Origin of the sequence: Streptomyces hiroshimensis (assembly GCF_014650335.1) — a bacterium.
Taxonomy (GTDB): Bacteria; Actinomycetota; Actinomycetes; order Streptomycetales; family Streptomycetaceae; genus Streptomyces; species Streptomyces hiroshimensis.
Window position 1 is genome coordinate 397,799 of record NZ_BMUT01000004.1, and the last position, 54,826, is coordinate 452,624.

Genomic DNA, 54,826 nt, shown 5'->3' on the forward strand with positions numbered 1-54,826 from the left:
CATCTGCGCGGCGAACGGGGTGGACTTGCGCGAGCCCTTGAAGCCGACGTGGCCGGCGGAGGCCCAGGAGATCACGTTGCCGGTCGGGTCCGTGATGGACACGATCGTGTTGTTGAACGTGCTCTTGATGTGCGCGTGGCCGTGAGCGACGTTCTTCTTTTCCTTGCGGCGCACCTTCTTGGCAGCGCCCTGACGACCCTTGGGGGGCATGTCTTACTCCTGATGGAGGGAGGTGGTCGGTCCTACAGCGAAGACCGCTGGAATGCGGCCGACCCGGGGGTTGCCCCCCGGAGCACCGCAGCGTCCGCTGTGGACTACTTCTTGCCCGGCTTCTTCTTGCCGGCGATGGCGCGACGCGGGCCCTTGCGGGTACGAGCGTTCGTGCTGGTGCGCTGACCGTGGACCGGCAGGCCGCGGCGGTGACGCAGACCCTGGTAGCAGCCGATCTCGACCTTGCGGCGGATGTCGGCCTGGATCTCGCGACGGAGGTCACCCTCGGTCTTGAGGTTGGCGTCCACGTACTCGCGGATCTTGACCAGGTCCTCTTCGGGAAGGTCACGAACGCGGGTGTTCGGGTTCACACCGGTGGCGGCGAGGGTCGCCTGCGACTGGGTGCGGCCGATACCGAAGACGTAGGTGAGTGCAACCTCCACGCGCTTGTCGCGCGGGATGTCAACACCGGAAACGCGTGCCATTCAATGGCTCCAGATGTTCTCGGGGGTCTGACACAGAACCGGTCCCGGCCGCCGTACTAGGTACGTTCCGGGTCCCCGGCCCCCGCCGGAGGTGTCGCCAGTGATCACTGGACGGGTTCTGCGTATGTACGTTTTTGCTCGCGTCGCGCGAAGAATCTGCGAAGTGCAGGTTCTGCGTCAGCCCTGGCGCTGCTTGTGGCGCAGGTTGTCGCAGATGACCATGACCCGGCCGTGGCGGCGGATCACCTTGCACTTGTCGCAGATCTTCTTGACGCTCGGCTTGACCTTCATGGGTGTGAGGTTCTCCGGGTCAGTGCCGTCACCCCGTACGAGCGGGGCGGCGACAAGATCTACTTGTAGCGGTAGACGATCCGGCCACGCGTCAGGTCGTAGGGAGAGAGCTCCACGACGACCCGGTCATCCGGAAGGATGCGGATGTAGTGCATCCGCATCTTGCCGCTGATGTGCGCGAGGACCTTGTGACCGTTCTGGAGCTCCACCTTGAACATTGCGTTCGGCAGAGACTCGATCACGGTGCCCTCGATCTCGATGGCACCTTGCTTCTTGGCCACGCTTCGCCTTTCGAATCGGCTACCTTGATCAACTCTCGTATGTGCGTGCCATCGGTACGAAGGCATGCGGATACACGAGAGCCGACGCGTCAGTCTACGTCAGGGCAACCCGAAAGACTAATCCAGGGGTGACTGCCCAGCCGCAGTGATCCTTAAGCGGACGTCACGCGAGGGGGTCCGGAGCCGCCGTCACGCCGTATTCCGCCAGCTTCGCCTTGCCGCCGTCCACGGCCGTCAGCACGAGCGGGCCTTCCTCCGTCAGGGCGACGGAGTGTTCCCAGTGGGAGGACCAGGACATGTCGTCCGTGAGGACCGTCCAGTCGTCCTCCAGGACGTGCGTACGGGCCGTGCCGAGGCTGACCATGGGCTCGATGGCGATGCAGAAGCCCGGGACGAGCTTGGGGCCCTTGCCGCGCTTGCGCGAGACGTAGTTCAGCAGGTGGGGGTCCATGTGCATCTCGGAGCCGATGCCGTGGCCGCCGTAGTCCTCGATGATCCCGTACTTCCCGGAGGCCGGGCGGGGCTGGCGGCGGATGTAGCCCTCGATGGCCCGGGAGATGTCCACCAGGCGGTTGCCGTTCTTCACGGCGGCGATGCCGGCCCACATGGACTCCTCGGTCACCCGGGAGAGCTCCAGCAGCTCCGGAGCGTGACCGGTGCCCACGAAGGCCGTGAAGGCGGCGTCACCGTGCCAGCCGTCGATGATGGCGCCGGCGTCGATGGAGATGATGTCGCCGTCCTTCAGGACGGTCTTGGTGTCCGGGATGCCGTGGACGACGACCTCGTTCACCGAGGTGCAGATCGTGGCGGGGAAGCCGCCGTACCCGAGGAAGTTCGACTTCGCGCCGTGCTCGGCGATCACCTTGCGGGCGACGTCGTCCAGGTCCTTGGTCGTGGCACCCGGCACGGCCGCCTCACGGGTGGCCGCGTGCACGGCGGCGACGACCAGGCCGGCCTCGCGCATCTTCGCGATCTGCTCGGCGGTCTTGATCTCGACCATGGGATGCCTTCCTGGGTCTTGCGGTCAAAATGCTCAAACAAACACTACGGCCGCGGTCCCCCGAAGGGCACCGCGGCCGTAGGACAGGCCATGTCAGGCGTCTTCGCGCTCCAGCGCGGCCATCGCCCGCTCCGTCACCTCGGCGACCTTGCCGAGGGCCGAGATCGTCACCACGAGGCCCTGGGCCTTGTAGTAGTCGATGATCGGCTCGGTCTCGCTGTGGTAGACCTCCAGCCGGCGGCGGACGGTCTCCTCGCTGTCGTCCTCGCGCTGGTACAGCTCGCCACCGCACGCATCGCACACACCCTCGGTCTTCGGGGGGTTGTAGATCACGTGGAAGATGTGGCTGCTGTCCTTGCGGCACATCCGGCGGCCGGCGATCCGCTTGACGACCTCGTCCTCCGGGACCTCCAGGTCCAGGACGCCGTCCAGCTTGAGGCCGTCGGCCTTGAGGATGGCGTCCAGCGCCTCGGCCTGGGCCAGGTTGCGCGGGAAGCCGTCCAGGAGGAAGCCGCCGGCGGCGTCCGCCTGGTCCATGCGGTCCTTGGCCATGCCGATGGTGACCTCGTCCGGCACGAGCTGGCCGGCCCGCATGTACTCCTGGGCCTTCTGGCCCAGGGGCGTGCCCTGGCTGATGTTCGCCCGGAAAAGGTCGCCCGTCGAGATGTGCGGGATCGCGAGGTTCTTGGCGAGGTACGCGGCCTGCGTACCCTTGCCGGCGCCGGGCGGCCCGACGAGGACGATTCGCATCAGCGGAGGAACCCTTCGTAGTTGCGCTGCTGAAGCTGGCTCTCGATCTGCTTCACAGTCTCCAGACCGACACCCACGATGATCAGGATGCTGGTTCCCCCGAACGGGAAGTTCTGGTTTGCGTTGAGTGTGACCAGTGCCACCGTGGGCACCAGGGCGATCAGGCCCAGGTAGAGAGAGCCCGGCCACGTGATGCGATTCAGCACGTAGCTCAGGTACTCCGCGGTGGGACGACCCGCCCGGATGCCCGGGATGAACCCACCATACTTCTTCATGTTGTCGGCAACTTCTTCGGGGTTGAAGGAGATGGCGACGTAGAAGAAGGCGAAGAAAACGATCAGCAGGAAGTAGGTGGCCATGTAGATCGGGTGGTCACCCTTGACCAGGTTGGCGTTGATCCAGTTCGCCCAGCCCGCCTTGGAGCCGGTGAACTGCACGAGCAGCGCCGGAATGTAGAGCAGCGACGAGGCGAAGATGACGGGGATGACGCCCGCCTGGTTCACCTTGAGCGGGATGTAGGTGGACGTACCGCCGTAGGACCGGCGGCCGATCATGCGCTTGGCGTACTGCACGGGGATCCGGCGCTGGGCCTGCTCGACGAAGACGACGAGCGCGACCATCGCCAGGCCGCACAGGATGACCAGCGAGAACTCCAGCCAGCCGCCCATCAGGGTGCCCTGGAGCTTGATCGCCCAGAGGGCGCTCGGGAAGCCGGCGGCGATGGAGGTGAACATCAGGATCGACATGCCGTTGCCGATGCCGCGGTCGGTGATGAGCTCACCGAGCCACATGATCAGCGCGGTGCCGGCGGTCATGGTGACGACCATGACGACGGTGGTGAAGATCGACTGGTTGGGAACGATCTGGTTCCCGACGGTGCAGCCCCCGAACAAGGCACCGCTGCGGGCCGTGGCGACCAGGCCGGTGCCCTGAAGGATCGCAAGAGCCACGGTCAGATAGCGCGTGTACTGCGTGATCTTCGCCTGTCCCGACTGCCCCTCCTTCTTGAGGGCTTCCAGCCGTGGAATGACGACGGTCAGGAGCTGCAGGATGATGCTCGCCGTGATGTACGGCATGATCCCGAGCGCGAAGATCGTGATCTGCAGCAGCGCGCCACCACTGAACATGTTCACGAGGCCGAAGAGGCCCTGACCGCTCTTGGTCTGGTCCATGCACATCTGGACATTGCGGTAGTCGACTCCCGGCACCGGTACATGCGCACCGAGTCGGAAGAGCACCATGATGCCCAGCGTGAACAGCAGCTTCTTGCGCAGGTCGGGCGTCTTGAACGCCCGGGCGAACGCGGTGAGCACGGTGCCTCCTGCGCCTCTCACGCAGCCCGCGAGAGGTGACGGTCTTGAGGATCGACGAATACTTATCAGTCAAAATCCGCGCGGACACAGGCCGCGCGGAGGTTAACAGTGCACGCCACCTTACCGGCGACCGTGCCCCCCTTGGAACGACCAACCGGGGATGCCCCTTTTGGGACATCCCCGGTTGTCAGTTCAACGAGCTCAGACGAGCTCGGTGACGGTGCCGCCGGCAGCGGCAATCTTCTCCTTGGCGGAGGCGGAAACGGCGTCAACCGAAACCTGCAGCGCCACGGAGATCTCGCCCTGGCCCAGGACCTTGACGAGCTGGTTCTTACGAACCGCACCCTTGGCGACCAGATCGGCCACCGTGACCTCGCCACCCTGCGGGTAGAGCGCGGCCAGCTTGTCCAGGTTCACGACCTGGAACTCGGTGCGGAACGGGTTCTTGAAGCCCTTGAGCTTCGGCAGGCGCATGTGGAGGGGCATCTGCCCACCCTCGAAGCGCTGCGGAACCTGGTAACGGGCCTTGGTGCCCTTGGTACCACGACCTGCGGTCTTACCCTTGGACGCCTCACCACGACCCACACGGGTCTTGGCGGTCTTGGCGCCCGGGGCAGGACGGAGGTTGTGGACCTTCAGCGGGTTCTGCTCCGCCATGTCAGTCGACCTCCTCAACCGTCACGAGGTGGCGGACGGTCTGCACCATGCCGCGGATCTCGGGACGGTCCTCCTTGACAACCACGTCGTTCAGGCGCTTGAGCCCGAGCGAACGAAGGGTGTCGCGGTGGTTCTGCTTGCTACCGATGTAGGACTTGACCTGCGTGACCTTGAGGCGAGCCATTACGCACCCGCCCCTGCACGCGCCCGCAGCAGAGCGGCGGGAGCAACGTCCTCCAGCGGCAGGCCACGACGGGCGGCGATCTCCTCGGGACGGGAGAGTCCCTGGAGGGCCGTCACCGTGGCGTGCACGATGTTGATCGGGTTCGAAGAACCGAGCGACTTCGACAGAATGTCGTGAACGCCGGCGCACTCGAGCACGGCACGCACCGGGCCACCGGCGATAACACCGGTACCGGGGGAAGCCGGCTTGAGCAGGACGACGCCCGCGGCCTTCTCGCCCTGGATCGGGTGCGGGATGGTGCCCTGGATACGGGGGACCTTGAAGAAGTTCTTCTTGGCCTCTTCCACGCCCTTGGCGATGGCAGCCGGAACTTCCTTGGCCTTGCCGTAACCGACACCCACGGTGCCGTCACCGTCACCCACCACGACGAGCGCGGTGAAGCTGAAGCGACGACCACCCTTGACAACCTTGGCGACGCGGTTGATCGCGACTACGCGCTCAACGTACGCGGTCTTCTCGGCGGCAGCGCCACCGTCGCGACCCTTCCGGTCCCGCCGCTCGCCGCCACCGGCACCGCTTCCGCGGCGCTGGGGTCCAGCCATTGGATTTACCTCTCTCTGTTACGTCCGCTAGCTCCGGAACCGGGGCTTAGAACTTCAGCCCGGCTTCGCGGGCGGCGTCCGCCAGAGCGGCAATGCGCCCGGCGTACTGGTTGCCACCGCGGTCGAACACGACAGCCTCGACGCCGGCGGCCTTGGCACGCTCGGCGACCAGGGCGCCCACCTTGGTGGCCTGGGCGCTCTTGTCGCCCTCGCCACCGCGGATCGACGCGTCCAGGTGGGACGCCGACGCCAGGGTGTGGCCCTTGAGGTCGTCGATCACCTGGGCGGTGATGCCACGGTTCGAGCGCGTCACGACCAGGCGCGGACGCTCGGCCGTACCCGACATGTTCTTGCGGATGCGGATGTGGCGGCGGGCCTTGGCGGCGCGCTTGTACGCGTCACCCTTGGCGATCTTCACACCGTATGCCATGGCTTACTTACCAGCCTTTCCGACCTTGCGGCGGATGACCTCACCCGCGTACTTCACGCCCTTGGCCTTGTAGGGGTCGGGCTTGCGAAGCTTGCGGATGTTGGCGGCAACCTCGCCGACCTTCTGCTTGTCGATGCCCTCGACACTGAGCTTCGTGGGCGACTCGACCTTGAAGGTGATGCCCTCGGGGGCCTCGATCAGGATCGGGTGGCTGTAGCCCAGGGCGAACTCCAGGTTGGAGCCCTTCGCCTGGACGCGGTAACCGACACCGCTGATCTCAAGAGCCTTGCTGTAGCCCTGGGTCACGCCGGTGATCATGTTCGCCACCAGCGTGCGGGACAGGCCGTGCAGGGCCTTGTTCTGACGCTCGTCGTTCGGACGAGAGACGACAAGGGTGCCGTCCTCGGCCTTAGCGATCTCGATGGGCGCGGCAACGGCGTGCGTGAGGGAACCCTTGGGGCCCTTCACGTGGACCGTACGGCCATCGATGGTGACGTCCACACCAGCGGGAACCTGGATGGGCAGCCGTCCAATACGCGACATTGGCTATTCCTCCGTTCCCTGGTTACCAGACGTAGGCGAGGACTTCCCCACCCACGCCCTTCTTGCTGGCCTGCTGGCCGGTCAGGAGACCGTAGGACGTGGAGATGATCGCCACGCCCAGGCCGCCGAGGACCTTCGGCAGGTTGGTGGACTTTGCGTAGACCCGCAGGCCCGGCTTCGAAATCCGCTTGATACCCGCAATGGAGCGCTCGCGGTTCGGACCGAACTTCAGGTCGATGACGAGGCTCTTGCCGACCTCGGCGTCCTCGACCTTCCAGCCGGCGATGTAGCCCTCCTGCTGCAGGATCTCGGCGATGTGCGCCTTGATCTTGCTGTGGGGCATGGCCACGGAGTCGTGGTAAGCCGAGTTCGCGTTCCGCAGACGGGTCAGCATGTCTGCGATCGGATCGGTCATGGTCATGTTTGGCCTTCGGCCTCTCTCGCCGGGGTTTCCTATGTGCGCCATCCCTCTCCCCGAACTGGGTCGGGGCGGGTGCGGCGCGGGGACCTACGGCGTAGTAAGACGGTCATGGGCGGCGGGCACCCAACCCTTCAACTCTACGCGAGTGAAGGATCGGGCCCCACCGTCCTTGATGCTTACCGAGAGCCCTGGTCAACCCACCGAAAATGCCGCCGTTCGCCAGAACGCCCTTGAGGGGCGGTGGTTGGGCGACGGGTGGGTGTTACCAGGAGCTCTTGGTCACGCCCGGCAGCTCGCCACGGTGAGCCATCTCACGAAGGCACACGCGGCAGAGGCCGAACTTACGGTAAACGGAGTGCGGGCGGCCGCAGCGCTGGCAGCGGGTGTACGCGCGCACACCGAACTTCGGCTTGCGAGCAGCCTTGGCAATAAGAGACTTCTTCGCCATCTCGCTTACGCCTCCTTGAACGGGAAGCCGAGGTGACGAAGGAGGGCGCGGCCCTCGTCGTCGTTGGTCGCCGTGGTCACCACGGTGATGTCCATACCCCGGACGCGGTCGATCTTGTCCTGGTCGATCTCGTGGAACATGACCTGCTCCGTGAGACCGAAGGTGTAGTTGCCCCGACCATCGAACTGCTTCGGGGACAGACCACGGAAGTCGCGGATGCGCGGAAGCGCGAGCGACAGGGTGCGGTCCAGGAACTCCCACATGCGGTCACCACGGAGGGTGACGTGGGCGCCGATCGGCTGGCCCTCACGCAGCTTGAACTGCGCGATGGACTTGCGAGCCTTGGTGACGGCGGGCTTCTGGCCCGTGATCGTGGTGAGGTCGCGGATGGCGCCCTCGATCAGCTTGGAGTCGCGGGCGGCGTCGCCCACACCCATGTTGACCACGATCTTGGTGAGGCCGGGAACCTGCATGATGTTCTCGTAGGAGAACTCCTCACGCAGCTTGCCGACGATCTCTTCGCGGTAGCGCAGCTTGAGACGCGGCGCGTTGGTGGTGGCAGTCATCAGATGTCCTCACCGGTGCGCTTGGCAACGCGGATCTTGTTGCCGTTGTCGTCGAAGCGGTAACCGACGCGGGTGACGACCTTCTTGCCGTCCTTCTCCACGATGAGCTGAACGTTGCTCACGTGGATCGGGGCCTCGGTCGTGACGATGCCACCGGTCTTGGAACCACGGGCGGTCTGGCCGGCCTTGGTGTGCTTCTTGACCCGGTTGACACCCTCGACGAGAACACGGTCCTCAGCGGGGAAGGCCTGGATGACCTTGCCCTGCTTGCCCTTGTCCTTACCGGTGATGACCTGGACCAGGTCGCCCTTCTTGATCTTCATCGGTTACAGCACCTCCGGCGCGAGCGAGACGATCTTCATGAACTTCTTCTCGCGCAGCTCTCGGCCCACGGGGCCGAAGATACGGGTGCCGCGGGGGTCACCGTCGTTCTTGAGAACGACAGCGGCGTTCTCGTCGAAACGGATGTACGAGCCATCCGGACGGCGGCGCTCCTTGACGGTGCGAACGATGACGGCCTTGATGACGTCACCCTTCTTCACGTTGCCGCCGGGGATCGCGTCCTTGACGGTGGCGACGATGACGTCACCGATGCCCGCGTAGCGGCGACCCGAACCACCGAGAACACGGATGCAAAGGATCTCCTTGGCACCAGTGTTGTCGGCGACCCGAAGTCGCGACTCCTGCTGGATCACGTCTATCTCCTGATCGTCTGCCGGTTCCCGGCGGGGGCCTCACCGAAGTGAGGACCCCCGCCGAGCCTGGCGGAACTTATCTGAGGGAAACCCCTCAGAAATTACTTGGCCTTCTCGAGGATCTCGACGACGCGCCAGCGCTTGGTCGCCGACAGCGGACGCGTCTCCATCAGGAGGACGCGGTCGCCGACGCCGGCAGCGTTCTGCTCGTCGTGCGCCTTGAGCTTGTTCGTACGGCGGATGACCTTGCCGTACAGCGCGTGCTTGACGCGGTCCTCGACGGCGACGACGACGGTCTTGTCCATCTTGTCGCTGACGACGAGACCCTCACGGGTCTTGCGGAAACCGCGCTCGTTCGTCTCAGTCACATTCTTCTCGCTCATCAGGCGCTCTCCACCGTCTCGATGCCCAGCTCACGCTCGCGCATCAGGGTGTAGATCCGGGCGATGTCCTTACGGACGGACTTGAGCCGACCGTGGTTCTCAAGCTGCCCGGTCGCCGCCTGGAAGCGGAGGTTGAACAGCTCTTCCTTGGCCTCACGGAGCTTCGCGACGAGGTCCTCGTCGTTCAGCTCACGCAGCTCGGTCGCCTTGATACCAGCGGCCATCACGACTCACCTGCCTCGCGCCGAACAATGCGGCACTTCATCGGAAGCTTGTGCGCGGCGCGGGTCAGCGCCTCACGAGCAACCTTTTCGTTCGGGAAAGACAGCTCGAACATCACCCGACCGGGCTTGACGTTCGCGATCCACCACTCCGGAGAACCCTTACCGGAACCCATGCGGGTCTCGGCCGGCTTCTTGGTCAGCGGACGGTCCGGGTAGATGTTGATCCACACCTTGCCGCCACGCTTGATGTGACGCGTCATGGCGATACGAGCGGACTCGATCTGACGGTTCGTCACGTAGGCCGGGGTCAGGGCCTGGATGCCGTACTCACCGAAGGCGAGCTCGGTGCCACCCTTGGCCATGCCGTTCCGCTTGGGGTGGTGCTGCTTGCGGTGCTTGACCCTGCGAGGGATCAGCATGTCGGTCAGGCCTCCGTTCCGGTGGACTCAGCCGGAGCAGCGGCAGCGGCCTCGGCCTTGGGGGCCTCGGCAGCGGCGTTCTGCTGCGGCTTGCGGCCGCGGCCGCCACGCTCGCCGCCACGGCCACCACGGGCCGGGCGCTCGCCGGCGCCACGGGACGGGCGGTTGCCCGCACGCGCAGCGGCGTTCTCGGCGCGGACCTCGGCGATGTTCTTGACGTCGCCCTTGTAGATCCAGACCTTCACGCCGATGCGGCCGAAGGTGGTCTTGGCCTCGAAGAAGCCGTAGTCGACGTTCGCACGGAGCGTGTGCAGGGGCACACGGCCCTCGCGGTAGAACTCCGAGCGGGACATCTCGGCGCCGCCGAGACGGCCACCGCACTGGATCTTGATGCCCTTGGCGCCGGCCTTCATCGTCGACTGCATGCTCTTACGCATGGCGCGACGGAAGGAGACGCGGGAGGACAGCTGCTCGGCGACGGCCTGGGCCACCAGCTGAGCGTCGACCTCGGGGTTCTTGACCTCGAGGATGTTCAGCTGAACCTGCTTGCCGGTCAGCTTCTCCAGCTCACCGCGGATGCGGTCGGCCTCGGCGCCGCGGCGGCCGATGACGATGCCCGGGCGAGCGGTGTGGATGTCAACGCGGACGCGGTCGCGGGTGCGCTCGATCTCAACCTTCGAGATACCGGCGCGCTCCATGCCCTTCGTCATCATGCGACGAATGGCAACGTCTTCCTTGACGTAGTCCTTGTACAGCTTGTCGGCGTACCAACGGGACTTGAAGTCCGTGGTGATGCCGAGCCGGAACCCGTGCGGGTTAACCTTCTGGCCCATTACCGGGTTCCTTCCTTGCTGCTGACGACCACGGTGATGTGGCTGGTCCGCTTGCGGATCCGGTAGGCACGGCCCTGGGCGCGCGGACGGAACCGCTTCAGGGTCGGGCCCTCGTCCACGAACGCCTCGCTGATGTACAGCGACGAAGCGTCCGTGTGGTCGTAGTTGTGCGCGGCGTTGGCAATGGCGCTGTCCAGCACCTTGCCCACCGGCACGCTCGCGGCCTGCGGGGCGAAACGCAGGACCGCCTGAGCCTCCGTGGCGTCCATGCCACGGATGAGGTCCACCACGCGGCGGGCCTTCATGGGCGTGACGCGGATGTACCGCGCCTGGGCCCTGGCTTCCATGGTTGTCCCTTCGGTGTCAGTCATAGTCGTTCGCACCCCGCTTAGCGGCGCTTCGACTTGCGGTCGTCCTTGACGTGGCCGCGGAAGGTGCGGGTCGGCGAGAACTCGCCGAGCTTGTGGCCGACCATCGACTCGGTGACGAACACCGGGACGTGCGTCTTGCCGTTGTGCACCGCGAGCGTGTGGCCGAGCATGGCCGGCACGATCATGGAGCGACGGGACCAGGTCTTGATGACGTTCTTGGTACCAGCCTCGTTCTGAGCGTCCACCTTCTTGATGAGGTGTCCGTCGACGAAGGGTCCCTTCTTGAGACTACGCGGCATCTAAACCCGCTCCTAGCGCTTCTTGTTCGTCTTGCGGCGGCGGACGATGTACTTGTTGCTCGCCTTCTTGGGAGAACGAGTACGACCCTCCTTCTGACCCCACGGGGAGACCGGGTGACGACCACCGGAGGTCTTACCCTCACCACCACCGTGCGGGTGGTCAACCGGGTTCATCGCGACACCGCGGACGGTCGGGCGAACGCCCTTCCAGCGCATGCGGCCGGCCTTGCCCCAGTTGATGTTCGACTGCTCGGCGTTGCCGACCTCGCCGACCGTGGCGCGGCAGCGGACGTCGACCAGGCGGACCTCGCCGGACGGCATACGCAGGTGGGCGTACTGGCCCTCCTTCGCCAGCAGCTGCACGGAGGAACCGGCAGAGCGGGCGAACTTGGCGCCACCACCGGGACGGAGCTCGATCGCGTGGATCGTGGTACCGACCGGGATGTTGCGGAGCGGGAGGTTGTTGCCCGGCTTGATGTCGGCGCCGGGGCCGTTCTCAATCCGGTCGCCCTGGCTCAGCTTGGCCGGAGCGATGATGTAGCGCTTCTCGCCGTCTGCGTAGTGCAGGAGCGCGATGCGCGCGGTGCGGTTCGGGTCGTACTCGATGTGAGCGACCTTGGCCGGCACGCCGTCCTTGTCGTGACGACGGAAGTCGATCACGCGGTAGGCGCGCTTGTGGCCACCACCCTGGTGACGGACGGTCACACGACCGGTGTTGTTACGGCCGCCCTTGCTGTGCAGCGGGCGGACCAGCGACTTCTCCGGCGTGGACCGCGTGATCTCGACAAAGTCGGCGACGCTGGAGCCACGACGGCCCGGGGTCGTCGGCTTGTACTTGCGGATACCCATTTCTCAGTCCTCGTCCGATTTCGGACGATCCAGACCGCCCTTAGGCGGTCGGACCGCCGAAGATGTCGATACGGTCGCCCTCGGCGAGGGTCACGATGGCGCGCTTGGTGTTGGCGCGCTTGCCGAAACCGGTCTTGGTGCGCTTGCGCTTACCCTGACGGTTGATCGTGTTGACCCCGGTGACCTTGACCGAGAAGACCGCCTCGACGGCCTGCTTGATCTGGGTCTTGTTGGCGCGCGGGTCGACGATGAACGTGTACTTGTTCTCGTCCAGCAGCGCGTAGCTCTTCTCGGAGACAACCGGCTTGACCAGGAGGTCGCGCGGGTCCGAGAACGTCTTGCTGGTGACGACGGCCTCAGTCATCAGGCCTCGCTCCCTTCGGTCTCAACGGCCTTGGGGCCAGACACGAAGGACTCGAAGGCGGCCTGGGTGAAGACCACGTCGTCGGAGACGAGCACGTCGTACGTGTTCAGCTGGCCCGGCTCCAGGATGTGAACCTGGGGCAGGTTGCGGGCGGACAGCCACGCGGCCTCGTTGGCGCGCTCGACGACCAGGAGCAGGTTCTTCCGCTCGCTGATCTTGCCGAACAGGCTCTTCGCGGCCTTGGTGGACGCCGCACCCTCGACCACGTCGGAGACGACGTGGATGCGGGAGTGACGCGCGCGGTCCGAGAGGGCACCGCGCAGGGCGGCGGCCTTCATCTTCTTCGGGGTGCGCTGCGAGTAGTCACGCGGCACGGGACCGTGCACGACGCCACCACCGGCGAACTGCGGCGCGCGGGTCGAACCCTGACGGGCGCGACCGGTGCCCTTCTGGCGGTACGGCTTCTTGCCACCGCCGCGGACCTCGCCACGGGTCTTGGTCTTGTGCGTGCCCTGACGGGCAGCGGCCAGCTGCGCGACGACGACCTGGTGGATCAGCGGAACGCTGACCTTCGCGTCGAAGATCTCCGCGGGGAGCTCGACGGTCCCGGCCTTGTCGCCTGCCGGCGAAAGGATGTCAATGGTGCTCATCGTTACCTCAGGCCCCCTTGGCCGCGGTACGGACCAGGACGAGGCCGCCGTTCGGACCAGGAACCGCGCCCTTGATCAGGAGCAGGCCCTTCTCCGCGTCAACGGCGTGGACGGTCAGGTTCTGGGTGGTGACCCGCTCGTTGCCCATGCGGCCCGCCATGCGGAGGCCCTTGAACACACGGCCCGGGGTGGCGCAGCCACCGATGGAACCGGGGGAGCGGTGCTTGCGCTGGGTGCCGTGCCCGGCGCCGAGGCCACGGAAGTTGTGACGCTTCATGACACCGGCGAAGCCCTTGCCCTTGCTCTTGCCGGTGACGTCAACCTTGACGCCCGACTCGAACACGGCGGCGGTGATCTCCTGGCCGAGCGTGTACTCGCTGGCGTCAGCGGTACGCAGCTCCACCAGGTGGCGGCGCGGGGTGACGTCGGCCTTGGCGAAGTGACCCTTGAGGGGCTTGTTCACCTTGCGCGGGTCGATCTCGCCGAAGGCGATCTGGACCGACTCGTAGCCGTCGCTGTCGTTGGTGCGGACCTGGGTGACGACGCAGGGCCCGGCCTTGACGACGGTCACCGGGACAACCCGGTTGTTCTCGTCCCAGACCTGGGTCATGCCGAGCTTCTCGCCCAGGACGCCCTTAATGTTCTTAGCCATCTCGCGCGTCACCTCAGAGCTTGATCTCGATGTCGACGCCAGCCGGCAGGTCGAGACGCATAAGCGAGTCAACCGTCTTCGGCGTGGGGTCGAGGATGTCGATGAGGCGCTTGTGCGTGCGCATCTCGAAGTGCTCGCGCGAGTCCTTGTACTTGTGCGGCGACTTGATGACGCAGTACACGTTCTTCTCAGTGGGCAGCGGCACCGGGCCCGCGACCGACGCACCAGTGCGCGTCACCGTCTCGACGATCTTCTTCGCCGAGGAGTCGATGACCTCGTGGTCGTAGGCCTTGAGCCGGATGCGGATCTTCTGTCCCGCCATGGCTACTCAGTAGTCCTGTCTCTCGTAACGCTCTGGGACTCGGCCGGCTGCGCTCAGAAGCGACGTCATCGCTTCCGAACACCGCCCTTCCCCACTCCACCTCCGACCCACGCGGTCGGGCGTGTCGCGCCCCTTCCAGCAGATTTCCCTAAGGAAATTCCCTGATGAAGGGGGTTGTGGGGGAAAGACACCCACCGAGCGCCTGGCTGGGGCCCCGCTGACACTTCCCGGAAGATTCCCGTACTTCCGCCTCTGATAAGAGACGACGAGTACTGCGGGACTCGCTTCCAGTCCTCCCGGCGGGAGGCGCGCAGCATCGGCACTCAACCGAGCAACCTGAACAGTGTGCCATACGTGCCCGAAGAGGCGCCAATCCTGGCCGAAGACGGTACCCCGACCGGCTCAGTTGTCAAACCACCTCGCCGACATACGGGACACTATGGCTCTTACACCTCGACCGCCGCTCGGGTCCCCCAGGTCACCCGCTCCACGCCTGCCGGACGCCGTGAAATCCGCACTTTGCCGGGGTTTGCCGCGGCCCCGGGCAACCGCCGCGCTCCCCCCGTCGTCCCCTAACACGCCGGGGCAGCCGGGGACTGCGCGCTGCACAACGGGACGGAGTCATGTAGTTGAACATCTCACAGCACATGGTGATATCCCGCCGGATGGCGCTCGCCGGCCTGGCCGCCGCCACGGCGGCCGTCGCGGCGGGGTGCAGCGGAGGAGGCGGCAAGAAGCCCAAGGCCTCCCCCAGCCCCATAAGAGCTGTGGACCCGAGCGCCACCCAGTCGTTCACCGACGCGGGGAACTCCCTGCTGCTGCAGGTCATGGCGCACCCCGACGACGATCTGTACTTCATGAACCCCGACGCCGAGCACATCGTGCAGGCCGGGGTCCCCGTCGTCTCGGTCTACGTCACGGCCGGCGAGGCCGTGGGGCAGAACTGGATCGAGGGCATGCCCAAGAGCAAGCCCGACAAGGCGGCCTACTCCTCCGCGCGCCACCAGGGCCTGCGCCAGGCGTACGCCGAGATGATCGGCCTGGACCGGTTCGCGTCCTGGAAGAAGTCCGTGCTGGACCTGGGCAACGGCGTCAAGGCCGAGACCAACGAGCTCGCCAACGGCCGGCGCAAGGCCCAGCTGATCTTCCTCAACATCGCCATGCTCTCGGCCCGCGAGATGCGGCTGCCCCTGCTGTGGGAGCGGCCCGAGGGCGAGATGCAGTCCCTCGTCGCCACCGGCTCGCCCTGCACCTCCTCCAGCACCTACCGGCACGGCACGCTGGTGGACACCCTCGCCGCGATCATGGACCGGTTCCGGCCGACGGTGGTCCACACCATGGACCCGGACCCCGACTACCAGGTCCACGACGCCACCCACCCCAAGGACAACGACTACGGGGCCTGCTCCGACCACCGCGACCACACCCCCACCGCGCTCTTCACCTGGAAGGCGCTCTCCCAGTGGGTGGCCGACACCACCAAGCGCGAGGGCCACCCGCCCCGCTTTGTGACCACGTCCTTCCGCGGGTACTACAACCAGCGCTGGCCGCACAACCTCCCGCCCGAGGTCATCGACCAGAAGCACCGCCTGGTCGAGGCATACGGCGGCGACCCCTCCTGGGAGTGCGGCAACCCCGCCGGCTGCGGCGACTACGGCCAGGGCGGCGACCGCCCCATGAAGAACCGCAAGGGCTGGATCCGCTCCACCCACTACCGCTACCAGGGCCCCACCACCGCCCTGGGCACCGACAAGGGCGGCCGCCTGGAGGCCTTCGGCGTCCTGGGCACCCAGGCCGTGCGCTGGCAGGAGACCTCCCCCGGCAGCGGCCGCTGGAGCGAGCCGCAGAACCTCGGCGGCGGTCCCCTCGCGCCCGCCCTCGCGGCCGTGCAGGACTCCGAGGGGCGCCGGCTGCTGTTCGCCCTGCGGTTCTCCGCCCTCGCCGGGCAGGGCCGCCCCGACACCCGCGAGATCGTCGTCCTGGAGCAGCGCTCCCCCGGCGGCCCCTTCAAGGCCTGGACCGGCCTCGGCAACCCCGAGCACCGCCCCGACCGCGGCCGCCGCGTCGGCATGCCGGCCGCCGTCGCCGCCCCCGACGGGCGCGTGCACCTCTTCGTCCGCAACGCCGGCAAGGGCGTCTCCGGCCGGGTGCGCGAGGCCGACGGCACCTGGGGGAAGTGGCAGAGCCTGCAGGGGCAGGAGATCCAGGACGGGCTCACCGCCGTGCTGGACGGGGACAAGCGCGTCCACGTCTTCGGCACCGGACGCGACACCGTCCACCACTGGACGCAGGAGAAGCCGGGCGAGCCGGTCCGCTACGCGCCCCTGAAGGGCCTGCCGCAGCCGGGCGGGCTCCCTGGTGCGGCGCTGGGCCCCGAGGGCGCCCTGACCCTCGTCTACCGCTCCCCCGCGGCCGTCGAGCCGGCGGTCCACACCTTCACGCCGGGCTCCGAGGACATCCGCACCACCGAGCTGCAGAACTTCGCGGGCTACGGGCCGCTCGCCGCGCACACCCTGGCCGTCCGCGGCGGCCGGGACGCGGTGATGGTGCTCGGGCGGGCGGTGAACGGCGAGATACAGCTCACCGACGGCTCCGGGGACTCCGAGCCCGTGCGCTCCGAGGCCAGGCTCGTCCCCGTGGGCACCTCCGCGATGACCACCGACGCCGGCCACCGGTTGTGCGTCGCCGGGATGAGCCCGGACGCGAGGCCGTGGATCTGGCGCCCGGAGCTCCCGCACACGTGATGCGGCCGTACGGCGTTCACCCGTGCGGCTGATTCCGTCCACAGGGGCGCATACATGCGAGAAGGCCCCGCACATCCGAGGATGTGCGGGGCCTTCTCAGACCTTCAAGCAAGAAGACTTACTTGTTGATCTTGGTGACCTGGCCGGCGCCGACGGTGCGGCCGCCCTCACGGATGGTGAAGCGCAGGCCCTCCTCCATCGCGACGGGCTGGATCAGGGAGACGGACATCTCGGCGTTGTCGCCGGGCATGACCATCTCGGTGCCCTCGGCGAGGGTCACAACACCGGTCACGTCAGTCGTACGGAAGTAGAACTGCGGACGGTAGTTGTTGAAGAACGGGGTGTGACGGCCACCCTCGTCCTTCGACAGGATGTACGCCGTGGCCTCGAACTCGGTGTGCGGGGTAACCGAACCCGGCTTGATGATGCACTGGCCGCGCTCGACGTCCTCACGCTTGATGCCACGGAGGAGCAGACCGACGTTCTCACCGGCCTGGCCCTCGTCGAGCAGCTTGCGGAACATCTCGATACCGGTGACCGTGGTGGTGGTCTTCTCGGTCTTGATGCCGATGATGTCGACGGTCTCGTTGACCTTCAGGACACCACGCTCGATACGACCGGTGACGACGGTGCCACGACCGGTGATCGTGAAGACGTCCTCGATCGGCATCAGGAACGGCTTGTCGACGTCACGCTCGGGCTGCGGGATGTTCTCGTCGACAGCCTTCATCAGGCCGAGAAGCTTCTCGCCCCACTCCTTGTCGCCCTCGAGCGCCTTGAGCGCCGAGACCTGGACAACCGGAGCGTTGTCGCCGTCGAACTCGTACTCGTTGAGGAGCTCACGGACCTCGAGCTCGACGAGCTCCAGGATCTCCTCGTCGTCCACCATGTCGGCCTTGTTCAGGGCGACAACGATGTACGGAACGCCGGACTGGCGGGCCAGGAGCACGTGCTCCTTGGTCTGCGGCATCGGACCGTCGGTCGCGGCGACCACGAGGATCGCGCCGTCCATCTGGGCGGCACCGGTGATCATGTTCTTGATGTAGTCCGCGTGACCCGGGCAGTCAACGTGGGCGTAGTGACGCGACTCGGTCTGGTACTCGACGTGCGCGATCGAGATGGTGATACCGCGCTGACGCTCCTCCGGGGCCTTGTCGATCTCGTCGAAAGGCGTGAAGGGGTTCAGGTCCGGGTACGCGTCGTGCAGCACCTTGGTGATCGCCGCGGTAAGAGTGGTCTTACCGTGGTCGACGTGACCGATGGTGCCGATGTTGACGTGCGGCTTAGTCCGCTCGAACTTCGCCTTCGCCACTGGGGTCCTCCTGGGAGTGGTTCTGTACGCCTAGATTCGGTCGGCGCCAGGGATCTTTGCTGGGGTGCCGTCCGCCGGGGCACACCGCCACGTTTGCGGTGGTATGCCCCGACAGCCGGTGTCAAGCCTAAGGCGTGAGCCTCGTCTGTGGAGACGGAGCTCGTTACTCGCCCTTGGCCTTCGCGATGATCTCCTCGGCGACGTTCCGCGGAACCTCGGCGTAGGAGTCGAACTGCATCGAGTAGCTTGCGCGACCCGAAGTCTTGCTGCGGAGGTCTCCGACGTAGCCGAACATCTCCGACAGCGGAACCAGGCCCTTGACGAGCTTGGCGCCGTGACGGTCCTCCATGGCCTGGATCTGGCCACGGCGGGAGTTGATGTCACCGATGACATCACCCATGTAGTCCTCGGGGGTGGTGACCTCGACGGACATCATCGGCTCGAGCAGAGCCGGGGACGCCTTACGAGCACCCTCCTTGAACGCCATGGAACCGGCGATCTTGAACGCGAGCTCGGAGGAGTCGACGTCGTGGTAGGCACCGTCGAGCAGCGTCACCTTCACGCCGGTCAGCGGGTAGCCGGCCAGAACACCGAACTCCATGGCCTCCTGGCAACCGGCGTCCACGGACGGGATGTACTCCCGCGGGATGCGGCCACCGGTGACCTTGTTCTCGAACTCGTAGCCGTCGCCCTCGAGGGGCTCGATGGCCATCTGCACCTTGGCGAACTGGCCGGAACCACCAGTCTGCTTCTTGTGCGTGTAGTCGATGCGCTCGACGGCCTTGCGGATCGTCTCGCGGTAGGCGACCTGCGGCTTGCCGACGTTGGCCTCTACCTTGAACTCACGGCGCATACGGTCGACCAGCACGTCGAGGTGCAGCTCGCCCATACCCGCGATGATGGTCTGGCCCGTCTCCTCGTCCGTGTGGACCTGGAAGGACGGGTCCTCCTCGGCGAGACGCTGGATCGCGACGCCGAGCTTCTCCTGGTCGCCCTTGGACTTGGGCTCGATGGCGACCTGGATGACCGGGGCCGGGAAGTCCATCGACTCGAGGATCACCGGGTCGGACGCGGAGCAGAGGGTCTCACCGGTGGTGGTCTGCTTCAGACCCATGACGGCGACGATGTCGCCGGCACCCACCGAGTCGATCTCCTCACGCTTGTTCGCGTGCATCCGGTAGATCTTGCCGATGCGCTCCTTCTTGCCCTTCACGGAGTTCTGCACCTGGGTGCCGGCCTCCATGCGGCCCGAGTAAACCCGGACGAAGGTGAGCTTGCCGAGGTGCGGGTCGCTCATGATCTTGAAGGCAAGGCCGGCGAACGGCTCGTCGTCGGACGGCTTGCGCTTCACGACCTCGTCGGCGTTGTTGACCGCGTGGCCCTCAACGGCCTCGATGTCCAGCGGCGACGGCAGGTAGCGGACCACGGCGTCGAGCAGGGGCTGAACGCCCTTGTTCTTGAACGCGGTACCACAGAACACCGGGGTGACGGTGGGCGAGTCGCTGCCGCCCTTCGACGCGAGCGTGATGCGGCGGATGGCCGCCATCAGCTGCTCCTCGGTGGGCTCCTGGCCCTCGAGGAAGAGCTCCATCATCTCTTCGTCGTTCTCGGCAACGCCCTCGAGGAGCTTGCCGCGCCATTCCTCGGCAGCCTCGATGTGGGTGTCCGGGATGTCGACGACGTCGTACATCTCGCCCTTGGCGGCCTCGGCGGACCAGACCAGAGCCTTCATCTGGACGAGGTCGACCACGCCCTTGAAGTCGGCCTCGGTACCGATCGGCAGCTGCATGACCAGCGGAACCGCGCCCAGGCGGTCGACGATCATGTCGACGCAGCGGTGGAACTCGGCACCCGTACGGTCCAGCTTGTTGACGAAGCAGATACGCGGCACGCCGTAGCGGTCCGCCTGACGCCAAACGGTCTCGGACTGGGGCTCGACACCGGCGACGCCGTCGAACACCGTCACGGCACCGTCGAGCACGCGCAGCGAACGCTCCACCTCGACGGTGAAGTCGACGTGGCCCGGGGTGTCGATGATGTTGATGGTGTGGTCGACGTCGTTCAGCGGCCAGTGGCAGGTGGTGGCAGCAGAGGTGATCGTGATGCCACGCTCCTGCTCCTGCTCCATCCAGTCCATCGTGGCAGCGCCGTCGTGGACCTCACCGATCTTGTACGAAACACCGGTGTAGAACAGGATCCGCTCGGTGGTGGTCGTCTTGCCCGCGTCGATGTGGGCCATGATCCCGATGTTGCGGACCTTGGCCAGGTCAAGCGAAGTGGTGGCCATATGGCTCAGTCTTCTCTCGGTTCTCGATGGGGGTAGCGACTACCAGCGGTAGTGCGCGAAGGCCTTGTTGGACTCGGCCATCTTGTGCGTGTCCTCACGCTTCTTGACCGAGGCGCCGAGACCGTTCGAGGCGTCCAGCAGCTCGTTCATGAGGCGCTCGGTCATGGTCTTCTCGCGACGGGCGCGGGAGTAACCGACCAGCCAGCGCAGCGCCAGGGTGGAGGCGCGGCCCGGACGGACCTCGACCGGCACCTGGTAGGTGGCGCCACCGACGCGGCGGGACTTGACCTCGAGAGCCGGCTTGACGTTCTCGAGAGCGCGCTTGAGGGTGATGACCGGGTCGTTACCGGTCTTCTCGCGCAGACCCTCCATGGCGCCGTACACGATGCGCTCGGCGGTGGAGCGCTTGCCGTGCAGGAGGATCTTGTTGATCAGCGACGTCACCAGAGGGGAGCCGTAAACCGGGTCGATGATGACCGGGCGCTTCGGGGCGGGGCCCTTACGAGGCATTCTTACTTCTCCTTCTTGGCGCCGTAGCGGCTGCGAGCCTGCTTACGGTTCTTGACGCCCTGCGTGTCGAGGGAGCCGCGGATGATCTTGTAGCGAACACCCGGCAGGTCCTTCACACGGCCACCGCGCACGAGCACGATCGAGTGCTCCTGCAGGTTGTGACCCTCACCCGGAATGTAAGCGGTGACCTCGATGCCGGAGGTCAGGCGCACACGCGCGACCTTACGGAGCGCCGAGTTCGGCTTCTTCGGGGTGGTCGTGAAAACACGCGTGCAGACGCCACGACGCTGGGGCGAACCCTCGAGTGCGGGCGTCTTGTTCTTCTCGACCTTGTCCTGCCGGCCCTTCCGGACCAGCTGCTGGATCGTAGGCACCGTTTCTCCGGTTTCTGTGATCTCGATAAAACTAACCTGGGAACCCGCCGACCCACGCGGTCGGGCGTGTCGAACGCTGCAGACCCCTGCCGATGGTGGAAAGGGCGCAGAATTCGGTGTCTTCGACCGCTACGGACCGAGAAGATCCGAGAGGTCCGGTCTCCCGTGCGGACTGTGGGCACACACGAGAGCCCAGGGACACCCCAGGCACAAGGTCAGAGCCTACCTAGCGCATGGGCTGCGGTCAAAACAAATGCACACGCGGAGGACACCCCGATGTGCTGCATATGTCACGTTATGCCGGGGCCGCAGGCGGTTGGTGTCGCGCGTATGGGTGAAATCACGCGGCCGGCGCTCCCCTCTCCCGGATCCGCCGGAGCCCGGATACGCCGCAGGGCGGCCACCCCGGTGGGATGACCGCCCTGTGGACGTACCGCTTGCGGCTTACTGGTTGTACGGACCGTAGTCGTAGTCCTCCAGCGGGACCGCCTGGCCGGAGCCGGTGCCGAAGGGCGAGTAGTCGATGTCGTCGTAACCGACGGCAGAGTACATCGCGGCCTTGGCCTCCTCGGTGGGCTCCACCCGGATGTTGCGGTAGCGGGACAGGCCCGTACCGGCCGGGATGAGCTTACCGATGATGACGTTCTCCTTGAGGCCGATCAGGGAGTCCGACTTGGCGTTGATCGCCGCGTCGGTCAGAACCCGGGTCGTCTCCTGGAAGGACGCCGCCGACAGCCACGACTCGGTGGCGAGCGAGGCCTTGGTGATACCCATCAGCTGCGGACGGCCGGAGGCGGGGTGACCGCCCTCGGTGACCACACGACGGTTCTCGGACTCGAAGCGCGTGCGCTCCACGAGCTCGCCCGGCAGCAGCTCGGCGTCGCCGGACTCGATGATCGTCACGCGGCGGAGCATCTGCCGGATGATGATCTCGATGTGCTTGTCGTGGATCGACACACCCTGCGAGTTGTAGACCTTCTGGACCTCGCCGACCAGGTGAACCTGGACGGCGCGCTGACCCAGAATGCGCAGGACGTCGTGCGGGTTGGTGGCACCCACGGTGAGCTTCTGGCCCACCTCGACGTGCTCGCCCTCGCTGACCAGCAGACGGGCGCGCTTGGAGATCGGGAACGCCGTCTCCTCGCTGCCGTCGTCCGGGGTGACGATGAGCTTCTTGGTCTTCTCGGTCTCCTCGATACGGATGCGGCCGGCCGCCTCCGAGATCGGGGCGACACCCTTGGGCGTACGGGCCTCGAAGAGCTCGACGACACGGGGCAGACCCTGGGTGATGTCGTCACCGGCCACACCACCGGTGTGGAAGGTACGCATCGTCAGCTGGGTACCGGGCTCACCGATGGACTGGGCGGCGATGATGCCGACCGCCTCACCGATGTCCACCAGCTTGCCGGTCGCCAGCGAGCGGCCGTAGCAGAAGGCACAGGTGCCGACCGCGGACTCACAGGTGAGGACCGAACGGGTCTTGACCGTCTCGACGCCGTTGGCGACGAGCTGGTCGATGAGCACGTCACCGAGGTCGACGTTGGCCGGCGCGATGACCTTGCCGTCGATGACGACGTCCTCGGCCAGCATGCGGGCGTAGACGCTGGTCTCGACGTCCTCGGCCTTGCGCAGCACACCGTCGGCACCGCGGGACGCGATCTGCAGCTTGAGGCCGCGCTCGGTGCCGCAGTCCTCCTCGCGGATGATGACGTCCTGCGAGACGTCCACCAGACGACGGGTCAGGTAACCCGAGTCGGCGGTACGCAGGGCGGTGTCCGCGAGACCCTTACGGGCACCGTGGGTGGAGATGAAGTACTCCAGCACGGAGAGACCCTCACGGAACGACGCCTTAATGGGTCGCGGGATGGTCTCGTTCTTCGCGTTCGACACCAGACCACGCATACCGGCGATCTGACGCATCTGCATCATGTTTCCTCGGGCACCCGAGTCAACCATCATGAAGATGGGGTTCGTCTTGGGGAAGTTCGCGTTCATCGCCTCGGCAACCTCGTTGGTCGCCTTGGTCCAGATCGCGATGAGCTCCTGCGTGCGCTCGTCCTTGGTGATCAGACCGCGCTCGTACTGCTTCTGGACCTTCTCGTCCTGGGCCTCGTAGCCCTTGACGATCTCCTTCTTGGCCTCCGGCACGACGATGTCGGAGACGGCGACGGTGACGCCGGAGCGAGTGGCCCAGTGGAAGCCGGCCGCCTTCAGGTTGTCGAGCGTCGCCGCCACGATGACCTTGGGGTAGCGCTCGGCCAGGTCGTTGACGATCTCGGAGAGCTGCTTCTTGCCCACCGAGTAGTCGACGAACGGGTAGTCCTCGGGCAGCAGCTCGTTGAAGAGCGCGCGGCCCAGGGTGGTGCGCAGACGGAAGGAGTCACCCTGCTGCCACTCCGGCTCGCCCTCCTCGGTGACCGGGGGAACCCAGCCGCGCGGGGGAACGGTGCCGATCGGGAAGCGGATGTCGACCTTCGCCTGGAGCGAGAGCTCACGGGCGTCGAACGCCATGATCGCCTCGGCGACCGAGCCGAAGGACCGGCCCTCGCCGATGACCTTGCGCTCTTCCTCGTCGGTGGTGAGGAAGAACAGACCGAGCACCATGTCCTGGGTCGGCATGGTGACCGGACGGCCGTCGGCCGGCTTGAGGATGTTGTTCGAGGACAGCATCAGGATGCGGGCCTCGGCCTGCGCCTCCGCGGAGAGCGGCAGGTGGACGGCCATCTGGTCACCGTCGAAGTCCGCGTTGAACGCGGTGCAGACGAGCGGGTGGATCTGGATGGCCTTGCCCTCGACCAGCTGCGGCTCGAAGGCCTGGATGCCGAGGCGGTGCAGCGTGGGCGCACGGTTCAGCAGCACCGGGTGCTCGGCGATGACCTCTTCGAGGACGTCGTACACCACGGTGCGGCCGCGCTCGACCATGCGCTTGGCCGACTTGATGTTCTGCGCGTGGTTCAGGTCGACCAGGCGCTTCATCACGAACGGCTTGAAGAGCTCCAGCGCCATGGCCTTGGGCAGACCACACTGGTGCAGCTTCAGCTGCGGACCGACGACGATGACGGAACGGGCCGAGTAGTCGACTCGCTTACCGAGCAGGTTCTGACGGAATCGACCCTGCTTACCCTTCAGCATGTCGCTGAGGGACTTCAGCGGGCGGTTACCGGGACCGGTGACCGGGCGACCGCGGCGGCCGTTGTCGAACAGCGCGTCGACGGCCTCCTGCAGCATCCGCTTCTCGTTGTTCACGATGATCTCGGGGGCACCGAGGTCAAGGAGACGCTTGAGGCGGTTGTTGCGGTTGATCACACGGCGGTACAGGTCGTTCAGGTCGGAGGTCGCGAAGCGGCCACCGTCCAGCTGCACCATCGGACGCAGGTCCGGCGGGATCACGGGGATGCAGTCCAGCACCATGCCGCTGGGGCTGTTGCGGGTCTGCAGGAAGGCGGAGACGACCTTGAGGCGCTTGAGCGCACGGGTCTTCTTCTGGCCCTTGCCGGTCCGGATGATCTCGCGGAGGCGCTCGGCCTCCTCGTCGAGGTCGAAGGACTCCAGGCGCTTCTGCAGCGCGGCGGCGCCCATCGCACCCATGAAGTAGGTGCCGAAGCGGTCGCGCAGCTCGCGGTAGAGCAGCTCGTCGCCCTCGAGGTCCTGGACCTTGAGGTTCTTGAAGCGGTTCCAGACCTCGTCGAGACGGTCGATCTCGCGCTGCGCACGGTCGCGCAGCTGCTTCATCTCACGCTCGGCGCCCTCGCGCACCTTGCGGCGCACGTCGGCCTTGGCACCCTCGGCCTCGAGCTCGGCCAGGTCGGCCTCGAGCTTCTTGGCACGGGCCTCGAGGTCGGCGTCACGGCGCTGCTCGATCTGCTGGCGCTCGACGGAGACGTGGGCCTCCAGCGAGGGCAGGTCGCGCGTGCGGCGCTCGTCGTCCACCCACGTGATCATGTAGGCGGCGAAGTAGATGACCTTCTCGAGGTCCTTCGGGGCGAGGTCGAGCAGGTAGCCCAGACGCGACGGGACGCCCTTGAAGTACCAGATGTGGGTGACGGGAGCGGCAAGCTCGATGTGGCCCATCCGCTCACGGCGCACCTTGGCGCGAGTGACCTCGACGCCACAGCGCTCACAGATGATGCCCTTGAAGCGGACACGCTTGTACTTGCCGCAGTAGCACTCCCAGTCCCGGGTCGGACCGAAGATCTTCTCGCAGAAGAGTCCGTCCTTTTCGGGCTTCAGGGTGCGGTAGTTGATGGTCTCCGGCTTCTTGACCTCGCCGTGGGACCAGGTTCGGATGTCGTCCGCGGTCGCCAGGCCGATCCGCAGCTCGTCGAAGAAGTTGACGTCGAGCACTGTTCGTCAATCCCTCTTTCAGGGTCGTGTCTTCATCAGTGGTCTGAGGGGGTCCGGGGACGACGGGGGGCTCGTGGTGAGCCCCCCGTCAGACCCGTCAGACCTCTTCGACGCTGCTCGGCTCGCGCCGGGACAGGTCGATACCGAGCTCTTCCGCAGCGCGGAAGACGTCCTCGTCCGTGTCGCGCATCTCGATGGACATGCCGTCCGAGGACAGCACCTCCACGTTGAGGCACAGGGACTGCATTTCCTTGATGAGCACCTTGAAGGACTCGGGAATGCCGGGCTCGGGGATGTTCTCGCCCTTGACGATGGCCTCGTAGACCTTCACGCGGCCGGTCACGTCGTCGGACTTGATGGTCAGCAGCTCCTGGAGGGCGTATGCGGCGCCGTATGCCTCAAGCGCCCACACCTCCATCTCACCGAAGCGCTGGCCACCGAACTGAGCCTTACCACCCAGCGGCTGCTGGGTGATCATGGAGTACGGACCGGTCGAGCGGGCGTGCAGCTTGTCGTCGACCAGGTGGTGCAGCTTGAGGATGTACATGTACCCGACGGAGATCGGGTCCGGGAACGGCTCGCCGGAGCGGCCGTCGAACATCCGGGCCTTACCGGACGGGAGCACCATGCGCTCGCCGTCGCGGTTGGGGATCGTGGACTCGAAGAGACCGGCGATCTCGTCCTCGCGGGCGCCGTCGAAGACCGGGGTCGCGACGTTGGTGCCCGGCGCGACGTCGTCGGCGCCGATGGCCTGCAGGCGCTTCATCCAGTCCTCGTCGCCCTCGACCTTCCAGCCGCGGCTGGCGAGCCAGCCGAGGTGGATCTCGAGGACCTGTCCCGGGTTCATTCGGGACGGGACACCGAGCGGGTTGAGGATGATGTCGACCGGGGTGCCGTCCTCGAGGAACGGCATGTCCTCGACCGGGAGGATCTTGGAGATGACACCCTTGTTGCCGTGACGGCCGGCGAGCTTGTCACCGTCGGTGATCTTGCGCTTCTGGGCGACGTAGACGCGGACCAGCTGGTTCACGCCCGGGGGAAGCTCGTCCCCCTCCTCGCGGTCGAAGACGCGGACGCCGATGACCTTGCCGATCTCACCGTGCGGGACCTTCAGCGAGGTGTCACGGACCTCACGGGCCTTCTCACCGAAGATCGCGCGGAGCAGGCGCTCCTCCGGGGTCAGCTCGGTCTCACCCTTCGGGGTGACCTTGCCGACCAGGATGTCGCCGGCGACGACCTCGGCACCGATGCGGATGATGCCGCGCTCGTCGAGGTCGGCGAGGACCTCCTCGGAGACGTTCGGGATGTCCCGGGTGATCTCCTCCGGGCCGAGCTTGGTGTCACGGGCGTCGACCTCGTGCTCCTCGATGTGGATCGAGGAGAGGACGTCGTCCTGCACGAGGCGCTGCGACAGGATGATCGCGTCCTCGTAGTTGTGACCCTCCCACGGCATGAACGCCACGAGCAGGTTCTTGCCCAGCGCCATCTCGCCCTCGTCCGTGGACGGGCCGTCGGCGAGCACCTGGCCGGTGGTCACGCGGGCGCCCTCGTCCACGACGACCTTCTGGTTGAAGGACGTGCCCTGGTTCGAGCGGGAGAACTTGGCGACCCGGTACGTGTTGTACGTGCCGTCGTCGTTGGCCACCGTGACGTAGTCGGCGGAGACCTCCTGGACGACACCGTCCTTCTCGGCCTTGATGACGTCACCGGCGTCGACCGCGCAGCGGTACTCCATGCCGGTGCCGACCAGCGGCGCCTCGGCCTTGATCAGCGGAACGGCCTGGCGCATCATGTTCGATCCCATGAGCGCGCGGTTGGCGTCGTCGTGCTCGAGGAACGGGATCATGGCGGTCGCGACCGACACCATCTGGCGCGGGGAGACGTCCATGTAGTCGACGTCGTCGCCGGCGATGTAGTCGATCTCGCCGCCACGGCGGCGGACCAGCACGCGGGCCTCGGCGAAGCGCATGTCCTCGGTGAGGGCGGCGTTCGCCTGGGCGATGACGAAGCGGTCTTCCTCGTCGGCAGTCAGGTAGTCGACGTCGTCCGTGACGACACCCTCGACGACCTTGCGGTACGGGGTCTCGACGAAACCGAACGCGTTGACGCGGCCGTAGGAGGCGAGCGAGCCGATCAGACCGATGTTCGGGCCTTCGGGCGTCTCGATCGGGCACATGCGGCCGTAGTGCGACGGGTGAACGTCACGGACCTCGAAGCCGGCCCGCTCACGGGAGAGACCACCCGGGCCCAGCGCCGAGAGACGGCGCTTGTGGGTCAGACCCGACAGCGGGTTGGTCTGGTCCATGAACTGGGACAGCTGGCTGGTGCCGAAGAACTCCTTGATGGAGGCGACGACCGGCCGGATGTTGATCAGGGTCTGCGGCGTGATCGCCTCGACGTCCTGGGTGGTCATCCGCTCGCGGACGACGCGCTCCATACGAGCCAGACCCGTGCGGACCTGGTTCTGGATGAGCTCGCCGACGTTGCGCAGACGACGGTTGCCGAAGTGGTCGATGTCGTCGGTCTCGACGACGATCGAGGTGCCGTTCTCGCCGACCGTCTCCAGCTCACCGGCGTGCAGCTTGACCAGGTACTTGATCGTCGCGATGACGTCGTCCGTGGTCAGCACACCGGCGTCGAGGGGGGCCTCCGCGCCGAGCTTCTTGTTCACCTTGTAGCGGCCGACCTTCGCGAGGTCGTAGCGCTTGGGGTTGAAGTAGAGGTTCTCGAGCAGCGTCTGCGCGGCCTCACGGGTCGGCGGCTCGCCCGGACGCAGCTTGCGGTAGATGTCGAGCAGCGCGTCGTCCTGGCCCTGGGTGTGGTCCTTCTCCAGGGTGGCGCGCATGGACTCGTACTCGCCGAACTCCTCGAGGATCTGCTCGGTGGTCCAGCCGAGAGCCTTCAGGAGGACGGTGACGGACTGCTTGCGCTTGCGGTCGATGCGGACACCGACCATGTCGCGCTTGTCGACCTCCATCTCCAGCCAGGCACCCCGGGACGGGATGATCTTGGCCGTGAAGATGTCCTTGTCGGACGTCTTGTCGATGGAGGAGTCGAAGTAGACGCCGGGCGAGCGGACCAGCTGCGAGACGACGACACGCTCGGTGCCGTTGATGCAGAAGGTGCCCTTGTTGGTCATGAGCGGGAAGTCGCCCATGAAGACCGTCTGAGACTTGATCTCACCGGTCTCGTTGTTCGTGAACTCGGCCGTGACGAAGAGCGGGGCCGCGTACGTGAAGTCGCGCTCCTTGCACTCGTCGATCGAGTTCTTCGGGGGCTCGAAACGGTGGTCGCGGAAGGTCAGCGACATCGACCCGGAGAAGTCCTCGATCGGGGAGATCTCCTCGAAGATCTCCTCCAGACCGGACTTCGTGGGGACGTCCTGACCAGACTCCAGCGCAGCCTCGACGCGAGCCTTCCAGGCGGCATTGCCGAGCAGCCAGTCGAAGCTCTCGGTCTGCAGCGCAAGGAGGTTCGGAACCTCGAGGGGCTCCTTGATCTTCGCAAAAGAGATGCGCAGCGGGGCGGTGCTGGCGCCGTTGTTCGTATTGGCAGTCGAGGCGTTGCGCGAGGCGGCCAAGAGGGGGTCCTTCCGAGGGCTCGGACTCACTACGCGCGTACCGGCCCCACACCGTGCATCGATAAGAAATCCCAGGTCAGCGGGTTTCCATCAGCAGTGCTCGATAGTGGGCATGCCCCTGGTGACGGGCAGGGAGCAGCTAACAGGCAGCGCAAAGGGTCAGTGTAGCCACTTGGCCCACTGATGTCCAGAGCGGATGTGCGGAGACCGGTGCGATACCAATCTCTCCCTCCGGGATCCTGTTGTCCCTCGCTGTGCGATGCCGCTGCCGTGCTGCTGCCGTGCGCTTCAGGACGCCCGGCACCATCCGGTGCCGATGACGCCTGCCGGCATCGCCTGACGCAAGACTTCCCAGTTCGCCTTCGATCCATGCCTCGGACGGTGGACCGATGTGGCGACGCGTCCTGAGAATTGCGCGCCCCGTCGCGTTCGTCAAGGCCCTACGCCTCGCAGCGCCCCTCGGCACCCCGCGTGACCGTGATCGTCCCGCGCTGCTCCACGGCCCCCGGACCGGCCTCACGACCCGTCCGGGAGGGCAACGAAGATCACCATACTCGCCCCGGGGGTGGGTCGTCGCAGCCGTCCCGGGAAACGCCGAAGGGCGACCACCCGCATGGGTGATCGCCCTTGGCTACCGGCTAACGCCGGTGAAGAGAGTCAGACGACTCGCGAGGTCACTTGACCTCGACGGAGGCGCCGGCGCCCTTGAGGGCCTCGGCGGCCTTCTCCGCGGCGTCCTTGGCGACCTTCTCGAGGACCGGCTTCGGGGTGCCGTCGACGAGGTCCTTGGCCTCCTTCAGACCCAGGGAGGTCAGCTCACGCACGACCTTGATGACCTGGATCTTCTTGTCACCGGCGGCGGTGAGGATGACGTCGAACTCGTCCTTCTCCTCGACCTCGGCGGCCGGGGCGCCCGGGACGCCGGCGGCGGCGACGGCGACCGGAGCGGCGGCGGTGACGTCGAACTTCTCCTCGAAGGCGGAGACGAACTCGGAGAGCTCGATGAGGGTCATGCCCTCGAACTGCGCGAGCAGCTCGTCCTGGGTGAGCTTCGCCATGATGGCGGTCCTTCCACTAATTCGGCAGGTGCCGGATGTACATTTCGGCGGGCGTACGTAGGGCCCGCTGCGACCGTGACGGGCGCGAGGAATTCAGGCGCGAGCCTGGATTACTCGGCAGCCTCGGCCTCGGCGGGAGCCGGCGTACCGGCACCGCCCTGCTCGACCTTGTCGCGAAGCGCGTCCACGGTGCGGACGAGCTTCGACGGCAGGGCCTGGAAGAGCGCGGCCGCCTGGGACGGCTTCGCCTTCATGGCGCCCGCCAGCTTGGCGAGCAGAACCTCGCGGGACTCGAGGTCCGCAAGCTTCTTGATCTCATCGGCGGACAGCGCCTTACCATCAAGGACACCGCCCTTGATGATCAGGTTGGGGTTGTCCTTGGCGAAGTCACGAAGACCCTTCGCCGACTCCACCGGGTCACCGGTGACGAAGGCAACCGCCGTCGGACCAGCGAAAAGCTCGTCCTCCAGCGTGATCCCGGCGTTGCCAGCCGCGATCTTGGTCAGCGTGTTCTTCACCACGGCGTACTGGGCGTTCTCACCGAGCGAACGACGCAGCGTCTTGAGCTGCGCCACGGTGAGACCGCGGTACTCAGTCAGCACGGCGGCGTTGGAGCTGCGGAACTTGTCCGTCAGCTCGGCAACCGCAGCAGACTTGTCGGGCCTCGCCATGAGCCTCGGCCTCCTTCCGGGTGATTCGGACCGCTACGCGAAGGGACCTGGGCAAAACGAAACGCCCCGGCGCAGGCGCTCGGGGCGTGACTCGACCGCTTCGACCAGAAGTCGTCGCGGGAGTGCTTCCTCAAATCACCTGCGCAGGTCGCCCGCAGCTAGCGGATCCTTCGGCCACCACACCTCCTCGCGGAGGCACAGCAACGACCAGCGGTCTTTGGCTTCTGGAGGACCATACGTGAACGGGACACCCGGAGGCAAATCGGCCCCCGGGTGAGTGTTCTCCGCAGCTCAGGAGAGGCGCCGGGTGACAGACGCGTCGAGTCGGCGGACGCGTCGGGTCAGGAGGCGAGCGGCGGGACCTCGCCGCTCTCCTTCATCTTCTTGAGCTTCTCCATCAGGTCGACGGTCTGGTCCGCCGGCGGCGCCTGGACGCGGGCCTCGGCACCGTAGTCGGACAGGCTCTGGGCGATCTCCATCCGGCCCTTGCTGGTGTCCATGTTCATGACCATCTTCACGGGGAGGTCGTCGGAGCTCACCCAGACGTCCATGTCGTACTGCGTGATGCCGGCCTGCTTGATGGAGTCGAGCAGCTGCTGCCGGTCCTTCTCGTCGAGGCCTTCGAGGCTCTTGTTGGACTTCACGGCCTCGTCCGCGGTGAGCGTGCCCTTGTAGTGCCGGGCCTTCTTCCCGTCGACCGTCTCCTCGCCGACCAGCTTCACGTTGGGCGACTCCTTGAGGAGGGCCATCTGCTTGGCCGGGTCCTGGCCCTGGCTCTGACCGCCGCCCATGAGCTGCTGGAGGCCCTTGGCGTCGCCGCCGGACTCCTTGGCCATCTCGGCCAGATCGATCTTGAGCCAGCGCTTGCCGTCGTTCTTGGCGGCGGCCTCCGGGCCCACGTCGGTGTACGTGACGCTGCCGATCGTGATCGACCGGCTCTCGGAGGGGGCGCCGTCCTTCCCGGGCAGCCCGGTCACGCGCTGGTCCGCGACGGAGGGGTTCCAGCCCACGATGCCGGAGGACTGCAGGGTCACGGGCTGGTCGCCCAGGCCCGGCAGCTTCATGGTCATCTTGAACTTGGCCGACTTGGCCGCCTGCGTCTTCTTGAAGGCCGCGTTGACGGCCTCGGCCGACACCCCCGCCCCGGCCTGCTTCTCCGACTTCGCGGAGGCGCCCGAGGAAGCCCCCGGGGCGGCCTTGTCGTCCTTCTTGTCGCCGCCGCAGGCCGCGACGCCCGCCAGCAGGGCGACCGCCGTCACCGACACGCTCAGGCGCTTCCAGGTGGACTTGTGCATGTCCTGCCCCCCTCTACTCAAAAGCGATCAATGTGAACGTTAGTTCACCACATCGGCAGATGCGTCCGACAGGCGCATGAAGGACGTTAAAACGCAAGCAGGCCCCGCATCTCCTGGGAGATGCGGGGCCTGCTCGTTCGCTTACGCGCCGAGGCGTCGTGATCCGGTCAGGATCAGACGGTCTCGTCCTCCACCAGGAGGTTGCGGGTGCGGTTCGGGTCCAGCGGGATGCCGGCGCCCATGGTGGTGGTCAGGGTCGCCTTCTTGATGTAGCGGCCCTTCGCGGCGGACGGCTTGAGGCGGGTGATCTCCTCGAGCGCCGCGGCGTAGTTCTCCACCAGCTTGGTCTCGTCGAAGGAGACCTTGCCGATGATGAAGTGCAGGTTCGAGTGCTTGTCGACGCGGAACTCGATCTTGCCGCCCTTGATGTCCGTGACAGCCTTCGCCACGTCCGGGGTGACCGTGCCGGTCTTCGGGTTCGGCATCAGACCACGCGGACCGAGCACGCGGCCGAGGCGGCCGACCTTGCCCATGAGGTCCGGGGTGGCGACGACGGCGTCGAAGTCCAGACGGCCCTTCGCGACCTCGTCGATGAGCTCGTCGGCGCCGACGATGTCGGCGCCCGCGGCACGCGCGGCCTCGGCACGGTCGCCGGTCGCGAAGACCAGGACCCGGGCGGTCTTACCGGTGCCGTGCGGAAGGTTCACGGTGCCGCGGACCATCTGGTCGGCCTTGCGCGGGTCGACGCCCAGACGCATGGCAACCTCGACGGTCGCGTCGAACTTGGTGGCGGAGGTGTCCTTCGCCAGGCGGACGGCCTCGAGCGGGGCGTACAGACGCTCACGCTCGATCTTCGCGTCCACGTTGCGAAGAGTCTTGCTGCGCTTCACTGAAACTCCTCAGTGGTGATCGGGAGTCGTGGTGCGGGCCGGCGCTGGCCCTTCCACGGGTACTGCCAGGGGGGTGGAGGTCAGCCCTCGACCGTGATGCCCATGGAACGGGCGGTGCCGGCGATGATCTTCGACGCGGCGTCCAGGTCGTTGGCGTTCAGGTCGGGCATCTTGGTCGTGGCGATCTCGCGGACCTGCGCCTCGGTGATCTTGGCGACCTTGGTCTTGTGCGGCTCGCCCGAGCCCTTGTCCACGCCCGCGGCCTTGAGGATCAGCTTCGCGGCCGGCGGAGTCTTGGTCACGAAGGTGAAGGAACGGTCCTCGTAGACCGTGATCTCCACCGGCACGACCATGCCACGCTGCGACTCGGTCGCGGCGTTGTAGGCCTTGCAGAACTCCATGATGTTGACGCCGTGCTGGCCCAGCGCGGGGCCGACCGGCGGAGCCGGGTTCGCGGCACCGGCGCTGATCTGGAGCTTGATAAGCCCCGTGACCTTCTTCTTCTTGGGAGGCATTGCTCTCTCCGGGTCCTAGTGAGAGTTTTTTGCCCGCGCACAGTGCGCGCAGGCATACCGCACCACGATAACGGGTAACATGCTGCGGCCAAAAACCGAGCAGGTCAGACAGGCTTTATCAGCCGGTCTGACCTGTTCGGAAGCGTTTGATCAGAAGTGTCAGTTCTTCTGGATCTGGTCGAAGCTCAGCTCGACCGGGGTCTCGCGACCGAAGATCTCGACGAGGCCCTTGACCTTCTTCGAGTCGGCGTTGATCTCGTTGATCGTGGCCTGCAGGGTCGCGAACGGGCCGTCGGTGACGGTGACCGAGTCGCCCACCTCGAAGTCCAGCACCTGGACCTCGACCTTGCGCTGCGGCGCCGGCTTGCCCTCGGCCTCGGCGGCCTCGCGGGCGGCCTTCTCCTCGGCCTCCGGGGCGAGCATCTTGACGATCTCGTCCAGCGTCAGCGGGTAGGGGTCGTAGGCGTTGCCGACGAAGCCGGTGACACCCGGGGTGTTGCGGACGACGCCCCAGGACTCGTTCGTCAGGTCCATGCGCACCAGGACGTAGCCCGGGAGCTTGTTCTGGCGGACGGTGCGGCGGTCGCCGTTCTTGATCTGGACGACCTCTTCCTGCGGCACCTCGGCCTGGAAGATGTAGTCCTCGACGTTGAGCGAGACGGCGCGCTGCTCGAGGTTGGTCTTCACGCGGTTCTCGTAACCCGCGTAGGTGTGGATGACGTACCACTCGCCGGGCAGGCCGCGGAGCTCTTCGCGCAGGGCCGTGATGGGGTCGACGGCGGGCTCTTCCTCGGCGGGCTCTTCGGCCTCGTCCTCGGTGTCCTCGGCGGCGGCCTCGGCCTCGTCCTCGTCGGACTCGACGTGGAGAGCGGCCTCCTCGGCCGGCTCGCCCGCAGCGGCTTCCTCGGCGTCGAGCTCGTCGGCGACGTCGGCGCCCTCGACGATCTCCTGCGCGGTGTCGTCGCCCTCGACCTCTGCCGAGGCGGCGGCGTCCACGTCGGCCTCTGCCGCCTCGACGGGCTCGACGGCGTCGTTCAGGTTCGGGTCAGACACGTGGCTGCTTCTTCCTGGCTACAAGGGGTGGAACGTGCGAAAGGGGCGGCCCGCCTCACGGCAGCCGCCCTACCCGCGGATTCAGCCGAAGACGTACTTGACGGCGTTGGTGAACCCATAGTCAATCACGGTGACCAGGCCAATGACGATGACGACAAAGACGATCACCACAGTGGTGTACGTCGACAGCTGGCCCCGGGTGGGCCAGACGACCTTGCGGAGCTCGGCGACGATCTGGCGGTAGAACAGCGCGAGGCGGCCGAAGGGGCCCTTCTTCCCGCGCTTCCCGCCACGGCGGCCCTTCTTGGCGGCCACCTCGTCCTCGGGACGACCGCTCTCAGGCGTCGCGGTGGAGCCAAGGGCTTCCGTCACTACGTCCTCACCTGAATCCGGGTCGTGAGCCGTGCCGCGCCCGGTTGAGCCGCACGGCGGTGCATTTCATAACGTACGCACGCACGCACCCTGGTGACGATGCGTGTAGCAGGGCCGAAGGGACTTGAACCCCCAACCGCTGGTTTTGGAGACCAGTGCTCTACCAATTGAGCTACGACCCTTTGTGGTTTCCCCAACGTACCGCATCCGACCGTGCGCACGGTGTGTGCGGAGCCGGATTGCGGCCGGTGAGGGCCAACGACGGTTGAGTGTACGTGGTCCGGGGGCGTGCGTCGAACAGCTTGTGCCGGAGTACAGCCGGAACGTCGCATTCCGGGCCTTCGGATGGGCCCTCCCGAGCCGTCCGTGAAACGTGTGCGCCCGCTTCGTCCCCCGTCTGCAACGATGCCCCCATGACCGCTGCGACTCCTTCCGAGCCCCCCGTCCAGTCCCCCACCGAGCGCCGGGTGTCGACCCGTATCGGATCGATCTCCGAGTCCGCGACCCTCGCCGTCGACGCCAAGGCCAAGGCCCTCAAGGCCGCCGGGCGCCCGGTGATCGGCTTCGGCGCCGGCGAGCCCGACTTCCCCACCCCCGGCTACATCGTCGAGGCCGCGGTGGAGGCCTGCCGTGACCCGAAGAACCACCGCTACACGCCCGCCGGCGGCCTGCCCGAGCTGAAGGCCGCCATCGCCGCGAAGACGCTGCGCGACTCCGGCTACGAGGTCGAGGCGTCGCAGGTGCTGGTCACCAACGGCGGCAAGCAGGCCATCTACGAGGCGTTCGCCGCGATCCTCGACCCGGGCGACGAGGTCATCGTCCCGGCGCCGTACTGGACCACCTACCCCGAGTCCATCCGGCTGGCCGGGGGCGTCCCGGTCGACGTCGTCGCCGACGAGACCACCGGGTACCGGGTCTCGGTGGAGCAGCTGGAGGCGGCCCGCACGGAGCGCACGAAGGTGCTGCTCTTCGTCTCGCCGTCGAACCCGACGGGCGCCGTCTACTCGCGCGAGCAGGTCGAGGCGGTGGGCCGCTGGGCCGCCGAGCACGGCCTGTGGGTGCTGACCGACGAGATCTACGAGCACCTGGTCTACGGGGACGCCGAGTTCTCGTCCCTGCCGGTGGTCGTGCCCGAGCTCCGCGACAAGTGCATCGTCGTCAACGGCGTCGCCAAGACGTACGCCATGACCGGCTGGCGGGTCGGGTGGGTCATCGCCCCGCAGGACGTGATCAAGGCCGCCACGAACCTGCAGTCGCACGCCACGTCGAATGTGTCCAACGTCGCACAGCGGGCGGCGATCGCGGCCGTCTCCGGTGACCTGGCCGCCGTCGACGAGATGAAGGTCGCCTTCGACCGCCGCCGGCGGACGATCGTGCGCATGCTCAACGAGATCGACGGCGTCCTCTGCCCGGAGCCGGAGGGTGCGTTCTACGCCTACCCGTCGGTCAAGGAGCTGCTCGGCAAGGAGATCCGCGGCAAGCGGCCCGCCACGTCCGTGGAGCTCGCCGCGCTGATCCTGGAGGAGGTGGAGGTCGCGGTGGTGCCGGGTGAGGCCTTCGGCACGCCGGGGTACCTGCGGCTGTCCTACGCGCTGGGTGACGAGGATCTGGTCGAGGGTGTCTCGCGGATCCAGAAGCTGCTGGCGGAGGCGCGCGACTGAGCGCACGCTCCGTGACGGGCCCCCGGCTTGTGCCGGGGGCCCGTATTCGTTTTCGGGGCGGCGCCCGTTAAGTGAAAGTCCCTTCCGGTACGCCGGGTGCATGCGGCAGGATCTGCAAATGGAGAGTGTTCGTGCCCGCGGCGAAGCCGCTATCAGAGACGTCCGGCTGCTGCCGAAAGCCCATCTGCACCTGCACTTCACCGGGTCCATGCGGCCCGGCACCCTGCTGGAGCTCGCCGACAAGTACGGGGTGCACCTGCCGGAAGCGCTGAGCAGCGGCGAGCCGCCGAGGCTCCGGGCGACGGATGAGCGCGGGTGGTTCCGGTTCCAGCGGCTGTACGACATCGCGCGGTCCTGCCTCCGGTCGCCGGAGGACATCCAGCGGCTCGTGCGGGAGGCCGCGGAGGAGGACGTCCGGGACGGGTCCGGGTGGCTGGAGATCCAGGTCGACCCGACGTCCTACGCGCCTCGGCTGGGCGGGCTGATTCCCGCTCTGGAGATCATCCTGGATGCGGTCGAGAGCGCGTCCAAGGAGACCGGGCTGGGGATGCGCGTGCTCGTCGCCGCCAACCGCATGAAGCACCCCCTGGACGCCCGGACGCTGGCGCGGCTGGCCGTGCGGTACGCCGACCGGGGCGTGGTGGGATTCGGGCTCTCCAACGACGAGCGGCGCGGCCTCGCGCGCGACTTCGACCGCGCCTTCGAGATCGCCCGGGAGGGCGGCCTGCTGGCTGCACCGCACGGCGGTGAGCTCTCGGGCCCCAGCAGCGTGCGGGACTGCATGGACGACCTGCACGCCTCCCGCGTGGGGCACGGCGTGCGGGCCGCCGAGGACCCGCGGCTGCTGCGGAAGCTCGCGGAGCGGGGAGTGACGTGCGAGGTCTGTCCGTCGTCCAACGTCGCGCTGGGCGTCTACGAGAAGCCGGGCGACGTGCCGCTGCGTGTTCTGTGGGACGCCGGCGTGCCGATAGCGCTCGGCGCCGACGACCCCCTGCTCTTCGGCTCGCGGCTCGCCGCGCAGTACGAGCTGGTGCGGGAGCACCACGGGTTCACGGACGCGGAGCTGGCGGAGCTGGCGCGGCAGTCCGTGCGGGGGTCGGCTGCGCCTGAGCTTGTGCGGGCGGGGTTGCTGGCGGGCATCGACGCTTGGCTGGCCGCCTGAGGCTTCTCTCCCACCACCTGGTTGTGGGCAGGCGTTCCGCAGGGCTGGGGGCACCTCCCAGCGGTAGCTGGGGGAGGGTGGGCACAACCGGCCACCGGGCCGCACCGGGCCACGAAACCGCCAGTGGCGACTACAGCGCCACGCCGACCGTGACCGGCTCGTTGACCAGGGTCACCCCGAACGCCTCGTGGACGCCGGCCCGGACCTCTCGGGCCAGGGCCAGGAGATCCTCCGTGGTCGCCTCGCCACGGTTCGTGAGCGCCAGCGTGTGCTTCGTGCTGATGCGCGCCGCGCCCGAGCCGTACCCCTTCGTGAAGCCCGCCTTGTCGATCAGCCAGGCCGCCGAGGTCTTCATGAAGCCCTCCCCCGCCGGGTAGGCGGGCGGCGCCACGTCCGGGCCGAGCCGGTCCGCGACGCGCGTCAGGAACGCCGCGTGCTCCGCCTCGGTCAGGATCGGGTTGCAGAAGAACGAGCCGGCCGACCACGTGTCGTGGTCCTCCGGGTCGAGGACCATGCCCTTGCCGGCGCGCAGCTTGAGGACCGTCTCGCGGGCCTGGGCCGCGGGGACGCGGTCGCCGGCCTCGACGCCCAGGGCGCGGGCGGTCTCGGGGTAGCGGATGGGGGCGGACATGCCGTCCGCGTCCTCCAGCTCGAAGCGGACGCGGAGGACGACGTAGCGGGCGGGGTCCGCCTTGAAGCGGCTGTGGCGGTACGAGAAGGCGCACTCGGCGTTGGTGAGGGTCACCGTCTCGCCGGTGCGGCGGTCGTAGGCGACGACCTCGGTGATCGTCTGGGCGACGTCCTGGCCGTAGGCGCCGACGTTCTGGATGGGGGTGGCGCCGGCGGAGCCGGGGATGCCGGCGAGGCATTCGATGCCGGCGAGGCCGGCTTCGACGGTGCGGGCGACGGCGTCGGACCAGTTCTCGCCGGCGGCGAGGTCAAGGCGGGTGCCATCGAGGGTGAAGCCGGTGGTGGCGATGCGCAGGGCGGTGCCCTCGAAGCCCTTGTCGGAGATGACGAGGTTGCTGCCGCCGCCGATGATCAGGAGCGGGGTGGCGGTCTCGTCGGCCTCGCGGACGGCGGCGATCACCTCGGCGTCGGTGGTGGCCGTGATGAGGCGGGTGGCCGGGCCGCCGAGCCTGAAGGTGGTCAGGGGGGCGAGGGGGGCGTCGTGTCGTTCCTGCACCAGACCAGGGTACGGGTGGGCCGGGCGAGGTGGTCCGGGGCCGGGGGCCGGGGGCTCCGGGGGTGTTTCGGAATCGGATATTTACGGGCGGAACCGTCCACCGGACCGGCACCCGGCACGCCGCCCACAAATATCCGGCAGCATTCCGAAACACCCCCTGCGCCCCCGTCCCCCTCCGTAGACGGTCCCCTCCCCGTCCCCCGTCACCCTCCGAGACGGCCCCCGGCTCCGTCACCCTCCGTAGACGGTCCCTCCCTGGCCCCCTCCGCAGACGGTCCCTCCCCGGCCCCGTCACCCTCCATAGACGGTCCCTCCCCGGCCCCTTCCGCAGATGGTGACTGTTGCCCTACCCGCTCCCCGGTGCAGCACCTCTGCCATTCCCTAACGGGTGGGTGGGTGGGAGTCGCCCCGCCGCGCAGCGGCGGGATCAGCGCCGCTGCGCTCGCCGCCCCCCGGCTTTCTGGTGCAGAACCCCTGCGATCTCAGTAATGGGCGGGTGGGTGGGAGTCGCCCCCGCCGCGTAGCGGCGGGGTGGTCGGGGTCACCTCGCCGCAGGGAGGGGCTCCGCTACCCCGCCCGGGGCGGGGATCCGCGCGCCCCGGGCGGGTATGAGCACCGCGGCCGCGGCGCCCAGGGCCACCGTCCCCGCGCCCAGCCAGAGCGCGGGGACTAGGCCGTCCACGAAGTGCCGGGGCGTCCCGTAGCCGCCCTGGGCGGAGAAGAGGGAGGCGAGGACGGCGATGCCGAGCGCCCCTCCTACTTCGCGCAGGGCGTTGTTCGCGCCGGAGGCCATGCCCTGCTCCGCAGGGCGGACGCTGGACATGGTCAGTTTGGCCGCGGGGGCGAAGAACAGGCCCATGCCGATGCCGCTGACGATCAGTCCGGGGAGCTGGGCCGCGTAGGAGACGTCCGGGCTCATGACCAGGGCGAAGTGGGCGAGGCCGAGGGCCTGGAGGGCGAGGGCGGTGACGACGACGGGGCGGGAGCCGACGCGGTCGGCGAGGTAGCCGGAGAGCGGCGCCGCGATCATGGGCATCCCGGTCCAGGGGAGCATGCGCAGCCCGGCCTCGGTGGGCGAGTAGCCGAGGGCGTTCTGGAGGAACTGGCTGAGCAGGAAGATCGAGCCGAACATGCCGAGGAACATGAAGACGCTCGCGGCGTTGACGCCTGCGAAGGCCCGGTTGCCGAAGAGGCGCATGGGGAGCATGGGCTGCTTGTTGCGGAAGCCGTGGTGGATGAAGCCGCCCATGAGGGCGCTGCCCGCTATGAGGGCAGTGAGGACCTGGGGGCTCGTCCAGCCGTGCGCGTTCGCGTTGATCAGCCCGTAGACGATGCCGAAGAGGCCTCCGCTGACGAGGAGCGTGCCGGGGAGGTCCATGCGGGCGTTCTCGGCGCGCGATTCGTCCAGGCGGAGGCGGGCCAGCGGGATGAGGGCCAGGCCCAGCGGGACGTTGAGCCAGAAGATCCACTGCCAGGCGATGTGCTCGGTGAGCGCGCCGCCGATCAGCGGGCCGCCGGCGACGGCCAGGCCGTCCACGGCCCCCTTGATGCCGTAGGCGAGGCCGCGGCGGTCGGCGGGGACGGCCGCGGTGAGCAGGGTGAGCGTCAGGGGCATCGTGATCGCGGCGCCTACGCCCTGGACGGCCCGGGCGGCGATCAGGGCCTCGATGCCGGGTGCCAGGGCGGCCGCGGCGGAGGCCGCCGTGAAGATCGCCAGGCCGGTGGCGAAGAGCTTGCGGCGGCCGAAGCGGTCACCCAGGGCCGCGCCGAACATCAGCAGGACCGCGAAGGTGAGCGTGTAGGCGTTGACGGTCCATTCGAGGTCCTCCAGCGCCCCGCCCAGGTCCTTGCGGATGGACGGGAGGGCGGTGGTGACGACCAGGTTGTCCAGGGCCGCCATGAAGCCGGCCACTCCGGTGATGATCAGGGCCCAGATCGCTTTGGGCTGCATGCTTCCCCCTGTGTTGCTTAGTTATCAGTCACTAACTTTGCTGCGCGTGCGGCAGCGCGGGCTTCCCGGGTCTTCAGAAACCGCTCCACACCCTGTGGTCCGGCGGGAAGCCCAGGGACATCAGCGTGTTGATCAGCATCCCCTTGGCCAGGAAGCGCGTCGTCTCCTTCACGTCCCCGCCGAGCGCCAGATGCGCCCCGTCCCACAGCTCCAGCCACGCCGCCCGGATCGTGCGACCGAACTCGTGGTCCCCCGCCGCCTCGGCCGAGGCCACCGCGACGTAGATCTGCATCTGCATCTGCAGCTTCTCGGGGTCCTCCGTGATCAGGTGGTCGTAGGCGGCGGCCATGGCCTGCAGCACCCCGCGGGGCGGTGCGCACTCGACGGCCTTCGCGAAGACCTTCCCGGTCTCCTCCAGGCAGCGGTGGGCCGCCGCCAGGAAGATCGCTTCCTTGGTGGGGAAGAGCCGGAAGAGATACGGCTGCGAGACGCCCACGCGGCGCGCGATCGCCTCCGTGGACGTGCCCTTGTAGCCGGTTCGCGCGAACTCCGTGACGGCGGCGCGGATCACACTCTCGCGGCGTTCCTCCGCGCTCATCCTGACCATGGGCAGTAAGTTATTGGTCACTTACTTTGTTGGTCAAGAGGGGAGGGCGCCGCTCCGCGCGGCGCCCTCGGAGGTCAGGCGAGGCGTACGACCGCTCGCGACATCCCCAGGACCTTCTGGCCCTCGCTCTTGACCACCAGGTCCACCCGGACCGTACGGCGCTCGTCGTCCTTGGCCGCGACCTTGGCGGTGACCTCGATCACCGCGCCCTTGTCGTCGTTCGGCACGACGACCGGGCGGGTGAAGCGCACGCCGTACTCGGCGACGGCGCCCGGGTCGCCCACCCAGTCGGTGACCACGCGGGCCGCCTCGGCCATGGTGAACATGCCGTGCGCGATCACGTCCGGCAGGCCGACGCCCTTGGCGAACTTCTCGTTCCAGTGGATCGGGTTGAAGTCGCCCGAGGCGCCCGCGTAACGGACCAGGTCCGCGCGGGTCACCGGGAAGGAGCAGGCCGGCAGCTCGGTGCCGATCTCGACCTCGTCGTAGGAGATACGGGCAGCCATCACGCCTCCTCGGCGGCGCGGGCCACCAGCGTCGTGTGCGCGGTCACCACGTGCTCGCCGTGCTCGTCCCGGACCTCGCCGCGGACCGTCAGGACGTCGTTGCCCGCGAGGGACTTGATCGACTCGATCGTGGAGACGACCGTCAGGCGGTCACCGGCCCGCACGGGGCGGGCGTAGGCGAACTTCTGGTCGCCGTGCACGACCCGCGAGTAGTCCAGGCCCAGCTGCGGGTCGCTCACGACCGCACCGGCGGCGCGGTAAGTGACGGAGAAGACAAACGTCGGCGGGGCGATCACATCCGGGTGGCCCAGCGCCTTGGCTGCCTCCGGGTCGGTGTACACCGGATTGGTGTCGCCGATGGCCTCGGCGAATTCGCGGATCTTCTCCCGGCCGACCTCGTACGGGTCGGTCGCCGGATAGGTCCGCCCTACGAAGGACTGGTCGAGCGCCATGGGCTCGGCACCTCCTGGGTGGTTACGGTGGCGGATACGCCACGAGGCCGCCCCCAAGGAATGGGGACGGCCTCATGAACGAGCCTGTTGTTATCGCGTCTCGCGGTGCGCAGTGTGCGAGTTGCAACGGGGGCAGTGCTTCTTCATCTCAAGACGGTCCGGGTCGTTACGCCGGTTCTTCTTGGTGATGTAGTTCCGCTCCTTGCACTCCACGCAGGCCAGCGTGATCTTCGGGCGGACGTCGGTGGCAGCCACGTGAGTGCTCCTTGACGGAATGGACGGATGAACGCAGACAAGAGTAGCCGACCGGAGGACCGACCCCACAATCGGCTACTACGTGTAGCGGTGACCGGACTTGAACCGGTGACACAGCGATTATGAGCCGCTTGCTCTACCGACTGAGCTACACCGCTTTGATGTGGGAGGGATCCCCGCCCGAAGGCGGGGAACCTCTCACACCAGAGCCCCAAAACGGAATCGAACCGTTGACCTTCTCCTTACCATGGAGACGCTCTGCCGACTGAGCTATTGGGGCGAGCGAGGAAGACATTACACGGTTGGCCGCCGAAGGTGAAATCCGTATCCGGCCGACGCTCCCGGGGGCCTCACGGAACGCTTCTCGCACCACACCAGTACGACTATTCGTCGCTTGCTCGAAGCCGTTCCTGCCGCGCCCTACGCTCGGATCTGCTGCGTGATCATGCACGCCCCGGCCCCCGGAGGAGCGCGATGCCCGACAGCCAGCCGCAGCCCCCGGCCGAGCCCGGGGGCGATGCCGGCCTTCCCGCCGTCGTGCCCGGCGACGGCGCCCTCGTCCTGTGCGGCGCCCGGCTCGCGGACGGCCGCACCGTGGACGTGCGGCTGAGCGGCGGGCACATCGAGGCGGTGGGCACCGCCGGCAGCCTGGCGCCCGGTCCCCGCGTGGACCTCAGCGGCTATCTGCTGCTGCCCGCGCCCGCCGAACCGCACGGGCACGGCGCCACCGCGCTCACCGCCGAGGCCGACGGGCCCGTCTCGTACGCCGCCGGGGACGTCCAGCGCCGCGCCACCGAGGCCGCGCTGCTCCAGCTGGGGCACGGGGCCACCGCCCTGCGCTGCCACGTGCGGATCGGCGACGTGCAGGGGCTGCGCTCGCTGGAGGCCGTCCTGCAGGCCCGGCGGGCGCTGCGCGGGCTCACCGACCTCACCGCCGTCGCCGTGCCCCGGCTGCTGACCGGGGCCGCGGGAGCCGACGGGCTGGCCCTGCTGCGGGACGCCGTGAAGATGGGCGCCGCCGTCGGCGGCTGCCCCGACCTCGACCCCGACCCCACCGGCTTCGCCGAGACCGCCCTCGACCTCGCCGCCGAGCACGGCTGCCCGGTCGACCTGCACACCGACGCCTCCGACCCGCCCCGGCTCGCCCGGCTGGCCGCCATGGCCGGCGGCCTGCGCCCCCGCGTCACCCTCGGCCCCTGCGGCGGCCTCGCCCGGCTCCCCCGCGACCTGGCCGTCCGGGCGGCCGAGCAGCTCGCCGCCGCCGGGGTGACCGTCGTCTGCCTGCCGCAGGGCGACTGCGGGACGCTGGAGCAGCGCGGCGCCCGTGTCTCGCGCTGCGCCCCGGTGCGGCTGCTGCGGGCGGCGGGGGTGCGGGTGGCGGCCGGCAGCGGCGCCCTGCGCGACGCGGCCAATCCGGTCGGGCGCGGCGACCCCCTGGAGGCCGCGTTCCTGCTCGCCTCGCACGGCGAACTGCGGCCCGAGGAGGCGTACGAGGCGGTCAGCGGGTGGGCGCGGGCGGCGATGGGGCTGCCGCGGGTGCGGGTGGAGGCGGGCTTCCCGGCCGAGCTCCTGGCCGTACGGGGCGAGCGCGTCGAGGGCGTGCTCTCGATGGCCTACAGCCGCCTCGTGGTGCACCAGGGCCGCGTGGTGGCCCGTACGAGCGCGGTGCGGGAGTACTGCGACGGCTCGGCCGCCGCGGCCCTGGAGCTGCCCCGGCAGTCCTCGCGCGGCGGCGGCGAGCCGTCCTGACGCGGGGCCGGGCGGGGACAGGCCGGAGCCGGGCCGGGGCGGGGCGGCGGCCGGGCCGGGGCGGGGTCCGGCGAGGCCCTCTGTCGGATTCCGGTGATCGGCGTACGGTCGGATCATGCGCATTGTCATCGCTGGTGGACATGGTCAGATCGCGCTGCGGCTGGAGCGGCTGCTCCACGCGCGCGGGGACGAGATCGCGGGCATCATCCGCAGGCCCGAGCAGGCCGGCGCTCTCCTGGCGGCCGGCGCCGAACCGGTCGTGTGCGACCTGGAGTCGGCCTCCGTGGGGGATCTCGTGAAGCACCTGGAGTCGGCCGACGCCGCGGTCTTCGCGGCCGGTGCGGGGCCGGGCAGCGGCATCGCCCGCAAGGACTCCGTGGACCGCGCGGCGGCCGCCCTCTTCGCGGATGCGGCCGAGGCGGCGGGGGTCCGCCGCTTCCTCGTGGTCTCCTCCATGGGCGCCGACCGCGAGCCTCCGGAGGGCACCGACCCGGTCTTCGCCGCCTACCTGCGGGCCAAGGGCGCGGCGGACGCGGACGTACGGGCGAGAGCCGGCCTGGACTGGACGATCCTGCGGCCGGGGCAGCTCACGGACGACGCCGGTACGGGCCTGGTGACGCTCGGGGATTCCACGGGCCGGGGCGAGGTGACCCGGGACGACGTCGCGGCGGTCCTCGCGGCGCTGCTGGACGAGCCGGGCACGGCGGGGCGGACGCTGGAGCTGATCGGCGGCGACACGCCGGTGACGGAGGCCGTGAAGGCCGTGGCGGGCGGCTGAGAAGACCGGGGCAGCCGGGCGGGCCGGGGGCTGCGGGCCGGGCGGGCCGGAAACGAAAGAAGCCCCTGACCTTTTCAGGTCAGGGGCCTCGTTCCGTGGCGGCGCCAGGATTCGAACCTGGGTAGGCTAAGCCGACGGATTTACAGTCCGCTCCCATTGGCCACTCGGGCACACCGCCATGGGGTGTCACCTCGGGCTCTCTTTCGATTCGCTCCGTGGCAACGACGTAAACCATACCCGATGACCTGGGGTGCTCCGCCACTCGGTTCATCGCCCGTGCGAACGGGCCCGGGGTGGCTAGGCTGACGGGGCGCTCATCCACCGGCCCCCGGGCCGGCGGAGCACCGAGCCGCACCCCCCGATGGATCTACGTACGAGGAGCCAACTCAATATGGCCGACTCCAGTTTCGACATCGTCTCGAAGGTCGAGCGGCAGGAGGTCGACAACGCCCTCAACCAGGCCGCCAAGGAGATCTCCCAGCGTTACGACTTCAAGGGCGTCGGCGCCTCGATCGCATGGTCCGGCGACAAGATCGAGATGCGCGCCAATGCCGAGGAGCGGGTCAAGGCCGTCCTCGACATCTTCGAGACCAAGCTGGTCAAGCGCGGCATCTCGCTGAAGTCGCTCGACGCGGGCGAGCCGCAGGCCTCCGGCAAGGAGTACAAGATCTTCGCCTCGGTCGAGGAGGGGATCTCGCAGGAGAACGCGAAGAAGGTCGCCAAGATCATTCGCGATGAGGGCCCGAAGGGCGTCAAGGCGCAGGTCCAGGGCGACGAGCTGCGCGTCAGCTCCAAGAGCCGCGACGACCTCCAGGCCGTCCAGGCCCTCCTCAAGGGCAAGGACCTGGACTTCGCGATCCAGTTCGTCAACTACCGGTAATACGGCGGTAGTCGGCAGCAGTCACATCCGAAGGCGCGCCGGAGGGATTTCCCCTCCGGCGCGCCTTCGGCATTTCCGGCCGCCACTTCACTTGACCTCAAGTTATATCGAGCTTCTAGGTTCTCGGTGAGCGGCCGCCCCACCGGGGGCGGGCCCGTCAACGACCTACGGAGCACAGCGCCATGACCGTCAGCACCGCCCGGGAAACCGTCGGCGTCCAGGAGTTCGCCGCCCTCCAGGCCCGCGTCGGCGTCCTCGCCGACCGCGCCGAGATCACCGGGCTCATCGACCGCTACCTGCTCGGCCTCGACGTCGTGCCCGCCGGCGGCGGCCGCTTCGACGACGCCTGGGCCCGGAGCCTGTTCACCCCGGACGTGCGGATCACCTCGCCCGTCGGCGAGCACGAGGGCATCGACGGGCTGGCCGAGTCCGAGCAGGCCACCCTGGCGAAGTTCGAACGCACGCAGCACATGGGCGCCAACTACATGATCGATCTTGCCGGGGACCGTGCCACGGTGCGCTGGAACGCCCTGATGACGCATGTGCACTTGGACTCCACACGGGAGGCCCGCGGCACCGCCCCCGGGGACCGCTTCACCGTGGGCGGCACGTTCACCGGCGAGGCCGTGCGCACCTCCGAGGGGTGGCGCTTCCGGCACCTCGACGTCCGCGCGGTGTGGGTGGACGGCCAGGGCCCCCTCGCCCTGACCCCGAAGGCCGAGGAGACCCTGCAGTCGCTCTGAGGCGGCTTCTACGGCTTCTACGGCTTCTGCGGCTCCTACCAGCGGCCTGCGAACGCCTGGTCCGTCGGGACGATCTCGCGGCCGAGCGGCATGAGCGAGACGGGAATCAGCTTGAAGTTCGCGATGCCCAGCGGGATGCCGATGATCGTGATGCACAGGGCGATGCCCGTGACGATGTGCCCCAGGGCCAGCCACCACCCGGCGAAGATGAACCAGATGACGTTGCCGACCAGCGATCCGGCGCCGGCGTCCCGCCGCTCGACGGTCGTCCGGCCGAACGGCCACAAGGCGTAGTTGGCGATACGGAACGACGCCACGCCGAAGGGAATGGTGATGATCAGGATGCAGCAGATCAGGCCGGCGACCACGTAGCCGATCGCCATCCAGAACCCGCACAGCACCAACCAGATGATGTTCAGGATGAACCTCATGAAAACAGCCTCCCACGCGTCGTTGCCCTCAGCGAGTGGGACGCCCGGGGCCTGACCTGCGGTTGCTTCCCCAGAGGGGCGGCACCGGGCTCGGCGGGGGTGCTACCGGCGGCCGCCGGCCATCTGCTCCAGGCGGGCGATGCGCTCGGGCATCGGCGGGTGCGTGGAGAACAGCTTGGTCATGCCCTCGCCCGCACGGAACGGGTTCGCGATCATCATGTGGCTGGCGGTCTCGATGCGGGGCTCGGGCGGCAGGGGAAGCCGCTGTGTGCCCGCTTCGAGCTTGCGGAGGGCCGAGGCCAGGGCGAGGGGGTCGCCGGTGAGGCGCGCGCCGGAGGCGTCGGCCTCGTACTCGCGGGAGCGGCTGACGGCGAGCTGGATGAGGGAGGCCGCGATCGGGCCCAGCAGCATGATCATGATCATGCCGATGATCCCGGGGCCCTCGTCGTCGTCCGATCTGCCGAACGGGATCAGCCAGGCGAAGTTCACCAGGAACATCACCACCGAGGCGAGCGCGCCCGCGATCGAGGAGATGAGGATGTCCCGGTTGTAGACGTGGCTGAGCTCGTGGCCGATGACGCCGCGCAGCTCGCGCTCGTCGAGCAGGCGGAGGATGCCGTCCGTGCAGCAGACGGCGGCGTTGCGCGGATTGCGGCCGGTCGCGAAGGCGTTGGGGGCGTCGGTCGGCGAGATGTACAGCCGGGGCATGGGCTGGCGCGCGGCCGTGGAGAGCTCGCGGACCATCCGGTAGAGCTGCGGCGCCTCGAATTCGCTGACGGGGCGGGCGCGCATGGCCCGCAGGGCCAGCTTGTCGCTGTTCCAGTAGGCGTAGGCGTTGGTGCCGAGCGCCACCAGGACGGCGACGATCAGGCCCGCGCGCCCGAAGAGGCTGCCGATGACGATGATGAGTGCGGACAGCCCCCCGAGGAGGACGGCGGTCCTGAGCCCGTTGTGCCGGCGGTGCACGGTACGCCCTCCAAGTGGTGCGGCAGGGGAACCCTTTGCGCTGTCGTGCGTCCACTCGCGGTGGAGTCTCCAGTGGAACCTTCCTGACCGGTCAACGCCAGACGAAGGCCCCTGGTTCCCTGCTGCGCGGGGGCGGCGCCGGTCCGTACGGGTGACCCTCCGGGTAGGTTCGGGGTACGTGCCTGTTCCGGCGCCCGCACATTCCGCCGGACCCTCGCCGCGGAGGCTTCCCGCCGTCGCGGCGGATCGTTCTTGCGAACGGTTCCGAGCCGGCACTCTTCCTTCCGCCGCGACGGCGGCCGGCCACCGCGGCGGAGAGCGGCGGTGCCCGCCGGGCCCGGTCCGCGGGCCGGTTCCTAGAGCAGCGCCTCCGAGGCGAAGCGGAGGACTAGCTGCGGGGCGCCCGAGAGGGTGATGCCGGTTACTGCGGCGAGGGCGATCGCCACGCTCAGGGGGGCCGGGACGCGCGCCGACGGCGCCGTCTCCGCGGCCTCCGCCGGGCGGAAGAGCACCGCCGTCCACTGCAGGTAGTAGTACAGGGCGATCACGACGTTGACGGCCATGACGACCGCCAGCCAGCCCAGGCCCGCGTCCACGGCCGCGGTGAAGACCGTGACCTTGGCGAAGAGGCCGATGACGCCCGGCGGCAGGCCCGCCAGGCAGAGCAGGAAGAAGCCCAGGGCGAGCGCTGCGAGCGGGCGGCGGGCGTAGAGGCCCCGGTAGTCGGTGATCCGGTTCTGCGGGCTCGTACGGGCCACCAGGGCGGCGACGGCGAAGGCGCCGAGGTTCACGGCGGCGTACATCAGGGCGTACGCGACGGTGGAGCCGATGGCGTGCGCGGGGTCGTCGGCGTAGCCGGCGGCGGCGACGGGCACGAGCAGGTAGCCCGCCTGGCCGACGGAGGACCAGGCCAGCAGGCGCACGGCGCTGTGGGCGCGCTCGGGGCGCTGGCGCAGGGCGGCGACGTTGCCCGCGGTCATGGTCAGCGCGGCGAGGACGGCGACGGCCGGTGCCCACACGGAGGCGTACGAGGGGAAGGCGACGACCGTCACCAGGATGAGGCCGGTGAAGCCGACCGCCTTGCCGATCACCGACAGGTACGCGGCGACGGGCAGCGGCGCGCCCACGTAGGTGTCGGGCACCCAGAAGTGGAAGGGGACGGCCGCGGTCTTGAAGGCGAAGCCGACGAGGGTGAGGGCGACGCCGGCCTGCGCGAGGGTGCCGAGGCGGGGGTCGACGTGGCCGAGCTTCGCGGCGACCTCGGTGAGGTGCAGGGTGCCGGTGGCCGCGTAGACGAAGCTGACGCCCAGGAGGGTGACGGCGGTCGCGGTGACCGAGGAGAGGAAGAACTTCAGGGCCGCCTCGGAGGAGCGGCGGTCGCCGCGGCGCAGGCCGACGAGGGCGAAGGCCGGCAGGGAGGCCACTTCGAGGGCCACGACGAGGGTCGCGAGGTCCCGGGAGGCGGGCAGCAGGGCGGCGCCCGCGGCGGAGGACAGCAGCAGGAACCAGAACTCCCCTTCGGGGAGTTCCTCGTCGCGGACGGCGCTCATGGACAGCAGGGCCGTCAGGAGGGCGCCGCCGAGCACCAGGAACTGGATGACGAGCGTGAAGTGGTCGGCGGTGTAGCTGCAGGCGTGGCGGCCCGCGGAGGTGCCGGTGAGGCAGAAGGTGGACCGGTCGCCGTCGAGGAGCGGCAGCAGGGAGACGCCCGCGAGCAGCAGTCCGGCTACGGAGAACCATCCGAGGAGCGGCTTGCGCGCCTCGGGGAGGAAGAGGTCGGCGACCAGGACGGCCAGCGCCACGACGGCGGTGACGGTGGGCGGTGCGATGGCCGGCCAGTCGACGGACTGGATCAGGGAGCCCATCAGTTGCCTCCTCGGAGGAGCTGCTGAACGGCCGGGTCGGTGAGGCCGAGGAGGGCCGCGGGCCAGAGTCCGGCGAGGACGGTGAGGGCGACGAGGGGCGTCCAGGCGGCGAACTCGTAGGACAGCACGTCGGCGGGGGTGCCGGGGGCGGCCTCGTCCACGGCGCCGGTCTGCGGCCGGGTGCTGCCGCCGTCGCCGCCCATGCACACGCGGCGGACGACGACGAGCATGTAGGCGGCCGTCAGGAGCGTGCCGAGGCCGGCCAGGGCCATGAACGTCAGGAACGCCGGGCGGCTGAGCCCCTCCGCCGGGCGGAAGGCGCCGAACATCGCGAGCATCTCGCCCCAGAAGCCGGCGAGGCCGGGCAGGCCGAGGGAGGCGATCGCGCCGAAGGCGAGGAGCCCGCCGAGGCGGGGTGCCTTGCCGTAGAGGGCGGCGCCGGTGCGGCCGGAGAGGGCGTCGAGGTCGCTGGTGCCGTAGCGGTCCTTGACCGCGCCGACGAGGAAGAAGAGGAGGCCGGTGATGAGGCCGTGGGCGATGTTGGCGAAGAGGGCGCCGTTGACCCCGGTGGGGGTGAGCGTGGCGATGCCGAGCAGGACGAAGCCCATGTGGCCGACGGAGGAGTACGCGATCAGGCGCTTGAGGTCGCCCTTGGCGCCGGAGCGGGCCAGGGCGAGGCAGACCAGCGAGCCGTAGATGATGCCGACGGCCGCGAAGGCGGCGAGGTACGGCGCGAAGGTGTGCGCGCCGCCGGGGGCGATCGGCAGGACGATGCGGACGAAGCCGTACGTGCCCATCTTCAGCAGCACGCCCGCGAGCAGCACCGAGCCGACGGTCGGGGCGGCGGTGTGGGCGTCGGGCAGCCAGCTGTGCAGGGGCCACATGGGGGCCTTGACGGCCAGTCCGACGCCGATGGCCAGGACGGCGATGAGCTGGGTGGTGTGACCGAGGTTCGACCCGTTGTCAGTGGCGAGTGCCACCATGTCGAACGTGCCGCCCTTGATGCCGATGAGGAGGAGGCCGAGCAGCATCACGACGGAGCCGAGCAGCGTGTAGAGGATGAAGCGCCAGGCCGCGCGCTCCCTGCCCTCGCCGCCCCAGCGGGCGATGAGGAAGTACATCGGGATGAGCACCATCTCGAAGGCCAGGAAGAACAGCATCAGGTCGAGGACGGCGAAGGTCGCGAGGGTGCCGGACTCGAGGACGAGGAGCAGCGCGACGAATGCCTTGGGGGACGGGCCCGACGGCATTTTGAAGTAGCTGTAGAGCGCGCAGAGGAAGGTCAGCAGCGCGGTCAGGACGAGGAGGGGGAGCGAGACGCCGTCCACGCCCAGGTGGATCCGGATGTTCAGGGCCGGGATCCAGCTGATGTCGGTGGTCGCCTGCATGCGGGCCGGGTCGTCGTGGTCGAAGCCGGCGGCGAGGGCGATGCTCAGCGCGAGGACGGCGCCGGTGACGGTGACGCCGTGGCGGAGTACGGCCTGCTCGGGGCTCTTGCCCTTGAGGCCGGGCGGGGCCGGCATCAGGGAGGCGACGGCTCCGACGAGGGGGAGGGCGACGATCGCAGCGAGGAGGTACTGCATGACGGTATGACTCATGGTCAGGCTCCGGTGGCTACGAGCACGGCGGCGACGGCCAGGACGACGGAGCCGGCGAGCAGGGCGCTGAGGTACGTCTGCACGTTGCCGGTCTGGGCGCGGCGGACGGCCGCGCCGAGCAGGCGGGGCGCGGTGCCCGCTCCGCGGACGTAGGTCTCGACGACCTCGCGGTCGAGGAACTGGGCGAGGCGGGCCGCCGCGCGCGTGGGCCGGACGAACAGCGCCGTGTACACGGCGTCCAGGTGGAAGCCGGATGCGGCGTGGCGGTGCAGGGGGCCGAGGAGGGCCCGGCCGGGGTCGGCCGGGTCGGGTGCCGCCGCGATGTCGCCGTAGGCGGCCTCGTGGGTGGCGATGGTCTCCTCCTCGGAGACGTAGGGGGCCGCGTCCGGGTCGGCTGCGAGGGCGCCGAGCGGGGTGCGGGCGGCGAGCACGGCGGTGCGGCGCCAGGCCGCGTACATCACGATCGCGCCGGCGAGGGCGCAGCCGGTGGAGAGGACGGAGGTGGTGAGCGTCGGGGTGAGCGATCCGCCGTCGAACCAGCCGGGGAGTTTCCAGGCGGCGAGGCCGAGCGCGAGGGTGGGCACGGAGAGGACCCACAGGACGGTGTTCATGGCGGCGGGCTGCCTGCCGTGGTCCGGGGCCTCGGAGCCCTTGCCGCGGAAGGCCATCAGCCACAGGCGGGTGGCGTAGGCGGCCGTGAGGAGCGCGGTGAGGAGCCCCGCGGCGAGGACGAGCCAGCCGGCGGCGCCCGGGATGCCTTCGGCGTCGCCGGAGGCGGCGTGCTCGGCCGCGCCGAGGACGGCTTCCTTGGAGAAGAAGCCGCTGAACGGGGGGATCGCGGCGAGGGCCAGGAGGGCGACGGTCATCGTCCAGTAGGCGTCCGGGATGCGCTTGGCGAGGCCGTTCATGCGGGCCATCGTGGCCAGCGAGTTCGTGCCGGCGGCGTGGATGATCACGCCCGCCCCGAGGAAGAGGAGCGCCTTGAACGCGCCGTGCGAGATGAGGTGGAAGACGGCCGCGCCCCGGTTGCCGACGGCGAGGGCGCCGGTCATGTAGCCGAGCTGGCCCACGGTCGAGTAGGCGAGGACGCGCTTGATGTCGTCCTGGGCGAGGGCGGCGAGGCCCGAGCCGACCATGGTGACGGCGGCCATCACGGCGAGGACGACGAGCGCGGCCGCGGAGGCCGTGAAGAGGGGGAGGAGCCGGGCGATGAAGTAGACGCCGGCCGCGACCATCGTCGCGGCGTGGATCAGCGCGGAGACCGGCGTGGGGCCGGCCATCGCGTCGGGCAGCCATGTGTGCAGCGGGAACTGCGCGGACTTGCCCGCGACGCCCGCGAGGAGCAGCAGCGCGATCAGCGTGGGGTGGTCGATGTCCCCGGAGGCGACGGCGGTGAGGATGCCGTTGATCCGGAACGTGCCGGCGTCGGCGGCCAGCGCGAGGATGCCGATCAGGAAGGGGACGTCGCCGAGCTTGGTGACCAGGAAGGCCTTCAGGGAGGCCATGCGGGCGGCCTCGGTCTCCCAGTAGTGCCCGACCAGGAAGTACGAGCAGATGCCCATGATCTCCCAGCCGACCAGCAGCACCATGAGGTCGCCGGAGTAGACGACGAGCAGCATGGCCGCGGTGAAGAGGGAGACGAGGGCGGCGTAGGAGGGGTAGCGCGGGTCGTCGCGCAGATAGGCCGTCGAGTAGGCCTGGACGCAGGTGGCGACGACGCCGACCAGGACCGCGACGAGGACGGCGAAGCCGTCGAGGTGCAGGGCGAGGTCGATCGGCACGGAGCCGGTCGGGGTGAGGCGGGTGGCGGCGTCCAGCGCCTCGCCCCCGCCCTGCCGCCAGGCGACGACGACGGCCAGGACGGCGGCCGCCGCGGTCGGCAGCACGGCCAGGGGGCGGACGAAGCCGGGCGCGCGGCGGCCCGTCAGCAGGCCCGCGAGGGCGCCGAGGAAGGGCAGCAGGGGGACGAGAACGGCGGTGGTCGTGGTGCTCACGCGGCGGCCTCGGCCTTCTCCTCGCGGTCAGCGCGATCGGTGTCGGATCCGGATCCGGGGTCGGGGGCGTCGTCGCGCAGGTCGCGCAGGCGGTCGACGTCGGAGGTGCCGCGGTTGCGGTGGACCTGCAGCACGATCGCCAGGCCGATGCCGATCTCCGCGGCGGCGATGGCGATGGTGAAGAGGGTCAGCGCCTGGCCGGCGTGCAGCTCGTCGCGCAGCCAGACGTCGAAGGCGACGAGGTTGAGGTTGACGGCGTTGAGCATCAGCTCGACGGACATCAGGACGAGGATCGCGTTGCGCCGGGCGAGGACGCCGTACAGGCCGGTGCAGAAGAGGAGGGCGGCGAGGACGGCGGGGTAGACGAGATGCATCAGCGCTGCGCCCCTTCCCGGCTCTTCTTGACCGGGCTCTGCTTCGCCGCGCTCTTCTTGCGGGAGAGGACGACCGCGCCGACGAGGGCGGCGAGCAGCAGGACGGACAGGGCCTCGAAGGGCAGCACCCAGTGCCGGAAGAGGATCTCGCCGGAGACCTTCGTCGTGCCCTGGGGGGCGTCGCCGTCCAGGCCGATCCAGGTCGTACGGAAGGCGTCGGCGACCACCCACACGAGCGCGGCGGCCGCGGCCACGGCGACCCCGAGGGCGGCCCAGCGGTTGCCGGAGTCGGCGTCCGGGGAGCGGCCGATGGGGGCCTTGGTGAGCATGAGCCCGAAGAGGAGGAGGACGACCACGGAGCCGACGTAGATCAGGACCTGCACCCAGGCGATGAACTCCGCCGTCAGCAGCAGGTACTCCA

At 68.4% G+C, this 54,826-nt stretch carries 61 protein-coding genes and 4 tRNA genes (2 of these 65 cut by a window edge); 7 read left to right on the forward strand and 58 right to left on the reverse strand.

Annotated features, from left to right (window positions below; all coding sequences use genetic code 11):
- From rpsK to rpsJ, 28 genes are all read right to left on the reverse strand, one after another.
- Positions 1–210, reverse strand: the 5' portion of a protein-coding gene (gene rpsK, locus IE241_RS12635; RefSeq protein WP_003948617.1) for a 30S ribosomal protein S11. Its footprint begins 195 nt before the window's first position; only the first 210 of its 405 coding nucleotides appear in the window; its start codon is at positions 208–210; its stop codon lies off the left edge, out of view.
- A 104-nt stretch (positions 211–314) separates the two neighbouring features.
- Positions 315–695: a 30S ribosomal protein S13 gene (gene rpsM, locus IE241_RS12640; RefSeq protein WP_030368393.1), complete on the reverse strand. Its 381-nt coding sequence runs from the start codon at positions 693–695 to the stop codon at positions 315–317.
- 177 nt (positions 696–872) lie between these two features.
- On the reverse strand, positions 873–986 hold the full coding sequence (gene rpmJ / locus IE241_RS12645) for a 50S ribosomal protein L36 (RefSeq protein WP_003956441.1): 114 nt from the start codon (positions 984–986) through the stop codon (positions 873–875).
- 59 nt (positions 987–1,045) lie between these two features.
- Positions 1,046–1,267 (reverse strand): translation initiation factor IF-1, encoded by a 222-nt coding sequence (gene infA, locus IE241_RS12650; RefSeq protein WP_003956442.1) that lies wholly within the window; start codon positions 1,265–1,267, stop codon positions 1,046–1,048.
- A 163-nt stretch (positions 1,268–1,430) separates the two neighbouring features.
- Positions 1,431–2,267, reverse strand: a complete 837-nt coding sequence (map, locus tag IE241_RS12655) for a type I methionyl aminopeptidase (protein WP_168092747.1) — start codon at positions 2,265–2,267, stop codon at positions 1,431–1,433.
- 93 nt (positions 2,268–2,360) lie between these two features.
- A complete protein-coding gene (locus tag IE241_RS12660; RefSeq protein WP_190021804.1) occupies positions 2,361–3,017 on the reverse strand; it encodes an adenylate kinase in 657 nt (218 codons plus the stop codon).
- Positions 3,017–4,330, reverse strand: coding sequence for a preprotein translocase subunit SecY (gene secY / locus IE241_RS12665; RefSeq protein WP_190021805.1), 1,314 nt, complete (start codon positions 4,328–4,330; stop codon positions 3,017–3,019). Before secY ends, IE241_RS12660 begins: the two co-directional genes overlap by 1 nt.
- A 201-nt stretch (positions 4,331–4,531) precedes the next feature.
- Complete coding sequence (gene rplO, locus IE241_RS12670; protein ID WP_190021806.1) at positions 4,532–4,987, reverse strand: 50S ribosomal protein L15; 456 nt, start codon at positions 4,985–4,987, stop codon at positions 4,532–4,534.
- Position 4,988: 1 nt separating this feature from the next.
- Positions 4,989–5,171 (reverse strand): 50S ribosomal protein L30, encoded by a 183-nt coding sequence (gene rpmD, locus IE241_RS12675; protein WP_087927574.1) that lies wholly within the window; start codon positions 5,169–5,171, stop codon positions 4,989–4,991.
- Positions 5,171–5,773 (reverse strand): 30S ribosomal protein S5, encoded by a 603-nt coding sequence (gene rpsE, locus IE241_RS12680; RefSeq protein ID WP_030368399.1) that lies wholly within the window; start codon positions 5,771–5,773, stop codon positions 5,171–5,173. The genes rpmD and rpsE overlap by 1 nt, the downstream gene beginning before the upstream one ends.
- A 46-nt stretch (positions 5,774–5,819) precedes the next feature.
- On the reverse strand, positions 5,820–6,203 hold the full coding sequence (gene rplR / locus IE241_RS12685) for a 50S ribosomal protein L18 (RefSeq protein WP_071964538.1): 384 nt from the start codon (positions 6,201–6,203) through the stop codon (positions 5,820–5,822).
- 3 nt (positions 6,204–6,206) lie between these two features.
- A complete protein-coding gene (gene rplF / locus IE241_RS12690; RefSeq protein ID WP_190021807.1) occupies positions 6,207–6,746 on the reverse strand; it encodes a 50S ribosomal protein L6 in 540 nt (179 codons plus the stop codon).
- Between the two features lie 22 nt (positions 6,747–6,768).
- Entirely contained in the window at positions 6,769–7,167 is a 399-nt protein-coding gene (gene rpsH / locus IE241_RS12695) for a 30S ribosomal protein S8 (RefSeq protein ID WP_190021808.1), read from the reverse strand.
- Between the two features lie 262 nt (positions 7,168–7,429).
- Positions 7,430–7,615 (reverse strand): type Z 30S ribosomal protein S14, encoded by a 186-nt coding sequence (locus tag IE241_RS12700; RefSeq protein ID WP_030368403.1) that lies wholly within the window; start codon positions 7,613–7,615, stop codon positions 7,430–7,432.
- A gap of 5 nt (positions 7,616–7,620) precedes the next feature.
- Positions 7,621–8,181 carry a 50S ribosomal protein L5 gene (gene rplE / locus IE241_RS12705; RefSeq protein WP_086567288.1) on the reverse strand — a complete coding sequence of 187 codons (561 nt, stop codon included), beginning with the start codon at positions 8,179–8,181 and terminating at the stop codon, positions 7,621–7,623.
- The gene (rplX, locus tag IE241_RS12710) at positions 8,181–8,504 is read right to left on the reverse strand and encodes a 50S ribosomal protein L24 (RefSeq protein WP_058046823.1); all 324 of its coding nucleotides are present in this window, start codon (positions 8,502–8,504) and stop codon (positions 8,181–8,183) included. The genes rplE and rplX overlap by 1 nt, the downstream gene beginning before the upstream one ends.
- A 3-nt stretch (positions 8,505–8,507) precedes the next feature.
- Positions 8,508–8,876: a 50S ribosomal protein L14 gene (rplN, locus tag IE241_RS12715; RefSeq protein ID WP_030368406.1), complete on the reverse strand. Its 369-nt coding sequence runs from the start codon at positions 8,874–8,876 to the stop codon at positions 8,508–8,510.
- A gap of 101 nt (positions 8,877–8,977) precedes the next feature.
- Positions 8,978–9,259, reverse strand: coding sequence for a 30S ribosomal protein S17 (gene rpsQ, locus IE241_RS12720; RefSeq protein WP_019888756.1), 282 nt, complete (start codon positions 9,257–9,259; stop codon positions 8,978–8,980).
- Positions 9,259–9,483: a 50S ribosomal protein L29 gene (gene rpmC / locus IE241_RS12725; protein WP_030368408.1), complete on the reverse strand. Its 225-nt coding sequence runs from the start codon at positions 9,481–9,483 to the stop codon at positions 9,259–9,261. The genes rpsQ and rpmC overlap by 1 nt, the downstream gene beginning before the upstream one ends.
- Positions 9,483–9,902 carry a 50S ribosomal protein L16 gene (gene rplP / locus IE241_RS12730; RefSeq protein ID WP_106677952.1) on the reverse strand — a complete coding sequence of 140 codons (420 nt, stop codon included), beginning with the start codon at positions 9,900–9,902 and terminating at the stop codon, positions 9,483–9,485. Before rplP ends, rpmC begins: the two co-directional genes overlap by 1 nt.
- 5 nt (positions 9,903–9,907) lie before the next feature.
- Positions 9,908–10,735 carry a 30S ribosomal protein S3 gene (gene rpsC, locus IE241_RS12735; protein WP_058046825.1) on the reverse strand — a complete coding sequence of 276 codons (828 nt, stop codon included), beginning with the start codon at positions 10,733–10,735 and terminating at the stop codon, positions 9,908–9,910.
- Positions 10,735–11,082, reverse strand: a complete 348-nt coding sequence (gene rplV, locus IE241_RS12740) for a 50S ribosomal protein L22 (protein WP_031012097.1) — start codon at positions 11,080–11,082, stop codon at positions 10,735–10,737. Before rplV ends, rpsC begins: the two co-directional genes overlap by 1 nt.
- A 41-nt stretch (positions 11,083–11,123) precedes the next feature.
- On the reverse strand, positions 11,124–11,405 hold the full coding sequence (rpsS, locus tag IE241_RS12745) for a 30S ribosomal protein S19 (protein WP_004950443.1): 282 nt from the start codon (positions 11,403–11,405) through the stop codon (positions 11,124–11,126).
- A 12-nt stretch (positions 11,406–11,417) separates the two neighbouring features.
- Positions 11,418–12,254, reverse strand: coding sequence for a 50S ribosomal protein L2 (gene rplB / locus IE241_RS12750; protein ID WP_030368413.1), 837 nt, complete (start codon positions 12,252–12,254; stop codon positions 11,418–11,420).
- A 40-nt stretch (positions 12,255–12,294) separates the two neighbouring features.
- A complete protein-coding gene (gene rplW / locus IE241_RS12755; protein WP_030368414.1) occupies positions 12,295–12,618 on the reverse strand; it encodes a 50S ribosomal protein L23 in 324 nt (107 codons plus the stop codon).
- Positions 12,618–13,268 carry a 50S ribosomal protein L4 gene (rplD, locus tag IE241_RS12760; protein WP_120756559.1) on the reverse strand — a complete coding sequence of 217 codons (651 nt, stop codon included), beginning with the start codon at positions 13,266–13,268 and terminating at the stop codon, positions 12,618–12,620. Before rplD ends, rplW begins: the two co-directional genes overlap by 1 nt.
- A gap of 7 nt (positions 13,269–13,275) precedes the next feature.
- On the reverse strand, positions 13,276–13,920 hold the full coding sequence (rplC, locus tag IE241_RS12765) for a 50S ribosomal protein L3 (RefSeq protein ID WP_030368416.1): 645 nt from the start codon (positions 13,918–13,920) through the stop codon (positions 13,276–13,278).
- 13 nt (positions 13,921–13,933) lie between these two features.
- On the reverse strand, positions 13,934–14,242 hold the full coding sequence (rpsJ, locus tag IE241_RS12770; RefSeq protein WP_003948644.1) for a 30S ribosomal protein S10: 309 nt from the start codon (positions 14,240–14,242) through the stop codon (positions 13,934–13,936).
- 629 nt (positions 14,243–14,871) lie between these two features.
- On the opposite strand from rpsJ, the gene IE241_RS12775 reads away from it, so the two are divergent.
- Complete coding sequence (locus tag IE241_RS12775) at positions 14,872–16,986, forward strand: PIG-L family deacetylase (RefSeq protein WP_229899171.1); 2,115 nt, start codon at positions 14,872–14,874, stop codon at positions 16,984–16,986.
- Positions 16,987–17,104: 118 nt separating this feature from the next.
- Here IE241_RS12775 and tuf read toward each other — a convergent pair whose 3' ends face one another.
- From tuf to IE241_RS12845, 14 genes are all read right to left on the reverse strand, one after another.
- The gene (gene tuf / locus IE241_RS12780; RefSeq protein ID WP_058046830.1) at positions 17,105–18,298 is read right to left on the reverse strand and encodes an elongation factor Tu; all 1,194 of its coding nucleotides are present in this window, start codon (positions 18,296–18,298) and stop codon (positions 17,105–17,107) included.
- Positions 18,299–18,461: 163 nt separating this feature from the next.
- Entirely contained in the window at positions 18,462–20,585 is a 2,124-nt protein-coding gene (fusA, locus tag IE241_RS12785; RefSeq protein ID WP_190021809.1) for an elongation factor G, read from the reverse strand.
- Positions 20,586–20,624: 39 nt separating this feature from the next.
- On the reverse strand, positions 20,625–21,095 hold the full coding sequence (gene rpsG, locus IE241_RS12790; RefSeq protein ID WP_004950419.1) for a 30S ribosomal protein S7: 471 nt from the start codon (positions 21,093–21,095) through the stop codon (positions 20,625–20,627).
- Between the two features lie 2 nt (positions 21,096–21,097).
- Complete coding sequence (gene rpsL / locus IE241_RS12795) at positions 21,098–21,469, reverse strand: 30S ribosomal protein S12 (RefSeq protein WP_003948652.1); 372 nt, start codon at positions 21,467–21,469, stop codon at positions 21,098–21,100.
- 444 nt (positions 21,470–21,913) lie between these two features.
- Complete coding sequence (locus tag IE241_RS12800) at positions 21,914–25,813, reverse strand: DNA-directed RNA polymerase subunit beta' (RefSeq protein WP_190021810.1); 3,900 nt, start codon at positions 25,811–25,813, stop codon at positions 21,914–21,916.
- 97 nt (positions 25,814–25,910) lie between these two features.
- A complete protein-coding gene (gene rpoB, locus IE241_RS12805) occupies positions 25,911–29,393 on the reverse strand; it encodes a DNA-directed RNA polymerase subunit beta (protein ID WP_190021811.1) in 3,483 nt (1,160 codons plus the stop codon).
- Positions 29,394–30,067: 674 nt separating this feature from the next.
- Positions 30,068–30,451, reverse strand: a complete 384-nt coding sequence (rplL, locus tag IE241_RS12810) for a 50S ribosomal protein L7/L12 (RefSeq protein ID WP_190021812.1) — start codon at positions 30,449–30,451, stop codon at positions 30,068–30,070.
- Between the two features lie 110 nt (positions 30,452–30,561).
- Positions 30,562–31,122, reverse strand: a complete 561-nt coding sequence (gene rplJ, locus IE241_RS12815) for a 50S ribosomal protein L10 (RefSeq protein WP_190021813.1) — start codon at positions 31,120–31,122, stop codon at positions 30,562–30,564.
- 341 nt (positions 31,123–31,463) lie between these two features.
- Positions 31,464–32,417 (reverse strand): SCO4651 family lipoprotein, encoded by a 954-nt coding sequence (locus tag IE241_RS12820; RefSeq protein ID WP_190021814.1) that lies wholly within the window; start codon positions 32,415–32,417, stop codon positions 31,464–31,466.
- A 173-nt stretch (positions 32,418–32,590) separates the two neighbouring features.
- A complete protein-coding gene (gene rplA, locus IE241_RS12825) occupies positions 32,591–33,307 on the reverse strand; it encodes a 50S ribosomal protein L1 (protein ID WP_190021815.1) in 717 nt (238 codons plus the stop codon).
- Between the two features lie 80 nt (positions 33,308–33,387).
- Positions 33,388–33,822 carry a 50S ribosomal protein L11 gene (rplK, locus tag IE241_RS12830; RefSeq protein ID WP_058046838.1) on the reverse strand — a complete coding sequence of 145 codons (435 nt, stop codon included), beginning with the start codon at positions 33,820–33,822 and terminating at the stop codon, positions 33,388–33,390.
- 159 nt (positions 33,823–33,981) lie between these two features.
- Positions 33,982–34,875, reverse strand: coding sequence for a transcription termination/antitermination protein NusG (gene nusG / locus IE241_RS12835; protein ID WP_190021816.1), 894 nt, complete (start codon positions 34,873–34,875; stop codon positions 33,982–33,984).
- A gap of 81 nt (positions 34,876–34,956) precedes the next feature.
- Positions 34,957–35,247: a preprotein translocase subunit SecE gene (gene secE / locus IE241_RS12840; protein ID WP_030368429.1), complete on the reverse strand. Its 291-nt coding sequence runs from the start codon at positions 35,245–35,247 to the stop codon at positions 34,957–34,959.
- Positions 35,248–35,356: 109 nt separating this feature from the next.
- Positions 35,357–35,429 (reverse strand) — tRNA-Trp (locus tag IE241_RS12845).
- A 231-nt stretch (positions 35,430–35,660) separates the two neighbouring features.
- On the opposite strand from IE241_RS12845, the gene IE241_RS12850 reads away from it, so the two are divergent.
- Both IE241_RS12850 and IE241_RS12855 read left to right on the forward strand, forming a co-directional pair.
- The gene (locus IE241_RS12850) at positions 35,661–36,908 is read left to right on the forward strand and encodes a pyridoxal phosphate-dependent aminotransferase (RefSeq protein WP_190021817.1); all 1,248 of its coding nucleotides are present in this window, start codon (positions 35,661–35,663) and stop codon (positions 36,906–36,908) included.
- Positions 36,909–37,008: 100 nt separating this feature from the next.
- Positions 37,009–38,070, forward strand: coding sequence for an adenosine deaminase (locus IE241_RS12855; RefSeq protein WP_373300657.1), 1,062 nt, complete (start codon positions 37,009–37,011; stop codon positions 38,068–38,070).
- Between the two features lie 130 nt (positions 38,071–38,200).
- Here the strand turns inward: IE241_RS12855 and IE241_RS12860 are convergent, their stop codons facing one another.
- The 8 genes from IE241_RS12860 to IE241_RS12895 all read right to left on the reverse strand — a co-directional run bounded on the left by IE241_RS12860 (position 38,201) and on the right by IE241_RS12895 (position 43,307).
- Positions 38,201–39,256 (reverse strand): UDP-N-acetylmuramate dehydrogenase, encoded by a 1,056-nt coding sequence (locus IE241_RS12860; protein ID WP_190021819.1) that lies wholly within the window; start codon positions 39,254–39,256, stop codon positions 38,201–38,203.
- Between the two features lie 541 nt (positions 39,257–39,797).
- A complete protein-coding gene (locus IE241_RS12865; protein WP_190021820.1) occupies positions 39,798–41,207 on the reverse strand; it encodes a DHA2 family efflux MFS transporter permease subunit in 1,410 nt (469 codons plus the stop codon).
- A gap of 73 nt (positions 41,208–41,280) precedes the next feature.
- Positions 41,281–41,814, reverse strand: a complete 534-nt coding sequence (locus IE241_RS12870; protein WP_190021821.1) for a TetR/AcrR family transcriptional regulator — start codon at positions 41,812–41,814, stop codon at positions 41,281–41,283.
- Positions 41,815–41,888: 74 nt separating this feature from the next.
- On the reverse strand, positions 41,889–42,320 hold the full coding sequence (locus IE241_RS12875; protein ID WP_190021822.1) for a MaoC family dehydratase: 432 nt from the start codon (positions 42,318–42,320) through the stop codon (positions 41,889–41,891).
- Entirely contained in the window at positions 42,320–42,772 is a 453-nt protein-coding gene (locus IE241_RS12880; protein ID WP_190021823.1) for a MaoC family dehydratase N-terminal domain-containing protein, read from the reverse strand. Before IE241_RS12880 ends, IE241_RS12875 begins: the two co-directional genes overlap by 1 nt.
- Before the next feature lie 90 nt (positions 42,773–42,862).
- Entirely contained in the window at positions 42,863–43,027 is a 165-nt protein-coding gene (gene rpmG / locus IE241_RS12885; RefSeq protein WP_006604855.1) for a 50S ribosomal protein L33, read from the reverse strand.
- An 85-nt stretch (positions 43,028–43,112) separates the two neighbouring features.
- Positions 43,113–43,185, reverse strand: a tRNA-Met gene (locus tag IE241_RS12890).
- Between the two features lie 49 nt (positions 43,186–43,234).
- Positions 43,235–43,307, reverse strand: a tRNA-Thr gene (locus IE241_RS12895).
- A 194-nt stretch (positions 43,308–43,501) separates the two neighbouring features.
- Here IE241_RS12895 and IE241_RS12900 point away from each other — a divergent pair.
- Both IE241_RS12900 and IE241_RS12905 read left to right on the forward strand, forming a co-directional pair.
- Positions 43,502–44,776, forward strand: coding sequence for an amidohydrolase family protein (locus IE241_RS12900; RefSeq protein ID WP_190021824.1), 1,275 nt, complete (start codon positions 43,502–43,504; stop codon positions 44,774–44,776).
- Between the two features lie 115 nt (positions 44,777–44,891).
- Positions 44,892–45,554 (forward strand): NAD(P)H-binding protein, encoded by a 663-nt coding sequence (locus IE241_RS12905; protein ID WP_190021825.1) that lies wholly within the window; start codon positions 44,892–44,894, stop codon positions 45,552–45,554.
- 96 nt (positions 45,555–45,650) lie between these two features.
- On the opposite strand, the gene IE241_RS12910 is transcribed toward IE241_RS12905, so the two are convergent.
- Positions 45,651–45,732 (reverse strand) — tRNA-Tyr (locus IE241_RS12910).
- Positions 45,733–45,945: 213 nt separating this feature from the next.
- Between IE241_RS12910 and IE241_RS12915 the strand changes: the two genes are divergently transcribed.
- Both IE241_RS12915 and IE241_RS12920 read left to right on the forward strand, forming a co-directional pair.
- Complete coding sequence (locus IE241_RS12915) at positions 45,946–46,434, forward strand: YajQ family cyclic di-GMP-binding protein (protein ID WP_190021826.1); 489 nt, start codon at positions 45,946–45,948, stop codon at positions 46,432–46,434.
- A 182-nt stretch (positions 46,435–46,616) separates the two neighbouring features.
- Positions 46,617–47,177 (forward strand): nuclear transport factor 2 family protein, encoded by a 561-nt coding sequence (locus tag IE241_RS12920; RefSeq protein ID WP_190021827.1) that lies wholly within the window; start codon positions 46,617–46,619, stop codon positions 47,175–47,177.
- Between the two features lie 35 nt (positions 47,178–47,212).
- Here the strand turns inward: IE241_RS12920 and IE241_RS12925 are convergent, their stop codons facing one another.
- The 7 genes from IE241_RS12925 to IE241_RS12955 all read right to left on the reverse strand — a co-directional run.
- Positions 47,213–47,608, reverse strand: coding sequence for a YccF domain-containing protein (locus IE241_RS12925; RefSeq protein ID WP_190021828.1), 396 nt, complete (start codon positions 47,606–47,608; stop codon positions 47,213–47,215).
- A gap of 102 nt (positions 47,609–47,710) precedes the next feature.
- Positions 47,711–48,574 carry a zinc metalloprotease HtpX gene (htpX, locus tag IE241_RS12930; protein ID WP_190021829.1) on the reverse strand — a complete coding sequence of 288 codons (864 nt, stop codon included), beginning with the start codon at positions 48,572–48,574 and terminating at the stop codon, positions 47,711–47,713.
- 356 nt (positions 48,575–48,930) lie between these two features.
- A complete protein-coding gene (locus tag IE241_RS12935; protein ID WP_190021830.1) occupies positions 48,931–50,439 on the reverse strand; it encodes an NADH-quinone oxidoreductase subunit N in 1,509 nt (502 codons plus the stop codon).
- On the reverse strand, positions 50,439–52,037 hold the full coding sequence (locus IE241_RS12940) for a complex I subunit 4 family protein (protein WP_190021831.1): 1,599 nt from the start codon (positions 52,035–52,037) through the stop codon (positions 50,439–50,441). The genes IE241_RS12935 and IE241_RS12940 overlap by 1 nt, the downstream gene beginning before the upstream one ends.
- A gap of 2 nt (positions 52,038–52,039) precedes the next feature.
- Positions 52,040–54,031 (reverse strand): NADH-quinone oxidoreductase subunit 5 family protein, encoded by a 1,992-nt coding sequence (locus IE241_RS12945; protein WP_190021832.1) that lies wholly within the window; start codon positions 54,029–54,031, stop codon positions 52,040–52,042.
- Positions 54,028–54,405: an NADH-quinone oxidoreductase subunit NuoK gene (nuoK, locus tag IE241_RS12950; RefSeq protein WP_190021833.1), complete on the reverse strand. Its 378-nt coding sequence runs from the start codon at positions 54,403–54,405 to the stop codon at positions 54,028–54,030. The genes IE241_RS12945 and nuoK overlap by 4 nt, the downstream gene beginning before the upstream one ends.
- Positions 54,405–54,826: the 3' portion of an NADH-quinone oxidoreductase subunit J family protein gene (locus tag IE241_RS12955; protein WP_190021834.1), read on the reverse strand. Its footprint extends 208 nt past the window's final position; 422 of the gene's 630 nt are visible here — the last part of the coding sequence; its start codon lies off the right edge, out of view; the stop codon is at positions 54,405–54,407. The genes nuoK and IE241_RS12955 overlap by 1 nt, the downstream gene beginning before the upstream one ends.

What these genes read in the sequence shown, in the direction of transcription:
- IE241_RS12700 (WP_030368403.1), bottom strand. Translation starts at nt 7,615, where the DNA reads ATGGCGAAGAAGTCTCTTATTGCCAAGGCTGCTCGCAAGCCGAAGTTC.
- IE241_RS12880 (WP_190021823.1), bottom strand. Translation starts at nt 42,772, where the DNA reads ATGGCGCTCGACCAGTCCTTCGTAGGGCGGACCTATCCGGCGACCGAC.
- rpmJ (WP_003956441.1), bottom strand. Translation starts at nt 986, where the DNA reads ATGAAGGTCAAGCCGAGCGTCAAGAAGATCTGCGACAAGTGCAAGGTG.
- rplC (WP_030368416.1), bottom strand. Translation starts at nt 13,920, where the DNA reads ATGGCTAAGAACATTAAGGGCGTCCTGGGCGAGAAGCTCGGCATGACC.
- map (WP_168092747.1), bottom strand. Translation starts at nt 2,267, where the DNA reads ATGGTCGAGATCAAGACCGCCGAGCAGATCGCGAAGATGCGCGAGGCC.
- rpsG (WP_004950419.1), bottom strand. Translation starts at nt 21,095, where the DNA reads ATGCCTCGTAAGGGCCCCGCCCCGAAGCGCCCGGTCATCATCGACCCG.
- IE241_RS12870 (WP_190021821.1), bottom strand. Translation starts at nt 41,814, where the DNA reads ATGGTCAGGATGAGCGCGGAGGAACGCCGCGAGAGTGTGATCCGCGCC.
- rplX (WP_058046823.1), bottom strand. Translation starts at nt 8,504, where the DNA reads ATGAAGATCAAGAAGGGCGACCTGGTCCAGGTCATCACCGGTAAGGAC.
- rplV (WP_031012097.1), bottom strand. Translation starts at nt 11,082, where the DNA reads ATGGAAGCCAGGGCCCAGGCGCGGTACATCCGCGTCACGCCCATGAAG.
- rpsM (WP_030368393.1), bottom strand. Translation starts at nt 695, where the DNA reads ATGGCACGCGTTTCCGGTGTTGACATCCCGCGCGACAAGCGCGTGGAG.
- IE241_RS12660 (WP_190021804.1), bottom strand. Translation starts at nt 3,017, where the DNA reads ATGCGAATCGTCCTCGTCGGGCCGCCCGGCGCCGGCAAGGGTACGCAG.
- nuoK (WP_190021833.1), bottom strand. Translation starts at nt 54,405, where the DNA reads ATGCATCTCGTCTACCCCGCCGTCCTCGCCGCCCTCCTCTTCTGCACC.
- rplL (WP_190021812.1), bottom strand. Translation starts at nt 30,451, where the DNA reads ATGGCGAAGCTCACCCAGGACGAGCTGCTCGCGCAGTTCGAGGGCATG.
- IE241_RS12875 (WP_190021822.1), bottom strand. Translation starts at nt 42,320, where the DNA reads ATGGCTGCCCGTATCTCCTACGACGAGGTCGAGATCGGCACCGAGCTG.
- fusA (WP_190021809.1), bottom strand. Translation starts at nt 20,585, where the DNA reads ATGGCCACCACTTCGCTTGACCTGGCCAAGGTCCGCAACATCGGGATC.
- rplO (WP_190021806.1), bottom strand. Translation starts at nt 4,987, where the DNA reads ATGGCGGAGCAGAACCCGCTGAAGGTCCACAACCTCCGTCCTGCCCCG.
- rplP (WP_106677952.1), bottom strand. Translation starts at nt 9,902, where the DNA reads ATGCTGATCCCTCGCAGGGTCAAGCACCGCAAGCAGCACCACCCCAAG.
- rplF (WP_190021807.1), bottom strand. Translation starts at nt 6,746, where the DNA reads ATGTCGCGTATTGGACGGCTGCCCATCCAGGTTCCCGCTGGTGTGGAC.
- rplJ (WP_190021813.1), bottom strand. Translation starts at nt 31,122, where the DNA reads ATGGCGAGGCCCGACAAGTCTGCTGCGGTTGCCGAGCTGACGGACAAG.
- rpsE (WP_030368399.1), bottom strand. Translation starts at nt 5,773, where the DNA reads ATGGCTGGACCCCAGCGCCGCGGAAGCGGTGCCGGTGGCGGCGAGCGG.
- IE241_RS12850 (WP_190021817.1), top strand. Translation starts at nt 35,661, where the DNA reads ATGACCGCTGCGACTCCTTCCGAGCCCCCCGTCCAGTCCCCCACCGAG.
- rplD (WP_120756559.1), bottom strand. Translation starts at nt 13,268, where the DNA reads ATGAGCACCATTGACATCCTTTCGCCGGCAGGCGACAAGGCCGGGACC.
- rpmC (WP_030368408.1), bottom strand. Translation starts at nt 9,483, where the DNA reads ATGGCCGCTGGTATCAAGGCGACCGAGCTGCGTGAGCTGAACGACGAG.
- rplR (WP_071964538.1), bottom strand. Translation starts at nt 6,203, where the DNA reads ATGGCATACGGTGTGAAGATCGCCAAGGGTGACGCGTACAAGCGCGCC.
- rplB (WP_030368413.1), bottom strand. Translation starts at nt 12,254, where the DNA reads ATGGGTATCCGCAAGTACAAGCCGACGACCCCGGGCCGTCGTGGCTCC.
- IE241_RS12900 (WP_190021824.1), top strand. Translation starts at nt 43,502, where the DNA reads ATGCCCGACAGCCAGCCGCAGCCCCCGGCCGAGCCCGGGGGCGATGCC.
- rplW (WP_030368414.1), bottom strand. Translation starts at nt 12,618, where the DNA reads ATGACTGAGGCCGTCGTCACCAGCAAGACGTTCTCGGACCCGCGCGAC.
- rpsQ (WP_019888756.1), bottom strand. Translation starts at nt 9,259, where the DNA reads ATGAGCGAGAAGAATGTGACTGAGACGAACGAGCGCGGTTTCCGCAAG.
- IE241_RS12925 (WP_190021828.1), bottom strand. Translation starts at nt 47,608, where the DNA reads ATGAGGTTCATCCTGAACATCATCTGGTTGGTGCTGTGCGGGTTCTGG.
- IE241_RS12935 (WP_190021830.1), bottom strand. Translation starts at nt 50,439, where the DNA reads ATGGGCTCCCTGATCCAGTCCGTCGACTGGCCGGCCATCGCACCGCCC.
- IE241_RS12865 (WP_190021820.1), bottom strand. Translation starts at nt 41,207, where the DNA reads ATGCAGCCCAAAGCGATCTGGGCCCTGATCATCACCGGAGTGGCCGGC.
- rpsC (WP_058046825.1), bottom strand. Translation starts at nt 10,735, where the DNA reads ATGGGCCAGAAGGTTAACCCGCACGGGTTCCGGCTCGGCATCACCACG.
- rplE (WP_086567288.1), bottom strand. Translation starts at nt 8,181, where the DNA reads ATGACTGCCACCACCAACGCGCCGCGTCTCAAGCTGCGCTACCGCGAA.
- IE241_RS12905 (WP_190021825.1), top strand. Translation starts at nt 44,892, where the DNA reads ATGCGCATTGTCATCGCTGGTGGACATGGTCAGATCGCGCTGCGGCTG.
- rpsJ (WP_003948644.1), bottom strand. Translation starts at nt 14,242, where the DNA reads ATGGCGGGACAGAAGATCCGCATCCGGCTCAAGGCCTACGACCACGAG.
- rpsH (WP_190021808.1), bottom strand. Translation starts at nt 7,167, where the DNA reads ATGACCATGACCGATCCGATCGCAGACATGCTGACCCGTCTGCGGAAC.
- IE241_RS12820 (WP_190021814.1), bottom strand. Translation starts at nt 32,417, where the DNA reads ATGCACAAGTCCACCTGGAAGCGCCTGAGCGTGTCGGTGACGGCGGTC.
- IE241_RS12920 (WP_190021827.1), top strand. Translation starts at nt 46,617, where the DNA reads ATGACCGTCAGCACCGCCCGGGAAACCGTCGGCGTCCAGGAGTTCGCC.
- IE241_RS12855 (WP_373300657.1), top strand. Translation starts at nt 37,009, where the DNA reads ATGCGGCAGGATCTGCAAATGGAGAGTGTTCGTGCCCGCGGCGAAGCC.
- rplK (WP_058046838.1), bottom strand. Translation starts at nt 33,822, where the DNA reads ATGCCTCCCAAGAAGAAGAAGGTCACGGGGCTTATCAAGCTCCAGATC.
- rpmD (WP_087927574.1), bottom strand. Translation starts at nt 5,171, where the DNA reads ATGGCTCGCCTCAAGGTCACGCAGGTCAAGTCCTACATCGGTAGCAAG.
- rpsS (WP_004950443.1), bottom strand. Translation starts at nt 11,405, where the DNA reads ATGCCGCGTAGTCTCAAGAAGGGACCCTTCGTCGACGGACACCTCATC.
- IE241_RS12940 (WP_190021831.1), bottom strand. Translation starts at nt 52,037, where the DNA reads ATGAGTCATACCGTCATGCAGTACCTCCTCGCTGCGATCGTCGCCCTC.
- IE241_RS12915 (WP_190021826.1), top strand. Translation starts at nt 45,946, where the DNA reads ATGGCCGACTCCAGTTTCGACATCGTCTCGAAGGTCGAGCGGCAGGAG.